Below are 46,424 nucleotides of genomic sequence, written 5' to 3'. Positions count from 1 at the left end.
CCCGGTCAGCTAGCTGACCGGGGCTTTTTCTACTGGTACTGGGCAGCTTACAAGTGAATCACCTCGCCGTAGGCGGCGGCAGCGGCTTCCATTACGGCTTCGCTCATAGTGGGGTGCGGGTGCACCGACTTAATGATTTCGTGACCGGTAGTTTCCAGCTTGCGCGCCACTACTACCTCGGCAATCATTTCCGTCACGTTGGAGCCAATCATGTGGGCGCCCAACCACTCGCCGTACTTCTTATCGAAGATGACTTTCACGAAGCCATCCTTTACGCCGCCAGCGGAGGCTTTGCCCGAAGCGGAGAAGGGGAATTTACCAACCAGGATGTCGTATCCCTGCTTCTTGGCTTCCTCTTCGGTGAGGCCAACTGAGGCAATTTCCGGCGAGGCGTAGGTGCAGCCCGGAATGTTCTGGTAGTTGAGCGGCTCGGGGTGGTGACCAGCAATTTTCTCTACGCAGATGATGCCTTCGGCCGAAGCTACGTGCGCTAGGGCGGGGCCGGGGATGATGTCACCAATGGCGAAGATGCCGGGCACGTTGGTCTGGTAGAAGTCATCAACCAGTACGCGGCCTTTCTCTACCTTAATGCCAAGTTCCTCAAGGCCAATGTTTTCGAGGTTAGTGGTTACACCCACGGCGCTCAGCACCACGTCGCACTCCACTTGCTGCTCGCCTTTGGCCGTCTTGATGGTTACTACGCAGCCAGCGCCGCTCGTGTCCACCTTGGTTACCTCTGCGCTGGTTAGCACGTTGATGCCGATTTTCTTGAAGGATTTCTCCATCTGGCGCGACACCTCTTCGTCTTCCACGGGTACAATGCGGGGCAGGTATTCCACCACCGTCACTTCCGAGCCCATGGTGCGGTAGAAGTAGGCAAACTCAACGCCGATGGCGCCGGAGCCTACTACCACAAGCCGCTTGGGCAGTTGGGGCAGCACCATGGCCTGGCGGTAGCGATAATTTTCTTGCCATCAACGGGCAGGTTTGGCAACTCGCGCGAGCGGGCACCGGTAGCAGGATGATGGACTTTGCTTCCACGATTTCCTTAGAGCCGTCCTGCTTGGTTACTTCTACCTTGCCGGGAGCCGAAAGCTTGCCCGTGCCCGATACAACGTCAATCTTGTTCTTTTTGAACAAGAAGTTGATGCCCTTGCTCATGCCATCAGCTACGCCACGGCTGCGCTGAATCACGGCATTGAAATCGTAGCCTATGCCATCGGCCTTGAGGCCATAGTCGCCGGCATGGTTGAGGTATTCGAATACCTGAGCGCTCTTGAGCAGGGCTTTGGTGGGGATACAGCCCCAGTTGAGGCAGATGCCACCGAGCGACTCGCGCTCCACCACGCCTACTTTCAGACCAAGCTGCGAAGCCCGGATGGCGGCCACGTAGCCGCCGGGGCCGCTGCCGATAACGACCAGGTCGTATTGCAATGCCATGTTGTGTTCAGTTGAAGGTTGAGTAGGGGAAACACCGCCCAGCGCAGAAAGGCTCCGCAGCGGCCCGGCAAAGATAGGCACGGCGCGCAACTCCGCACGCGCCCAATTTTCGGCCCGATTTTAGGCATCTAACAAAATTTTGTCCTACCCTTCAGCCATTGTGCAGTCCACGCCGTAGAAGGGCCGTTACCGTTTTTTAGGCTACCAAGCCGCCTGCACCCCGCACCCCCACACCATGAAGTCACTGATACTCACACTCCTGTCTGCTACTACCTTACTTGCAACCACGCAGTGCGCCCGCAGCACCACCGACGTAGAACGACCCACTACCTCGGCCGCCCGCAATCTGAACCGCGAAGCAGTTGTGGCCCGCGCCGCCGATAGCACTGCCCGTTCTTCCATGAATGTTACAGCGTCGGCGGGGGCTACTTCCCCCGCTCCTACGGTAGTAGAGCCCGCAGCCCGCAAGTCGAATGCCGATTACAAGGCAGAAATCCGTACGGCCGACGCTATTCTTAAGAGCAAACCTCGGGATTTCGACGCCCTACTGACGCGCGCCAAGGCCAAAAGCCATCTTAAGGAGTACAACGAGGCTATTCTGGATTACAATGCTGCCGTGCGCCTCAAGCCCACCAACGCCGAAGTATACTACAACCGCGGCCTCAACCGCCTGAAATTGAAGCAGTACAATCCGGCTATCAGCGACTTCAACAAGGCCACCAAATATAATCCCCAGGATAAGGAAGCTTTCTTTGGCCGCGGCGCCGCCAAGATGCAGATGTTCAATTTTAAAGGTGCCATCCCCGACTTCACCAAGGCACTGGCACTGGACCCCAATTACGCCGATGCGTACGAGTACCGCGGCATTAGCTACTCCTCTATCAACAAACCACTGGAAGCCAAAGCCGACCTAGAAAAGGCCGCTCAACTCAACCCAGAAGCGGTGAAGAGCCTCCGTCGCTACGCTGGCAAATAGTCCGGCACTTGCTCAGAGAGCACCACTTAAAAAGAGGGCAACCCGGTAGCGGGTTGCCCTCTTTTTACTTACCGGCCTAGTAGCAGTTTCAGGTAGAAACTGGGCTGCCGGAGCCGCTCGCGCAAATCCAGATCGAGAAACATATTGCTGATGGTCTCGGCGAGGGTTGGGTTGTTTGCGGCGCGGGAGGCCACAAAGTTGAACAGCCACGGATAGCTCAGCAGACGCTGCATTACCCGGCTAAGGCGCAGCTCCTGCCACAGCCGGTTGTACACGGCACCATCGTAACCGCGCAAAAACGCCGGGGAGAAATCTTGCGCCACGAGGGCGCGCCCAGCCCAATCAGCGGCGTGACGCCCCGAAATGATGGCGTGCCCGATGCCCTCCCCCGTGAAAGGGTCGATGAGGGAGCCGGCGTCGCCGAGCAGTAAGTAGCCCCTGCCCGATAGTGCTCGGCGCTTGGACCTAGCGGCAGTCCAAAGCCCCGCACTGGTCCCAGGCGCTCGGCCCCGGCAAAGCGCACTTTCAGGGCTGGGTGGGCTTGTAGCATGTCGTCGAGGCGCTGACGCAGATTTACTTTTTTCTGGGATACCGCTTCCGTAAGCATCCCTACCCCCACATTAGCCTCGCCGTTGGGTAGTGGAAATACCCAGAGGTAACCCGGCAGAAAGTCTTTGATAAAGTGCAGTTCAATGAAATTATCGGGGCTGAGACCTTGCACACCGCGGTAATACGCCCGCAGGCCCGCGCAATGGTGGGCCGGCTCTAGGGCGTGCCCACCTACCTGCCGGGCAAAGCTAGACTGAGCCCCATTGGCAACTAACAGCAGCCGGGCCGTGGCTATTTCTGTGCCGTCGGCGGCCGTTAAGCGCCAGCGGCCATCGGGCAGTTGCTCGTGGTTAGCAACGTCTACCCCTTCTTGAAAGTCGATTTCGGGTCGGCGGCGCACCTCTTCTGCTAGGAAGTTGTCAAAATCGAGGCGCTTGATGATGTGGCCGGCGGCGGCATCTGTGGCTTTATTAAAGCGCGGCTTGAACGGAACGCTGAGGCGGCGGCCGTTCGGAGCATAAAATTCGATTCCCCAACTGGGCAACTGGGCGGGGGAAGTTTCCAGCTCGGCGGGTAGCTCCGGACGAATGCGGCGCAGTTCGGCCAGCACTTTGCCGCTGAGGGCGTCGCCGCACACTTTGTCGCGGGGGAAGCGGGCCCGGTCGAGGAGCAGGCAGGGGCGGCCGGCATTGGCCAAGTGCAGGGCCGCGGTGGCTCCACCAGGTCCGGCTCCTAGTATACAGATATCTACGTCGGGCATAAGAGGCGACGAAGATACGAGCGGATGGCATTGCAGACTGGCATTCCTGGGGTGAAGCCCCAACACGTAGCCCATAAGTTGGCGGGTAGGCTGGGTGAGCGCGCCATTTTACGGAGCAGGAAGGCGTATTTCTAGCTTCTGCTAGCTTTGTGAGTTTCACGCCTACTCTCCCTATGCCGCTACGACTTCTACACAGCGAACCTTCCATCTCCATTTTTTACGACTACCACCACAACTGGCTATATGCCAACTGGACTGGTGACCAAAGCCTAGAATCGGTGCAGGGAGGCTGCCTACTCCTGCTCGACTTTCTGCGCAACGAGCGGTGCTCAAAGGTTCTTAACGACAACACGGAGGTCACAAGCATGTGGAGCGATGCCTCGGAATGGGTGGGCGCCACTTGGTTTCCGATGATGGCCGACGCGGGTCTTGAGTATTTCGCCTGGGTTTACTCCTCCAATGTGTACAGCCGCCTGTCGGCTGATCTTTCCATGCAGCATACTACCCGGCCCATTGTCCTGTCCTTTGACAGCCAGGAGCTAGCCACCAGCTGGCTACGGCTTATGTAAGCGTGGGGGGCACTAGTTACGAAGCTAGGGTAGAACATAGAACCCGTTCGTTACTTACCTTCGCCCCCATGACGAAACTGCTCGACGGAAAAGTAGCCCTGATAACGGGCGCTTCTAAAGGAATCGGCCGCGCCATTGCGGTGCATTTCGCCCAACTGGGCGCCCAGGTAGCCTTCACCTACCTCTCCAGCGTGGAGAAAGGTCAGCAACTGGAAGAAGAATTAGCCGCCCACGGCACCAAGGTAAAAGGCTTCCGCTCCGATGCGTCCATCTACGCCGAAGCTGAAAAGCTGGTAGATGATGTGGTAGCGGAGTTTGGCAAGCTGGATATTCTGGTAAACAACGCCGGCATCACCCAGGATGGTCTGCTCATGCGCATGAGTGAGCAGCAGTGGGACCAGGTTATTGCCGTAAACCTGAAATCGGTGTTTAACCTGACTAAAGCAGCCACTAAGCCTATGATGCGCGCCAAAGCTGGTAGCATTATCAACATGACTTCGGTGGTGGGTATCAAAGGCAACGCCGGCCAGGCCAACTATGCGGCTTCCAAGTCGGGTATCATCGGCTTTACGAAGTCGGTAGCGCTGGAATTGGGCTCGCGCAACATCCGTTGCAACGCCATTGCTCCCGGCTTCATTGAAACCGAAATGACGGATGCTCTCGACCAGAAGCAGGTAGATGAGTGGCGCAAAGCTATTCCGCTAAAGCGCGGCGGCTCTCCCGAAGACGTGGCCAAAGCCACCGCCTTCCTTGCCTCCGATAATTCGAGCTATATCACCGGACAGGTGTTACAGGTAGACGGTGGCATGCTGACCTAGTCGTCCTAGGCTCCTTCTTACTCTGGGCCCTTTCGCTTAACCACTCCGCTTGCTAAGCAGCGTGTTTAAGCGAAAGGGCTTTTTTATGCGCTGACTTTTCGTCCCAACCAACATTCAACCTATTATAATACAAATACTTACCGCATTATCAATCTGCATTAGGATGATGGCCGCTCTGTATTACATCCTACTCCAGATGTGTTAGGTAGGATATTGCAGGACAGGGTAGTAGTGAAAGTGTAGCCTTCCGTGGGCCTACCTGGGCATAATGTTTTTTACTGGACTATTTATAGTTCAGTTTCTCCACTAGCCTCGGGTACTTCTGCTACCCTATACCTGTTGCGCTTAGCAGGCTTGGAGTGTAAGAGCCTTGCTCTTAGCGCTAGTAGGCTCGCTGCGTACCCCTGTGAGTTAGGGGCCAATTAACAAGCCCTTTTGTACATCAACCAGCGGTTTGCAAAGGCTCTTATACCCCCACCCGATTTTGATGGTACAAGTCTGTCCAGCAGCTACTCATGTCGGCTCCTGACAAGCAAAATTGGCTTTGGTAAACAAATAAGTAATTGTACTATTTTATAAATATATGTTATTATCTATTCTTTAGTAACAATTTCATAATAAACCGATCCTATCCGAGGTGTAATTTTGTGGCTTGGCCGATACCCATATGGGTCGGCTGGAACTTGTTTGAATACTTTTTTCTTGCCGCTGTATGTCAAAAAATTTACGCAGTTATCTGCGCTGTTTATTTCTACTCTCGTGCTTGGCGTATGGTCCGGTTCGCGCAAGTAGCCCAGCCACTGAGGAGTCTGCCGCAGTTACTTTTCAAGAGTCATTCGACACGGGGACCAAGCCGGACTATCCTGCGGCTTCTGCGGCACTGGCTACTGGCAACTGGACCCTGACTAATGCCGCGCTAGGTAGCTCCGACGCTGACCACAAGACCGGTACGCAGAGTGTGCGCCTGCAGCAAAACGGCAAGCTCACCATGGAGTTCTTCCTGCCAACCGGAGCTTCTACCATCACGGTGCAGCACGCCATCTACGGCACCGACGCCAGCAGCAGCTGGGAGCTGTGGGCCCAGTCAGAGGCCTGCAACTGCAACAAGTGGACAAAGGTGGGAAACACAGTATTCACGACCTCCCCTACCCTACAGGTAGTATCCTTTACCGCTAACATTCCCGGCCACGTCAAATTCGAGATTCGGAAGACATCGGGTGGGGCGGCCAGGCTAAACATCGACGACTTCGCGGTGACGGAGTACGGCGTGGTACAGCCATCGGTTGACAACGACAACTTAGCCCTGGGTAACCCAAGCGGCGCCACTACGGACCTCAACTCGTATAACAACTACCTGCTCACAAAGCCGCAGTTCGTCATTGGCTACAACCGCGACCAGGGCAAGCCTAACTGGGTGAGCTGGCACTTGGACATCACCAACCGCGGCAGCATTGACCGCCAGGACGACTTCCGCAACGATACTTCCCTACCCGCGGGCTGGTACCAAGTACAAAACACCAGCTACTCCAACACGGGCTTCGACCGGGGCCACAACTGCCCTTCTGCCGACCGTACGTCTACTCTGGAAGATAACTCAGCTACCTTCCTGATGACCAACATGATGCCGCAGACGGGCGACAACAACCAGGGCCCTTGGGCCGCGCTGGAAAGCTATACCCGCACGTTTCTGCCCAGCAATGAAGTGTACGTCATCTGCGGCAGCTACGGCGTAGGCGGTGGGGCAGGCGGCCTGATTACCTCCATTGACCAAGGCCGCGTGACGGTGCCCAAGCGCACCTGGAAGGTGATTGTGATTCTGCCGGTAGGCGACAACGACGTCGCGCGCATCTCCGCTACTACCCGGGTCATTGCCGTGGATATGCCCAACACCACGGGCATTCGGGAAACCAACTGGGGCACGTTCCGCACCAGCGTAGACGCCATTGAGGAGGCCACCGGCTACGACTTGCTGTCGAAGCTGCCGCTGGAGGTGCAAGCGGCCCTCGAATCGAAAGTAGATGCCGGTCCGGCGCTGTAGTTTTCTCTTCCTGTTGCTTTTTGAAAAGACTGAATCGTCTGTATGACAATTTTTTATAGTAGCGTTTCGAACGTTAAGAAGTGGTCGGCTGCTCTGGCTTTCCTCTTATTGATGGGGGTGCAACTGAGTTGGGCCCAAACCACGGCCCTGACACCTTACCCATTGCGAGAGGGTACTTATCAGGAGGCTTTTACGGCCATTGCTACCTGGGGAAGCAACTTCTCGACCGGCACCGGCGCAAACCGGTTCGGCGTGGCCTACCCCGACCCTGTTTACCCTAACACCAACACGGTTTTTAGTACCGGCTCTACCGGGGGCGTGCAGAAAGGAACCGCCGCCATTGTCTTGTTATCGACGGGTAGTGACGGAGAAAAGCCAGCTGCCTTCGACTTGCACCTCGACTTTTCGGGCACTGCGGCAGGAACCATTAGCCTTGACTGGGCCGAGGTCAATAACTCAACCGGCAACCGGCAGTCTACTTTCAAGCTGCAAACTAACACGGGGCCCAACGGCTTATTCATTGACTTACCCCAAACCGCCACTGTCCTCACCAACAACCAAGCTGCTTCGGGCAAGCTGACAGTTGCGCTGCCAGCTGCCTTCAACAACAACGCCCAGGCCAAGGTACGCTTCTACATGAGCGCCAGTGCCGGCGGAATTGCCCCTAGCGGCAGCCGCCCCAAAATCAGCATCGACAACCTGCAGGTAACGGCGGCTACGTCCGAAAGCCCCGCAACTACCACCATCACCACGGGGGCAGTAGCTACCACGTCCTTCTGCGTCACGACTACGGCGGGCAGCCCCGAGTTTGCGGTGCCCTACACCGGCAGTGGCTCCTTCACCGGAACGTACAAAGTGCAGCTGTCGGACGCGGCCGGCGTATTTACGGCTACTACGACCACCAACATTATCGGCACGGGCAGCAGCTCTCCTATCACCGCGGTTATTCCGGCCGGCACGGCTAGCGGCAGTAAGTACCGCGTGCGCGTGCTCAACGACGCTCCGGCTACCTACGGCACCGACAACGGCACGGACCTGACGGTTAGCTTGGCCGCGGCCACCAACACCGTTACGGTTTCGCCTACGCTGGCCCAAACCGTGCCAACTACCGGTACGGGTGCCACGCTGCAAGCCAGCACCGCTGCTACCTCTACTTTTACCTGGAAGTACGCCACTAGCCCTACCGGCCCCTACGCAGCCATTGCCGGCGCTACTACTAATTCCTACCAACTACAGGGCAGTGATTTCCCCACGGCAGGTACGTATTATGTAGTTGCGGAAGCTACCACTACCAGCGCCTGCGCCTCTGCCACGGGCGTGAGTGAACCAATTACGGTTACGGTGTCGGCCCCGATTTCTGTTCCGGCCCTGACTGTCTCGGCCACTAGCCTTCCTAGCTTTGGCAACATAGCTCTCGGCGAAGGCGCCCCCTTGAAAAGCTTTACCGTTGGCGGAACCAACCTTTCCGATAACATTACCATCACGCCACCCACAGGCTTCGAAATTCGCACGGGCAACACCCCTTTTGCTTGCTGCGCCATTGTGCTACAGCCCGTAAACGGGGAGGTGCCCACTACCGTCATCGACGTGCGCTTTACCCCCACGGCTGTCCAGGCCAGTGAAGCTACCATTCCGGTAACGAGCACGGGCCTGCCCGCCGCAGCCGTGGCCGTATCCGGCACGGGCGTTGAGCCTATGTATCCCGCATCATTGAGCACCACCACCCTGTCGGGCCTGACGCCTACCACAGCTACCACGGGCGGCACGGTGGACACCGACGGTGGCAGCGCCGTAACAGCACGAGGCGTAGTATGGTCCCGGACTGCCAACCCGCTTCTGGGCACAACCAAGACGTCGGACGGTACTGGCACGGGAACGTTTGCCAGCACCATCACTGGTTTGCTGCCCGGCACTACCTACTACGTGCGGGCCTATGCGACCAACGCCACCAGCACGGCCTACGGCGAAGAGCTTTCGTTTACAACCGTAGAAGTACCCCTGGCAACTCAGCCTACTAGTCCGGCTAGCCTCACCGCCACCCAGGTAACGGGCACCTCCTTGCAGCTTAATCTAACTGGGGGAGATGGCGCAAAACGCCTGGTAGTGGCTCGCCTGGGCAGCGCCGTAGACGCGGAACCTGTAAATGCTACCACTTATCTCGCCGACGCAGCTTTCGGCAAAGGCAGCGTGCTGGGCAAGGGCAACTACGTGGTGTACAACGGAACCGGCGACACCCTGACGGTTACCAACCTACGCCCCAACACACCCTACTACTTCACGGTATTTGCCTTCAACGACAACAACACGCCCTACGCCGAGAATTACCTGACAACGACGCCGGGGACGCTTACCCAGACGACAACGCCCGTTCCTACGGCTCTGCTGCTGGAAGAGAACTTCGACTATGCGGCGGGTTCCTTGCTGACGGCAACTAACTGGACGGCTCACAGTGGAGCGGGTACCAAACCCGTTGCGGTAACGGCTACCGGCCTTTCATACCCAGCTACGGCCCAAACAGCGGCAACGCCGCCGCCGTGGTAGCAAGTGGCGAAGACGTTAACCGCACCTTTGAAGCAGTATATGCCCGCACGCCCGTGTATGTGTCTTACCTGGTGAATGTGGCCAACGCTTCTACAAGCTTGGCCGGCGACTACTTCTTCCATCTTGGCCCGAAAGCCATTGGCACCACGTTCCGCAGCCGCATCTACGTGCGCAAAGATGCCACCACCAACAAAGTGCAGTTTGGCATCACTAGCGGCACGGGTACTACTACTTTCACCACGGAGCAGTATGAGTTGAATGCCACGCACCTAGTTGTGTTGAAGTACTCGTTTACTGAAATGGGCAGCACCGCCCAGCTTTTCATCAACCCAACTACCGACACGGAGCCCGCCACGGCCACGGCTAGCGCAACGGAAACCGGCGCCACTCCCGCCGCGCCCAACGACAACATTGGTTCCGTAGCCTTACGCCAGGGTGCCAGCTCCCCTAACTTGGTGGTAGATGGTATTCGCGTTGGCACCACCTACAAAGCTGTTAAAACGGGTATTACGTGCGAGCCACCGGTGCTGGCAGTACCCACCGTTCCGGTGGCTACCGCGGCCGCCGACCAGTGCGGAGCCCCAGTACTTTTTGCGGCCACCGTTTCTGGCGACCCAGAGCCTAGCATTACCTACTCTATCGTGAAGGAAGGCGGTGCTACCACCATCACTTCGCCCTACATTTTCCCGGTAGGCGCTACCACCGTTACGGCCACGGCTACCAACCGCTGCGGCACCGATACGCAAACCTTCGTGGTGACGGTGCAAGACAAGCAGGCTCCTCTGGTGCTCACCCAGAACGTGACTGTAGCGCTCAGCAATGGCACAGCTACTGTTACGGCGGCACAGGTAAACAACGGCAGCACCGACGCCTGTGGCATTGCTACGTTAGCCCTCAGCCAAACCACTTTCAGCTGTGAGAACATCGGCGCCAACACTGTAACGCTGACGGCTACCGACCGGTACGGCAACACCGCCAGCCAGACCGCCATTATCAACGTGACGGGCACGGTTCCTACTCCAGCTATTGCCGTGAAGCCTTCTTCGACGGTGTATACGGGGGGAGTACCTACCAACTTATACTTGGGCTACGGTCCGCAGAGCGTTACGCTGGCGGCTTCGGGTGGGGTAAGCTACCGCTGGAGCCCGGCCACTGGCCTAAGCAATGCCACCAGCGCCAACCCGGTGTTCACCGCTACAGCTGCCGGCACGTTCACGTATACCGTAACGGTGACCAGCAACTCGGGCTGTACTGCTACCAAGAGCGTAGTGCTGCAAGTAATTGACGTACGTTGTGGCAACAAGAACAAGGGCATTATGGTGTGCCACAAAGGCTCATCCCAATGCGAGCCCCTCGGTGATATTGCGGGCCACCTGGCGCACGGCGACCAGCTAGGCACGTGCGCAGGAAGTCTGCAGGCGAAGTCTTCTTCCGACGCTCAGCTTCTCGGCGACGCTACCAGCACGGCTACCGCAGCTTTGCTGTTCGAAGCATACCCCAACCCCTTCACGGAGCGCACCGTGGTTCACTTCCGCCCCGTAAGCACGGGCACGGCTCAGCTACAAATCTATAACTCGCTTGGTCAGGTAGTGAAGACGTTCCACAACGGCGTCGTGCAAGGCGGTCAAGATTACGAGTTCACGCTGGAAGGCAGCGCGCTACCCGCAGGTCTGTACACAGGCCGTCTGCTCATTGACGGCAAGGTTCAAACCATTCGGGTTGTACTGAACAAGTAAGCATAGGCTATAAAGCAAGCAAAAAGGGGGCGCCAACTTGGCGCCCCCTTTTGCTTCTGCAAGCTGGCAGATAGGCCGGCGGGAAACCAGCCAATCTACCCCAGGTGACAAAACCTAGTGGTATGCGCCACTTGTGGCACAGTCTGGTTGGAAGGCTTATCATTGTACTACGCTACTCTAGGTACACGTATGTTTCGTTTCCTCCTACCTGTATTAGTACTGCTAGCCATTTCAGTAGCGTGCTATCCGCGCCTATGGCATAGGCTTACCCGTTACCAGCAAGCACAAGCTGCCCAAGCCACCGTCGCCCGCCTTAGCGCCAGGCTCCACAACGGCGACCTAATTTTTCAAACGTCCCAGTCGGCGCAAAGCCAGGCGATACAACTGGCTACGCACTCGCCCTATAGTCACTGCGGCATTCTGTTTCAGAAGGACGGAGAGTGGCGCGTATTTGAAGCGGTGCAACCCGTAAGCGAAACCTCTTTGGTAGCCTGGGCAGCGCGCGGCAAGGATGGCAAGGTGGTCATAAAACGCCTGCGCGATGCCGAAACGGTGCTGACACCCGCAGCCTTGCAGCGCCTCCAAGCGGCCGGCGAGCAGTACCGCGGCAAGAACTACGACTTATACTTCGGCTGGTCTGATGATCGGATTTACTGCTCGGAGCTGCTCTGGAAGATGTACCAGCAAGCTACCGGCCGCGAAATAGGCGAACTGCAAACACTACGCGAGTTCGACCTGAGCCACTCCGCCGTGCAAGCCAAGCTGCGCGAACGGTACGGAAATCGTATTCCACTGGATGAAAAAGTTATTTCCCCGGTTCAGATGCTAGAAAGCAAGGAGCTAGTAACGGTGCAGTAAGAGGTACTCATGGTCTCACCTGAACTGCAAGGCTAGCTCCATAGTATCAGCAAACCTTATTTCGACTTAATTACAAGTTTTGGGCATTGGCTCAAAGGGCCGAAGGTAACTTCCACCTATTTTCTCTCTCACAAGTCCCTACCTTCGTTTTACTAACCCCGGAGACTATCCTGCGCAACTATGCGGGTAGAACTGGGGTTCTTTCATGCAGTTGCTATACCGTTCTGCCTTTGGTACTATCTGCTTCTCCCTGGTTTATTCTGTTGTGCCTGCTGGTGGGTGCGGGCTACGCGGCGCTGCTTTATTCCGCCAAAGCGCCTTGGAGCCGGGCTGTAAACTACGCGCTGGCTTTCGTGCGCTTTGCGGTGGTAAGCTTTCTATGCTTTCTGCTCCTCTCGCCCTTTATCAAAACCACCACTAATACCACCGAGGCGCCTACCCTGGTGCTAGCCATTGATAACTCCCAATCGGTAGGCTTATTTACACCGGCTCCGGTGCTGCGGCAGGCTACGCAAGGACTGACCCAACTGGCCCAAACCTTGCGCGGGCGGGGCTTCCGGGTAGAAACGCGCGTGCTGGACCAAGTGCGCTCTACCCGCCCCGACTCAGTGCAGTTCCGGGCAGCATCTAGCGACTTGGATGGGCTGCTAACCAACGTGCGTGAGCAGTATGAAGGCCGCAACTTGGCGGGGGTTGTATTTGCCTCCGATGGCCTTGTGAACCAGGGCCGGGCCCCGCAGTTTGCCGACTATAACTTCCCGATTTATAGCCTGGGCCTAGGTGACACCATTGCCAAAAAGGACTTGAGCCTGCCCATTCTTACTTACAACCGCGTTGCGTTCAGCGGCAACCAGTTTCCGGTGGAAGCCGAGGTAGCCTACGATGGCTTTGCGGGTGGCACGGCCACGGTGGTGCTCCGCGAAAACGGCCGCACTCTCCAAACCAAGCGCGTAAGCCTGCCCGCTGGCCAGCGGCGCACCAAAACCACGTTTCTAGTAACGGCCCCAGCCCCCGGCAAGCGACGCTATGAGGTAGTAGTAGCACGGCAGGCGGGCGAGTTCACCCCTGTGAATAACAACAAGTTTGCGTACGTGGAGGTAGTAAAGGGCAAGCTGCGGGTGCTGCTGGCTGGCGCAGCTCCCCACCCCGACCTCAAGGCCCTGCGTGCCGCTATCCTGCAGAACGACAACTTCGACCTCACTACCTATTTACCTGGCATCAATCCGCTAAAAGCCCAAGACTACGATGTTGCCATTTTACACCAGCTGCCGGCGCAGGCCGGGCAAGGGCAGGAAGTACTAAGCCTGGTACGTACGCGTCGTTTGCCGGCCTTGTATATCCTGGGTAGCCAGTCGGATTTTGGGACCTACAACGCCATGAGCACGGGCCTCACCGTGCAGCCCCGCGGCCAACAGACCGACGATGTGACGCCCGTGCTTAACTCGGCCTTCTCCCGCTTTACCTTCGAAGCGGAAGCGCTGGCCCGGTTCGCTACCTATCCGCCCGCCCCCGTACCGTTTGGCGATGTGCGCCTGAGTGGCAGCGCCGAGGCCGCCTTGTACCAGCAGGTAGGGCGCCTCAAAACGCAGAAGCCCCTGCTGGTTTTCGGGGGTACGCCCCAGCAGCGCCAGGCTACCTTGCTCACGGATGGCAGTTGGCAGTGGCGCCTCCAGGAATCTGTGGAGCACGACGACCGGCCTGAAGCCTACGACCGGCTGATTATCCGGACGCTGCAACTGCTCACGCAGAATGCCAATAAGAAGCGCCTCGATGTGTATCCGACCCAGGACGCCTTTACTACGCAGGACGATATAACCTTCGGGGCTGAAACCTACAACGCCATTTTTGAGCGTATCTACGGTCAGCAAATCACCCTCACGCTCACCGATGAGCAGCAGAAAACCCGCACGTTCACGTACACCAACACCGAAGACGGCGCCCCTCTGCACTTGGGCACGTTGCCCGGCGGCCTGTACCGCTACGCTGCCCGTGCTACCCTGGGCGGCCAGCCTCAACAGGACCGCGGCGAAGTGCTGGTGCAAGACCAGCAGCTAGAGGCGCTCCAGTCGCGGGCCGACCACAATTTGCTTAGCCAGCTTAGCCAGCGTAGCGGCCAGCGCCTATACTACCCCGCCCAGCTTGATCAACTAGCCCAGGACATCCAAAAAGCAAACTACAAGCCCGTCATCTACGAGCAGGAAGACCTCAAAGACCTCATCAACCTAAAGTGGCTGTTCTTCCTGTTGCTGGGTCTGATGACGGTGGAATGGGCCACCCGCAAGTACTCCGGGGGGGTGTAGCACGGACTTGATAGGCCTGCTTTCGGTGCCCACGCCCGATCCGGCCAGGTTGCGTTTGGGTGCCTAACTGCCTGCGTTGCCAAGCATTCCGGTTGCGGGAACCGAGGTTCTGCCTTAGTCGGTTTGGTCTGCGCTATCTTTACTGCCTTATGAAACGCCTTTCTTTTTCTTTTCTTGCCGCTGCCGCTCTGCTGGTTGGCTGCAAAAAAACGGGTCAGCAGCTAGCTGAGCTAGCCGTGCAGGACTTCGTACGCAGCCGAGTTTCGGATGCAAAAAACTACTTCCCCGGTAAGTTTGAGGCCCGCCCCTACACCAAGCGCGACTCCTTATTGTACCTGGCTGATATGGCCCGAATTAATGGCATGCCCGCGCCGCCAGCCCCTACCGCCGCCGATTCCGTACGCATCGGCACCCTAATCTACCACAACTACCGCGACGAAATGCGCAACGGTCAGATGGTGCTCGACAGCGGGGAATTTGTGGTGCGCCCCAGCGGTGACGTTCGAATCCTGGTTGCGGAAAGCATCCGTCGTAAACGCCTACAGAAGTAAGCGTACCTTTGGGCAGCCTTGCCCGGGTAGCCGAAGAGCAGCAGCCATTCTGCTCTCCGTTCGGCGCCCTGAGAAAGGCCACTCTTCTTTCTTTTCTTTTTTCTGCGAATTCGTGGTTCGCGCCAGCTATGCGCTACATTCTCGTCAATAAGCCTTTCGAAGTACTCACCCAGTTCACCGACGAAAATGGCCGGGCTACGCTCAAGGATTTCGTATCAATTCCCAACATCTACCCAGTAGGCCGCCTCGACTACGACTCTGAGGGGCTGGTTTTGCTTACCGACGACAAGCAGCTGCAACACCGGCTGTTGGAGCCGCGGTTTAAGGTACCCAAAACGTATTGGGCGCAGGTAGAAGGTATTCCCAGTGAGGAAGCGTTGCAAAACCTACGGCGCGGCGTTGACCTAAAGACCGGCTTCACTACTCCCGCTGAGGTAGAGCTGCTACCCGAGGCGCCCCAGCTTTGGGAGCGAAGCAAACCCGTTCGGTTCCGGGCCAACATCCCGACTACGTGGGTGCAGATCCGTATTTCTCAGGGTATGAACCGGCAGGTGCGCAAGATGACGGCCGCCGTGGGCTATCCTACTCTTCGCCTGGTGCGCGTGAGCATCGCCGACTTGCGCGTGGATGCCTTGCAGCCCGGCCAGTGGCGCGAGCTAACCAAAACCGAAGTACAAGACCTGACAGAAGACATGGCGGCGCAAACCGCTGCCGCGGGTACGTATAAAGCACCCAGCAGACCATCGGAATACTGGCCGGGCGGCGTACGGCCCAACGCCGCCGCTGCCAAGCCAGGAGGCAAGCCAGCACAGGCCCGGCCAGCTAATTCGGCAAGGCGCGACAACCCAAGCAAAAAGGCCACGCGCCCTGCTGGCTCCGCCGCTCCCGGCTCGAAACCGGGTGCTTCTGCTGCCCGGGGTGCCGGCCGCAAGCCAGGCTCTAGCCGCAACGGAGGCAGTGGCCGCACGGGGGGCCGACGCTAGGCTCTTGGTCGGGTAATCGTCCTAGATTAGTCTAATTTGCTCTTTATGCCCAGGGTAATGAAACGCCTCCTCCTGTTCGCTACTATTGCATTTGTGGTGATGAACGTAGTAGCGGCATTTCACGCCTGGCGCTTCACCCATTTCACTACAGAAGCTGGCACGCATACCGACAACCCTGAGCAGCTTACCCCATTAGAGAAGATTGGGGTACTGCTCACGGGTATTAAAAATCCGAAGCCGACTAACCGCACGACTCCGGCTTTTCCCTACTCCACCCAGTATCTGATAAGCCCCAACGGCCGACTGGAAACGTGGTATAGCACCGTACCGCAACCGCGGGGAACCGTGGCCTTGTTTCACGGCTATACCAGCAGTAAAAGCAAGCTGCTACCTGAGGCAAGCTATTTTCGGAGCCTGGGCTACAACGTGCTGCTCACTGACTTTGCTGGTAATGGCGGCTCGGCAGGTAATGTCTGCACCGTAGGCCACCACGAGGCCGAAGATGTAGCTGCCGTAACGCGCTGGCTGCAGCGGCGGCCGGGCCCGGTTTTTCTCTACGCCAACTCCATGGGGGCCGTGGCTACCTTGCGGGCTGAGGCGGAGCTAGGCGTGCGGCCTACCGCCAACCTGCTGGAATGCCCCTATGGCAGCATGCTCCAAACGGCCCAGAGCCGTTTCCGCTCCATGCACGTTCCTTCGTTTCCAATGGCCAACTTATTGGTATTTTGGGGCGGCGTGGAAAACAACTTTTGGGCTTTTGACCTCTATGCCACTGCCTACGCTGCCCAGGTAACTACCCCTACCCTCCTGCTCTGGGGCACCGCCGACCCCCGGGTTACACCGCAGGAGACTAATGCCATTTACCAGGCCCTACGCGGCCCCAAGCAGCGGCAGGATTTTCCTGGCTCTGGGCATGAGCCCTACTGGTGGAAGCATAGAGAGCTGTGGCAGAAAACCCTTGCTCAGGCCCTTCAGCACCTGCCCGCCACTTCCTCTTCTTCGCCCTTGGCCTCCCACTAGGGCCTGCAAATCAGCCAGTTGCACACAATAAATCTGAAAAATGCTTGTACTGTGCAAGGCCTAATAGGCAACCTGAGCCAGCTTCTAGCCGGCCTTCCAGATTCCTTACCGGGCACAGGATGCCAATATTAAGCCCTATGGGCGTGTTATGGCCTTGTCCTGGGCACCAGTTTCTGCCCCTGTGTCAGCATATCCTACCCGTGGTTTTCCCGTAAAAGTCAGACCGTCGCGAAACTATACCACGGAATATCCCTAAATGACAATCTGTCACGAAAAAGGGCCTTTTCAGGGGCTGGTACGCGTCTTGTAAATACCCCGACGCGAGTGATTCGCACCCAGTATCTGACATCTCAACTCCTAATATACAACCATTCACATGGGCAAAATAATCGGTATTGACCTCGGCACCACCAACTCGTGCGTGGCCGTAATGGAAGGCAACGAGCCGGTGGTAATTCCGAATAGCGAAGGCCGCCGCACGACTCCCTCAATCGTGGCGTTCCTCGATAACGGTAAAGGCGAACGGAAAGTCGGTGACCCCGCCAAACGTCAGGCCATTACCAACCCCAAGAATACGCTGCAGTCGATTAAGCGCTTCATGGGCCGCGGCTTCGGCGAAGTAACCGAAGAGTCTAAGCACGTATCGTACGAGCTGGTGCGCGGTTCCAACAACACGGTAGCCGTTCAAATCGGCGACCGTCAGTACACGCCCCAGGAAATCTCGGCCATGGTACTGCAAAAAATGAAGCAGACGGCGGAAGACTACCTGGGCACTAGCGTAACGGAAGCCGTTATTACGGTACCCGCGTACTTCAATGACGCCCAGCGCCAGGCTACTAAAGAAGCTGGTGCCATTGCTGGCCTCGACGTAAAGCGCATCATCAACGAGCCGACTGCTGCTGCTCTGGCTTACGGCCTCGACAAGAAGCACAAAGACCAGAAGATTGCTGTGTACGACCTTGGTGGTGGTACTTTCGACATCTCGATTCTGGAGTTGGGTGATGGCGTATTCGAAGTACTGAGCACCAATGGTGACACCCACCTCGGTGGCGACGACTTCGACCAAGTAATTATCAACTTCCTGGCTGAAACTTTCGCCAGCGAGAACGAAGGCCTCGACCTGCGCAAAGACGCTATGGCGCTCCAGCGCTTGAAGGAAGCTGCTGAGAAGGCCAAGGTAGAGCTGTCTTCCTCTACGGAGACGGAAATCAACCTGCCCTACGTAACGGCTACCGCTTCGGGACCCAAGCACTTGGTAGTGAAGCTGAGCCGCGCGAAGTTCGAGCAGCTAGCCGACAACCTCGTACGTCGCTCAATGGAGCCCTGCAAAAAGGCCCTGCAAGACGCTGGCCTGAGCACTGCCGACATCGACGAAGTAATCCTGGTGGGTGGTTCTACCCGTATCCCCCGCATTCAGGAAGAAGTAGAGAAGTTCTTCGGCAAGAAGCCTTCTAAGGGCGTTAACCCAGACGAGGTAGTAGCCGTAGGTGCAGCCATCCAAGGTGGCGTACTGACTGGTGAAGTGAAGGACGTACTCTTGCTTGACGTAACCCCGCTGTCATTGGGTATCGAAACGATGGGCGGTGTTATGACTAAGCTGATCGAGTCGAACACCACTATTCCGACCAAGAAATCAGAAACCTTCTCAACGGCTTCGGACAACCAGCCTTCGGTAGAGATTCACGTACTGCAGGGCGAGCGTCCGTTGGCTTCGCAGAACCGCACCATTGGCCGCTTCCACCTTGACTCGATTCCGCCAGCACCCCGCGGTGTTCCGCAAATTGAAGTGACCTTCGACATCGACGCCAACGGCATTCTGCACGTGTCGGCCAAAGACAAAGGCACCGGCAAAGAGCAGAAAATCCGTATCGAAGCTTCGTCGGGCCTCACCGACGCCGACATTGAGCGGATGCGTAATGAAGCTAGCGCCAACGCCGAAGCTGACAAGCAGGAGAAAGAGCGCATTGAGAAGGTAAACCAAGCTGACTCGATGATCTTCCAGACTGAGAAGCAGCTGAAAGAGTACGGCGACAAGCTGAGCGCTGGTAACAAGACGGCTGTTGAAAACGCCCTCGCCGACCTCAAGAAGGCTCACGAGAGCAAAGACCTCGGTCAGATTGACACCGCTATGGAAGCTATTAATGCTGCATGGCAGGCTGCCTCGCAAGAGATGTATGCCCAAGGTGGCCCAGAAGGCCAGCCCGGCGCCGACGGTGGCAACCCCTTCGGTGGTGGCCAGCCCGGCGGCAACGGCCAGCAAGGCCAGCCGCACGACAACGTGACGGACGTAGACTACGAAGAAGTAGGCAAGTAATTGCCAGTTAAGTAAATCGAAAGGCCCGGGGCATCTGCTCCGGGCCTTTTTTGTTACTCATCGACTTCCGATTACGTCAAACGCCGTACCGGACAGTCAGCCCTTACGTTATGGTAGCCCACCACTTGTAGCTCTTCCTCACAACATGGCACACTTTGTTATTATTGGCGCCGGCATTGGTGGTCTTACCGCGGCGCACGCCGTACTACAGCAAGGCCACACCGTGCAGGTATACGAAGCAGCCCCGGAGTTGCGGGAAGTAGGCGCCGGCATTGTACTCGGGGCCAACGCCATGCGCGCCCTGCACCAACTCAGCCTGCACGATGCCGTTCGTCCCCATGGTACCCCCGTCACGCACCTCGACCTGCGCGACCAAGCGGGCCAGCTACTACAAGCCGCTGATACGTCGGTGTTCACTCGTAAAGTAGGGTTTGATAATTTGGGGATTCATCGGGCGGCGTTGCAGCAGGTGCTGTTCCGGGCGCTGCCGGCAGGTACCGTGCACCTGGGCTACCCTTTCGAGCAGTTTGAGGCCACTTCAACTGGCGTTATGGCGCACTTCGCCAATGGCCGGATGGCTACGGCTGATGCATTGCTGGGGGTGGATGGCCTTCGCTCCCGGGTGCGGCAGCAGCTACTACCAAGGGCTACACCGCGCTATGCTGGCTACACTTGCTGGCGAGCTGTGGTAGACGCAACCCGCTTAGCCTTGCCCGCCGGAGAGTCATGCGAGACGTGGGGCGAGCGAGGCCGGCGGTTTGGCTACGTGCCGGTGGGGGGCGGCCGAGTGTACTGGTTTGCGTGCATCAACAGTCCTCAGCCTCAGGATGCGCGCTTTCGAGGCTTTCGTACTGCCGACTTGCAGCGGGAGTTTGCCGCTTTTCACGCGCCCGTACCAGCGCTGCTAGCCCTCACCCGCGACGACCAGTTACTGTGGAACGACATTCTGGACCTAAAGCCGTTGGCTCACCTTGCCTACGGCCGCACGCTGCTGCTCGGCGACGCGGGCCATGCCACTACCCCCAACATGGGCCAAGGGGCCGGCATGGCCGTGGAGGACGCGGCCGTACTTGCGCAGTGCCTAGCCGAAACCACGGACCTACCGGCCGCTTTCCGCCGCTTTGAGCAGCGGCGCTTGCCACGCACTACCCGCATTGTGCGCACCTCTTGGCAGCTTGGCCGGGTAGGGCAGCTAGAGAATCCGCTGGTGGTTATGCTGCGCAACACAGTTATGCGCTATTTGCCGGCTGCTGTCAGCCGTAGTCAAATGGCGTGGCTCTACGAAACCGTATAAGTTAATTATTTGGCCACCGATGCTAGCTAGTGGGCTCCTGGTGTTTCAGGCAAATTTCTCCCGTGCTTAAGAGCAAGGCAAACTGTTCACGGTTGCTAGTAGGCAGAATGGCTATGATGGGCGCTTCGGTAGCAAATGAAGCCTCGGGCGTCCCGTCTTCGTCATCCTTAGAGTAGGCATAGAGCACTACCTGCTGCACACTCGCAACGGCAAGCTTGTTGGGGCCCACAAACTGGATAGCGGTGGGCGCATTGGCCGATACGTAGGCCTCCTGTTGCCCGCCGGTGCGGCCTGGCTGTAGTGGGCCACACAAGAAACTACCGTGTTCCGTGCCAAACGCCAGTGTCATCTCTTCTGCGTAAGCTGACACTGCCATTTGCCCAATGGTAGCGCTTGTGCCAGCAATTCGAGGCTCGCCGGTTTCCTGCAACTCCAAGCGTACCTCCCCCGCAAATGTGTAGTACGTGCCATTGCGGTACACCATCGTGAAGGCCGTTCCCCCTGGAGTTTCCCACGCATACGCCGGCATATCGCCCGCTGGGAAGTAGTCTACTTTGTTTAGCAACGCCCCCGTGCCACTGTACCGGCGGAGCATCATGGTGCCGCCACTAATAGTAAGTGTAGCAATTTCCCGCTCGGGCAGCAGAGCAATTGCAAGTGGCCCTTTTGGCAGCCATACCGGCGATTCAATGGTCAGTGCTTCGCTGAAATATTTATTCTTGGGCAGCAGCTTGGTTTCGAAGAGCATGCTAGGATAGTCGCGCAACAGAATACGCGTGCCGTGCTGCGCATCGGCAAGGAGCTGAATGTGAGAATCAGCCGCTAGCTCGTTGGGCCAGGAGTAGTACTCAAAGTTGCCGTACCAGTTGCCCCGCACCAAATGCAAGCGGTTTTCCCGCGTGCCAATTGCCACAAACTGATTGCGGTGGGCCACGGCCTGCAGCCACTGTATCTCAGGGTCAAGTTGCCAGGACGTTGCCGCGGGGCTAGTTTCAGGCCGCGTAGTGGGCCGAGCTGCCATCCGAGCCCGCTCACCTGTAACGTAACGGCTAAGATCGGCACCCAGCAACTGATCTTGGGGCAGAAACTGCTTGAGCAGGTGCACGTTGCCTAGCTGTCCGGCGCTGGCCTCACCACTGATAATTTCGTAGGCTATTTCTCGGGAGACATCCTGCAACCCTCTCTCCTGCTTCCCCTGCACGGCTACGAGCACCTGTAGTAAAGCCGGCCGCTTCTGCGGCGGGGTGTGGTCCTGATACACTTGCTGCACGGCAGGAGCCAACGCCGCTTCTGGTTGGTTGGCTACTACTTCGAAATAGCGCAATAGGCAGGCTTCCGCTTGCTTAGCTCCATTCCAGCCTTGCAAAAGCACTTCCTGAGCCCGCGCAGGATCAGCCAGCTTCTGTTCCAGCACGCGAGCAGTTTCTAGGTAGTCACCGTTGTCTCGGAAGATAGTTGCGGCCTGTTCATACCGTTGGGCGGCGCGGGCAGGCTGCCGGAGCTGTTGGTATAAGTCGCCAGCTTTTTCGGGCCTGCGTAGTTGCTCATACACTTCCACGGCTTCCAGCAGCAAGTTTCCGCGCTCCAGGCACTCGGCGGCGGCGGGCAAGTCCTTGAGGTGGTCTTTATACAGAATGGCGGCCTCCCGGTAGTAGACACCTTGCTCCAGCACGCGCGCCGCGCTGTGATAGTCGCCCAGCAGATGCGCATAAATGTAGGCCGCTTTCTTGTAGTTGCCCGCTTCGGCTTCCTGGGTAGCAGCCCGCTGGTAGTTTGCCCGCAGTTGGTACTCGTGCAGCCCCAAGTTCCAGCCATCCACCCGGCTTCCACCACCTAGCCGCGTAGGGTCGAAGTTGGTACCATGCCGCTGCAGAGCAGTAGAAGGGGACGCCACGCCACGGTTGAGGTAAGGACCATCAAGTGGAATAGCATACTTGAGAGCTTCCTCCATGTTCTCGTCGAACAGCTGTAGCAGGCGCTGAATTTCGTCGTTGCGCTTCTGATCTAGCCCACTTAGGTTGCTAGCCAGCCAGTTCTCGAACCGATCTAGCAGCCCTGGCCCGGCGGAAGCAGTGTCCCCCGGCCCTCCCCCGGCGCTTGGTAGCAGGCTGCCCAGCCCAGTCAGCGCCTGCCCTACTCCCTTGACGCCTGCTAAGCTAGCCTCCAAGGCGCGGCGCTTCACTTCATCCAGCGTTTTTTGCAGGGGGGTGCGCTCCTCCGGGGTATTCTGTGGTAAGCTGGTCAGGGGTTCAGTTCCAACATCTTCGCGGAAGGAGCCCACTACTTCCGTTGCGGTGGGCTGCTGCACTTGTAGCTGTTGCAGGGGCGGACGCGCGGGCAAGCCGGGGTGTGCCCACGTCCAGTCAGCGTCTAGGCTCGTACCACAGTCAAGCAGGTCTGCGAGGTGCAGCTCATCCGTGGCTTCGAACCCTACTACGCCTATGGTTGGATGAAAGAGCTGCCGCTCCCAAAGTAAAAGTTGAGCTAGCTCGGCGGGGGTAGTTTCGGGCCAGAGGGCAGCCTGCACGGGCACGTAGAGGCGCCCTGCTACCACGCCGTACGGCTCTAACAGATCGGCGGCGGCGAGGGCCGTGCTAGTACTATTGCGCAAGGCAACAAACAACCCCGCTGCCTTCACGCTACGGATAGATTCTGGCACGAGGAAGCAGACCAATTCCGCAAGCGGCACGTTCCAGCGGCTTATTTCGCGCAGCCATTCGGCCGGTGCGGTGCCCCGCAAAAAAGCGGCGCACGGCGCATGGCTCGCAGTAGCTTGGTAATGAAGGGTCAGCTGCATAACGATAAACGAATTTAGGCTAGCCGGTCGATAAAGCGTTGAAGATAGATATCATAGAACTCTACCGCCGGAATACTGGGCTGGTGGCCGGAGCCCGTAAAATAGGTGGAGCCCGCTACTACTCCATTGGAGGCCCAGGCAGCCGTCGGCTTGCCAATCACCAGCACAACAGTCAATTCTGGCAGGTTGCGTCGGAGCTACGCAGGTGCAGGAGGCCGCGGGGGTCAATGACTGCCACGCTTCCGTCGGCCCAGGTAAGGCGCCGGAACACCACGTTCGGGTTCTCCACAAGGGTTAGCGGCTCAGGCTCAAAAGTAGCCAGGCGCCGGGCGGTACCGTCCTGCTTTCTGGGCTGTAGCTCCAGTTGGGTGTCCTGTTCCGTCAGTTGCAGCACGTAGCCCTCCACAGTTAGCTTACCGTCTACGTTCACGCCCATCTGATTTACGCGCTGCAATACCGTGTAGCCGTTATTGATGTGGCGCTTCATAACTTGGTGCAGCAGGTACACCGGACGCTTCTTGTTGCTCAGGTGCTGGCCTGGGTCAAAGGGCACAATCTGCTGGCGCCGACAGTCAACGGCCAGTGATGAGCCTTCCAGCAGGACAATGGAAAAGACCCCGGCGTGGTAGGTGATTTCGGGCGGCGTAGGATTACTGCCCCAGGCTAGTTCTTTGCTTGCCAAGTCGCGGCTCCTAACCAGGTTTTGCTCGGGCGTAATCGTGTAGAGCTTCAGCCGTTTCGCGTACGGGTTACAGATTAGCAGGTAGACTATCGCGTCGCCCTCAAAGCCAAAGTGAGAGGTTCCCAACTCAATAACCGGTAGCAGCTCACGGGCTCCCCGTTCCTTTTGGGGCCAATAGAGCAAGCGTTGCGTCGTGCTGACGCCTATTGCCCCCAAATGGGTGTCATAGAAAACTGTTGTCTTCGCAGACCGAATACCGGTAGTGGGCAGGTATAAGGGGCATGGGTCAGCATTCAGGAAATGAGGCAGTTCCGCTACTTCTTCGTCTGCCAAGCGCCAACGGGGCTTCGGGAGAGGGGCAAACAACAGCGCATCAAGGTCGAAGCGGGTAGTACTTAGCTGGGTACGGTGGCCGCGGGCATACTCATAAAACTGTAGCTCACCGGTGCGGTCCACCGTCAGCAGAAACCGCACGCCCGGAGTATGTGCCAGTATACGCGTGAAAGCTGGCTGGTGCAGTAACTGGGCTTCCGTGATAAGCAGGCACTCGGGTAGCTGAGCAGCCCTTGCCTCTTGATCTAGAAACACTTGCAAGGCCTCACCGCAGTGCAAGGCGGGGTCCAAGATACCCAATGCCTCTACTATACCAGCCTTGGTAGTAATGTCGATGGCTTGTGCACGGCTTCCTCCCAAGGCATACGCCTCTAGCGGACCCGTATGGGTACGGGGGGCGCGGGCGTTTTGGGCCCACGCCAAGGCGGCCGACAAAGCAAACACGCGAGGCACGCCCCACAAACGCAGGGTAGTATCGAGCAGGATAGTGCGCGGACGGGGTTGGGGCTGGGGTGGCTCCTCTCGCCGCAGGTACAACGCCTCGTTGTTGACCAAGCGGGCTAGCAGCGAAAGATCGTCGTGGGCCAACTCACTCAGCAATAGCCGGTCGAAACTGCCCCGATTGGCTACGTCGGATACGCCGCCAATGGGCTGGTCGCTGGCACCTTGGGTGTGCAGGGGAATGTGCAAAGCAGCCACAACGCGCTGCGCAAGCCGGGCTAACCCTACCGTGCGGGCATCTTCAGCCAACTGGTCAAGCAGGGGCACGGCTCGTTCTGCCACTTCCGGCGCGGGCAGCGGAATTGGCAACTCAGCCAGGCCTGTGCGAATGTGCAACTCCAAGCTAGCGGCCGCGGGGAAACGCTTGGAAGCCCGGATTAATAAGGCAATATCTACTTCCAGGCGCTGCAACGTAGCTGCGGGGCCAGCAGTGGCCAGTACCGCATCTAGGCGCCCACTGGTCCATTCCTCCACCGTGTCGCGAGCCCAATCGGCAGAAACGGGTCGGTACTCGGAGCTGAAGATGGTATGGAGCAGATGTAGTTTAGCTGTTCCCTGCCGCAACTCGCGGGGCAGGGCGGCTACGCTATCCAGGAAAGTAGCAGCTTGCTCAAGCAGATAAGCCACTTCCTCTTCCTGACCTTTACCAGCCGTGCACAAGCGGTACGCTATTTCCTCAAGTATCTGCTGTCCATTTGCTTCTGCCAGCTGCCTTGGCACGCGGCTAGTAGGAGCAGCAAGGTGCTGAGGGTAGGCAAGCCTGATGGCGCTAGCTCGGTGAGAAGCTGAGCTAGCTCTTGCCGGTAGCAGATGGTGGCGCCATTTTTCCATTCTACCACGGCTTCCTGCTCGGCCCACCGCCAGAAGTATTCTTGCGAGGCATGAAAGTACGCTACGGCTCGTTTGGTAGCATCGGTGGGGGCTGATGGCTTATTCATCCTGCTTGGCTTCCTACTTGAGTGAGACGAATGGCGCTGCGCGTGGCGGGCTGTAAGCTGCTCCAAGGCACGCGCTGCCACGTACCGGCAGCATCAAACAGCACCAGGGCCTCGCGCGCGGGATTGAGTTTGGCAGCTACCAACTCAGCCAACAAGGGTGAGGCAAAGTCTAGTCCGGCGGGTAGTAAAATATCGTGGCGTACCCACAGTTCCTGACCTGGCACAGTAGGCAAGGGCGTACCCAGCACCAGTACCTGCTGACGTGCCGATACGGCAAACCGGAGCTGCTCTAAGCGCACTTGCTGTGCCCCTTCGGCATACGCCTTCCAGGCAGACAGGGTGGTTAGCACGGCGGCGCCTGGCTCGACTTGTCCAGTTGGCACTAGCTGCACTTGGTAGTGCGGAGGATGCTGGGCAGGCAATGCTGCCGTGGGCAGCTCCAGCGGCACAAACTCCCGGATGGGCTGCCAAGCCAGTTCTGGTAGGCGCCCCGTAGGGGTCAGGCCGCCCGCGGGAAACAAATTGCCTTCGGTATCCAGCTCGTAGCTAGCTACAACTGCCAAAGCCCGGATGGCAGTTGCCAGCGGCACAGGCGGCGCGGGCACTCCCCGCAGCCACATGTGCCCCGCCTGCACGGCCACGCGCAAGCCGGGCAAGCTACGCACGGCTGCCAGCGCCACGGGGGCAGTGGTAGTCAGAACCAAAATGCGCTCTGTTATCATGCCTGCAATACTTTCTGCCATAGGGCATCCAGCGGAGCCTGCACATAGGCGCGCTGCACGTCATTCGTAAGCCACTGGCAGCGCCCGTTGAGGTGGCGAAGCTGGTCTTTGATGACGGTTCGCTCGGCGGGAGAGGTAGTTGGCTCGTCCCATTGGGCCGTTAGGGCGGCTACTTCCTGGAAAATAGTATCAGCATTGGGAGCCTCAGTGCCGGTGGCTCGGGGATGCTGGGCGGGTGCTTCATCGGCCCGCACTACGGCGTCAACAATACCGGCTAGTACCTCCCGCTGCTCGTCGGTGTCCCAGATGTAGCGCAGCACCCACATGTCCGAAGGAATGGCCTCCGTGCGCTGGCACAGCAGGCACTGGCGGCCAGCAGGCGCTGTAACTTCACTGCTCGCCGATCTGATACTGGCAAACCAGCCAAGCGCAACTGGCTTATCAGGTCGGCGTAGGCTGGGCGCACGGCGCGGAGGTCAACGGTGGGGATGGCCGCTTGCAGGTGCAGAATTTCCTCGGCTGAGATTTCCGGGGCGTCAGCGGCGGCCTGGGCTTCCAGGTTCCAGCCAGCTCCAGTACTTCAGCAAGCGCCGTGGGTGCCACGTAGTCGCAGTGCACGCGTACCAGAAAACGGTCGAATAGCGCTTGCAGGGCGTCATCTTCGGGGAGGTGGTTGCTGGCGCCTACCATCAGCAAGGCCGGCAAGGGCCGGGTCTCCCGTCCCCGCCGAAACACCCGCTCGTTCAGCACCATGAGCAGACTATTGAGAATAGCGCTGTTGGCGTTCAAGAGTTCATCCAAAAACACCAGGTTGGCTTCAGGAAGCATGCCTTCCGTATTGGTTACCAAGTCGCCCTCACGCAAACGGCGGATATCGAAGGGACCAAACAGCTCGTTGGGCTCGGTGAAACGCGTGAGCAGGTACTCAAAGGTTTTGCCTTGCAGACGTTGCGCCAGTGCCCGCACCAGGGCGCTTTTAGCAGTGCCGGGAGGCCCCAGCAGAAACAGGTTTTCGCGCCCTACCAGGCAAATACACATCAAATCAATGATGTCGTCTTTGCCCACGAAGGTATTCTTGAGGTGGCGCGCCACCTGGTTTAGCTTATCAATGAGGAGAGCGTGTGCTGGCGCTATGCTAGCCATAGAAACAGAAAATACGAGGTAGTAAACAAGAAGGCAGAGTACGAAGCAGGCACCCTAGAGCAGTGAGGTGGCCCAATCAGGCCATAAGGTAGAGGCGTAATTTCCGAGGGCCGCGCGCACCAACTCAGCTACGGCGGGCTCCTGGGCCCGAGCCAGGTCGCGGGCCGCAATAATGCGGTCGGCATAGGCGGTGCGCAAACTGGGGTGCTCCAGGATGGCTGCCGGAGTAGGCTCGGGCGTAGCTGTGCCCACAAAAGAAAAGGGCCACTGCTGCGCCGTGGCTTGTAGGCGGGCCACTAGGGCATCGGCCGGAGCTAGGCCTTGTGCTAAGTGCAGAAGGATAGGCAGGTACCGGAAAGTGAGGTCCACGGAGTAGACGGCTTCGGGGGTTGGTGAGCCCGAAAAATCCTGCAACCACACCTGCACCGCCGTGTCATCCAGCTCCCGCACCAATACCAGTTGCACCACCCGGTACACGTAGCGCGCTGCCCACAAGGCCGCATCGGGGTCAAAGTTGGGCGCTTGGTAGGGCTGGTGCACGGCATCTTCGGCGTGGAACTGCCGGAGTTGGTGCAGCACGGCGTCTTGGTCTTCGGCAGCAAGGGCCATGGGTTCTCCCATCACCGTCACTTGCCCGCTTTCTAGCAACTCTTTCACAAACCCAGCCAGCGTCATCCGATAGTATCTCCTAGTGAATAGCATATGGCACCGAGAGTGATGCCTGGTAAAAAGGCTGGCGCCCTGAAATTATACTACTTGCAAGTACCGCATAACCCATCATTTTCCAGCCGACACTCGCAAGAATTCTTCAACGGATCAGCACCGCCAAGTAGTGCTTTGCTTACTAGATGAGCACAAAAAAACGGAGCCTACCCACAAGTGAATAAGCTCCGCCTCGTGCGCCACCAGGTAAGGCGACGGTTAAGTAGTTAGTTCTTTCGCGGGCGTTGGGTTCTGAGATTCCTCCTCCTCTTCTTCATCCTCTTCCTCGAACCCCTCCTGAATTTTTTCAATGGCTTCCTCGTGGTCGTCAGCGTCGGCCTGCTCGGCGTTTTCCTCCTGGATTTCTTTGTCCTCGGGCTCGTAGCTGAGCTTGATGTAGATGGGAAAATGGTCGGAGCCTACGTAGGGCAGACGCTCCATATCATCTACCTTGAAGTGAGCTGACACGAACACGTGGTCAAGGGGCCAGCGCAGCAGGCGGTAGTCGGCGTGGAAAGTAGGGAGCAAGCCCCGGCCCACGCGCGGGTCCATCAGGCCGCTGATGCGGCGAAATAACTCGGAAGTATGCGACCAGGCTACGTCGTTCATATCGCCGAACACGATGGTAGGTTCCTCGTTCCGGTCGATTTCTTTGCCTACCAGCAGTAGCTCCGCGTCGCGCTTGGTGCTGGTCTTCGACTCGGCCGGTGCGGGCGGCTTGGGGTGCAGACCGTAGAGCCGGATGCGGGTTTTGCCATCGGGCAATTCTACCTGGGTATGCACCGAGGGCACATCATCATCCAGCAAGTACTTGATCTGACACCCGTGCAGGGGTAGGCGTGAGAAGAACAGCAGGCCGTATGTGTTGTCGAGGGGCTCGTGGCAAGTATAGGGGTGGGTTTCGGTGAGAGGCTTGAGCTGTTCTAACCACCAGTTGTCCGTTTCCACAGCCATGATGATATCAGCATCCGCCTTTTGCAGCACCTCCAATGCCTTTTTGCCCTGCTTGTTGTACTGCAACACGTTCATGACCGTGAGGCTTAGGTGCTGCTGGCTATCAAACCGGGTACTATCGCCTACCTGCTTGGCCAGCAAAGTGGTATAGGGCACAATGCGGTACGACTGGTAGATAATGGCTACTACCAAGAGTGCTAGCAGGGCGGGCCCCCAATAGGTACCGTCGGTGGGCTGGTGCCAGGAAAGCAGAACGCCGGCCAGCAGGGTCAGGAGCAGGGCCCCAACAATTTGCAGGCGGGGAAAATCAAAGACTCTAATCCACCAAGCCGTTTGGCGCAGCAGGGGAAGCGCAGTGGCAACCAGGGCTACTACCGCCAGCAATAGGGTGAAGCCATGCGCAAGCAAAATCCAGATGGAAACGTCGAGGTCGGGCACTTGCGAGGGAGCTAAGGGTGGGTACAGAAGAAAGCAACAAGCGAGGTGAACGTTGTGCGGGAAGATGAAGCCGGGTCATTGGCTAGGCGAAAGTACGCCCCTCATCTCCACTGCACTTTTCATGCCGTCACCTAATCGTCGCTAAACCCACCCTTGCGCAGCTCCTCAATGGTGCGCATTACCTTGTCTTTAAGCGAAGTACGGTATTTTTCCAACACGTCGGCCAAGCGGGCGTTGGTGAGCGCCAGCATTTGGGTGGCTAGCACGGCGGCGTTGGCGGCTCCGTCGAGGGCTACGGTCGCCACGGGTACTCCGGCCGGCATTTGCAGCATGGACAGAATGGAATCGAGTCCGTGAATGGAGGTAACGGAGTTGATGGGTACGCCAATAACCGGCAGCGTAGTGAACGAGGCCACCATGCCCGGCAGGTGGGCCGCTCCTCCCCCACCGGCAATGATAACGCGCAGGCCGCGCTTGCGGGCGGTTTCGGCGTACTCCACTAGGCGGTGCGGAGTACGGTGGGCCGACACCAGGGTGATTTCGTAGGTGACGCCAAACTGCCGGAGCAGCTCGGCCGCCGCCGACATGGTTTTGAGGTCTGACTGGGAGCCCATGATGATGCCCACGAGGGGCGTATCGTTGGGAGCTGGTGTGTCGGCCGCCGAAGAGGCGGGAAGGGTAGTGCTCATGGGACGATGTAGAGAAACAGGACAGGGCAGGGCGGGATAGGCTTCTACGCGCCCCCGGAAAGGGAGTTTCCTCCTCAAACATAGCATTTTCCCTGTTTGCTGATTCTCAAAGGCTCGTACCTTTACTCATCCATACTGTGCTCCCCTATTTATGGAAATCCTGCTTGCCACTTTCACTACCTTGTTCTCGGTAGTAAACCCCTTCGGGGCTATGCCGGTGTTTCTGACCCTGACTGAGGAGGATACGCCTGCCGAACGAGCGAATATTGGCCTCAAGGCCTGCTTGTACATGGTAGCGGTCCTGACGGTATCCTTCTTTGCGGGCCAGTACGTGTTGAACTTCTTTGGTATCAACATCCATCATCTGCGCATTGCGGGCGGCATCCTGCTCATGCGTTCTGCTTTCGACCTGCTCACGCCCGGTGGCAACCGCGCCAAAGTATCGGATGCGACCCTGGAAGAAAGTATGCACAAAAATGACATCAGCTTCACGCCCCTGGCTATGCCCATGCTCTCAGGACCGGGCTCCATGGCCGTATGCATTGGCCTGTTTACAAAAAAGCTGAGCGTGCCGGATATGGGGCTAATTGTGCTAGGCTTCTGCTTGGTAGCTCTGGCTGCGTACATCATCCTGATGTCGTCGCTCCGGCTCACGCGGTTTCTGGGGCGGCCCGGCATGGCCGCGCTGGCCCGCATCATGGGCTTCCTGACGCTGGCCATCGGGGTGAATTTCTTGGCTACGGCCATTGTAGCACTGTTTCCGGGCCTGAGCCGGTAAACTGCAGAGCCAGATGAAAAAGGCAGCCTTGTTACTGGTCATACTGCTTTATCATGGGTTATATAGCTGCAATAGCCCAGCTCTACCGTACCGAGAAACTCCCGCACAGTCTTTTCCGGTTTATTTCTACGTGGAGAATGGTAGTAGGACCCAACCAGCCACGGATCTGCTAATCAAGTGGGATACAACAGTAGTAGCTCAAGACACCTTTCGCTATTCTGGTATTGCCGACCAATATGATGGTTATTCTGTATTAGCAAAGTCAGGCGAGCACCGAATCAAGGTTGTTAATAGCCTGAATCATCTAGTCAGGGACACCACTATAACAGTGGATACTCTCACCCATGTGTTTATCAGCTTTTGGTATACACAGTTAGATTCAGCGACGCTTAATCGTGTTCATGAACAGCATCCGCCCGAAGGCGAGGAAGCCGTGATTAAAGCTCTATCCGAACCCAAGCGGCTTGTTATTTACCTTATGAAGGGCCCAATATCTATTCCGTAGCCTAATTGCTTATGTTGTGGTAGCGCGGGCGACCTATCTTTGTACTTCCTATGCTGAAGAACGACCTCCTCCTCCGTGCCGCCCGTGGCGAAGAAACTGAGCGCACCCCCGTATGGCTCATGCGCCAAGCCGGCCGCATCCTGCCCGAATATCGTGCCCTGCGGGGCCGTCTCAGCGGCTTCAAAGAACTAGTAGAAACTCCCGAGCTGGCCGCCGAAGTCACCATCCAGCCCGTGGATGCGCTCGACGTAGACGCCGCCATTATCTTTTCCGACATTCTGGTGGTGCCAGAAGCCATGGGCCTCACCTACGAGATGGTGGAAGCCCGCGGCCCGTTGTTTCCTGAAACCATCAAAACGGCCCACGATGTGGAGCGCATGCGCGTGGCCGACCCGGAGGAGCATTTGGGCTACGTGCTGGAGGCCATTCGCGTCACTAAGCAGGCCCTCAATGGCCGCGTGCCACTGATTGGCTTTGCGGGCGCCCCCTGGACCATCTTGGCCTACATGGTAGAAGGCCACGGCTCCAAAACCTTCAGCAAGGCCCGCCGCCTGCTCTACGCCGAGCCGGCACTGGCCCACCAGCTGCTGCGCAAAATCACGGATACGACCATTGCCTACCTACGCGCGCAAGTGGAAGCCGGCGCCAACATTGTGCAGGTATTCGACTCCTGGGCGGGCATTCTACCACCCGCCCACTACCAGGAATTTAGCACCCGCTACATTGCCGAAATTTGCCAGGCCATTCCGGAAGTACCCGTAACGGTATTTGCGAAGGGTGCCTTCTGGGCCGTAGAGGAATTTGCCCAGCTTCCTTGCCGCACCATCGGCCTCGACTGGAACCAAGATGCCCGCACCGTGCGCCCTCTCGTTGGCAACAAAACGCTACAGGGCAACCTCGACCCTTGCGCCCTCTACGGCACGCCCGAGCAAGTGCGCACCGCAACCAAACAAATGCTTGACCAATTTGGGCCGCACCGCCACATTGCCAACTTAGGCCACGGCGTGTACCCCGACACCAATCCGGATAACGTGAAGGTGTTTATTGAAACGGTAAAGGAGTACAGCGCCCGCCAGCGGTAGTAGCAGCATACGCACCCACAAAGCAGCGGGGCCGCGCCTAGTAAATTATTTACTAGCGCGGCCCCGCTGGTGTTTTGTTGCCTTACTTACCTTACCTAGCTAGAGTACCCGCTTCTCTTGAGCTTCGGCTAGGAGCAAGGTTTTTTCGATGGGCACTACCCCTACTTGCTCGCATACTAAGCCCCCACCCAGGTTAGCCAACGCGGCCGTTGTGGGAGCTGGCAAGCCCAGCGCCACGCACAGAGCCGCAATACTGATGACCGTATCGCCGGCGCCCGATACATCGGAGATGCTGCGCAGGTGGGCCGGAATGTAGGTAGGCTTCCTTTCGCTGTTCTCCACGAAAACGCCGCGTTCCGAAAGCGTCACGAGCACAATTTCGGGGGTGAGTACCTCCCGCAGCCGCGCTACCGCCGCTTCAAACTGGGGCCGGTCGGCGTCATTATCGCCAAACTCCAGCTTCAGTCCTTCGCGTAGCTCCTTCAAATTGGGTTTGAAAAGCGTACAGTTCCGATACGCCAGGAAGTTCTTTTTCTTGGGGTCAACGACGGTTGGAATGCCCTGCTGGCGGGCTAGCTGAACGAAGTGCTGAATGCTGGTTTCATTGAGGACGCCTTTATCATAATCCTCAAAAATCACTACGTCGGCGCGAGACAGAAGCTGTTCAAACCGGGCCGTGAGGCCCGCATTTTCCTCGCCGTTGAGGTCTGTTTCCACCTCCGAATCGATGCGTAGGAGTTGCTGACCATGGGCGAGAATGCGCTGCTTCACGGTGGTAGGCCGGTAGCCGGAGCGCACAATGCCCTCGGCCGATAAGCCGGTGGCATGCAGTAGTTCCACTAGCTGGTCGCCGCCCTGGTCCTCTCCTATCACGGCGCACAGCAATGGGGTAGCTCCCAGAGCCTGTACGTTCAGAGCTACGTTGGCGGCCCCACCCAGGCGCTGCTCGGTGCGGCTTACATTTACTACCGGCACCGGCGCTTCGGGTGAGAGGCGGGTGGCCTTGCCCCACACGTAGGCATCCATCATCACATCGCCCACAATCAGGACGGTGAGGCGGTCGAAGGCAGCAAAAAGTTCGGGCAGAGAAGCGGGCGGTACGGCGGCAACGGGCATTACGGCGAAATCAGGGGGTATGAGCCGCAAAGGTAGGTAGTATGCCAATAGTGCAACGCTCCGGCCGCAGACACAAGCCTTGGCCCCAACAGCTCTGCCCGACGCGGGGCGGCTGAGCCGGGGCTTTTGCTACGTGTTCTGCGCCGGAGCGCTGTTACTACGTCTGGGTGGGCGTGCTTGCCCACGCGTTTAAACCAGTTTCAGGAGGCTGGCTTTAATGCGAATAAACGCCTCCCGCAGCTTTTCGTCGGCGGCGGCGGTGCTGAAACGAATGCAGTTGGGTGCTCCGAAGGCCCCACCGTCTACTGCCGCTACATGGGCATCATTGAGAATGAACAACGCCAGCTCGGCGGCCGATGTAATGGTGCTGCCATCGGGGGTCTGCTTGCCGAAGTACCCCGTAACATCGGGAAAAATGTAGAAGGCGCCGCTAGGCGTGGGCGTGCGGAAGCCGGGCACGTCTTGCACCAGTTCCAGCACTAGGTCGCGACGGCGACGGTAGGCGGCTACCATTTCGTCGGCGGAGGTGCGCCCGCCTTGCAGGGCGGCCAAGGCACCGCGCTGGGCTACGGAGCAGGTGCCAGAGGTAATCTGGCTTTGCATCTTTTCACAAGCTGAAGCAATTTCTTTGCGAGCCGCCAGGTAGCCCACGCGCCAGCCCGTCATGGCATAGCCCTTCGAGAAGCCATTGACCGTGATTACGCGGTCTTTGATGTCGGAGAACTGCGCAATGCTCACGTGCTCGCCCACGAAGTTGATGTACTCATAGATTTCGTCGGCTAGCACATGCACCTGCGGATGGCGGGCCACTACCTCCGCAATGTCGGCCAGCTCTTCACGCGAGAACACCGAGCCCGTAGGATTACAGGGCGAAGAATACATGATGAGCTTGGTGCGGGGCGTAATGGCAGCTTCTAGTTCGGCGGCCGTCACTTTAAAGTCGTTTTCCAGAGAGCCCATCAACGGTACGGGCGTACCTTCGGCTAGCTTCACCATCTCCTCGTAGCTCACCCAGTAGGGCGCAAACACGATAACCTCGTCGCCGGGGTTGACCATGCTCATCACCACGTTGGCCAACGACTGCTTGGCCCCGGTGCTCACCACAATATTTTCGGGCTTGTAGTCTAGCTGGTTGTCGCGCTGCAGCTTGTCGCAGATGGCTTGGCGCAGGTCGAGGTAGCCGGGTACGGGCGTGTAGAACGTGAAACCTTCGTCAAGCGCCTTCTTGGCGGCGTCTTTGATATACTGCGGGGTCTGGAAGTCGGGTTCGCCAAAGCTTAGGTTGATAACATCTAAGCCTTGGGCGGCCAGCTCGCGGGCTTTTTTGGCCATGGCAATTGTCTGCGACTCCTGCATGGCATTGATACGATCGGACAGAACAGACGGCGCGAGGGTAGAAACTGCGGACATGAACGGTAGAGGTGATGGAAAGCGTAAAAGTACAGAAGGCACCAAACTCGGCCAGCCCACTGGGGCAGACCGAAGTGGTAAGGAACGCAAAAGATTCGGCACCGCCCAATCTAACATCCTACGCTTTTACGTTCTCTAACGCCCAGCTACGCCCACGTATCATCCCGAGGGTCAGCGCCTAGCCGTCTGTGCGGCCCAGGCACCGGAAGCAGCGGAGCAGCAGCCGCAGGTCCATGCTTGGCTCGTAGTCTTTCGCATAAAGTAGCTCCAGGCGCCGCCGAGTGGCATCAGTAAGCGGGGCGGCTGAGCGCGCCGCATCGGCCGGCGACAGGATGGCCTGTGCCACCCGCCGAGGGGCGGCAGCGTAGCGCAAGCCCACCCAGGTGCGCGAGCCACCTAGTACCCGCAGGCAGTTGCGAAGAAACTCTCCTTTGTGAGTCTGCAACCACACGAGTACCGGCGAAGCCAGCAGTAGGAACAGACTGGTCAGGATGTCGAGCACGCGCTTGTTGCGGACCTGCTGGGGCCGAAACAGATTGAGCGTAATATCCAGCGTGTAGTAGTCGCCGGGCGAGTTTTTGCCGGAGCTACCAATGATGTACTCACTGTCTTGGGGTAGGATTTTGTACGCTACCGGCGGGTGCTGGGGCAACGATACCATTAGGCCAATAATTTGGCTGGCGGGAAGGTCGCGCCCGCAAAAAATCAACTCATCCAGCTGGTAGATGCGGATAATATCATCGAGCTGGCGTACCTCACCCAGCACATCATCGGCGGGCGGCGCAGCACTCCCGTTTGGTTCGATGTAGCCAATGATGCGGGCCGGTACGGCGGCGTGTTCCAGCAAATGACGCACCCGCTGGCTTTCCTGCTGGGAGCCAACGATGCCCACGTTTTTCTGGTGCCGATCTGCCAGGCGAAAAGTGCGGTGCCTGATAAGGTTAGCCAGTTCGCGCCGGAGCAGCAAAGCCGCTACCGCCCACACTGCTCCCAGCACAATGAGGGCCTTGGAAAAGCGCCACGGGTCCAGGAAGTTGCTGACGGCCGATATTAGCACCGTGCCCACAAAGATGCCCCGCACAATACGGCTGGTGCGGATGGGCTTGTCGTAGGCCCCACTGAAAAAGCACGAAATCAACCATACTGCCACGTATACCGGCACGGCCACTTCCATGTACTTATCGGGGTAGGGCGCGCGTACGTACCGATGGTTCTGCTCCCAATACGTTTTGAGAAAATACATACCTCCGTACACCAGCGCACCATCAAGTAGGGCGGGTGCCACCTGCACCAGTAGGCGCTCTATTACCGCCGCGCCGGCTCGCAGCCAAATAGCGAGGTTAATCAGAATGCGGAAAGTGCCCGCTCGCCCGGGGGCAAAGTGCTTCTGAGCGAAGATGACCATGGCCCGGTAGAACACGAAAACGTAGTTTACGCTCGTGCGCTTGGTGCTTTCTCCTTTGTAGTGGATAATGCGCGTACCCGGGTAATAGTAGTTTTTCCAGCCGGCCTGCGTAAGTCGATACGACAGGTCAATGTCCTCGCCGTACATAAAGTAGTCCTCATCCAGCAGGCCTACTTGGTCGAGGGCTTCCCGACGCATCAGCATAAAAGCGCCGCTTAGCACCTCTATCTGGTGGGTTTGCTCCTTATTGAGGTAGCCTAAGTGGTAGCGCCCAAAGCGCCGCGACGTTGGAAACAGCTGGGCTAGGCCAAATATCTTGTAAAACGCCACCCAGGGCGTAGGCAGGCCCCGCTTGCTTTCCGGCAGGAACTGGCCCTGCCCATCAAGCATCTTCACGCCCAGCCCTCCCGCGTCGGGGTGGGCTTCCATAAACTCGCAGCACAGCCGGAAGGTATCTTCCTCTACCACCGTGTCGGGGTTGAGTAGAAGCACGTACTTGCCCCGCGCCCGGCGCAGCGCTTGGTTATTGGCGCGAGAAAAGCCAGGGTTGTTTTTATTTTCGATAAGATGAACCTCCGGAAACCGGCTGTGCACCATTACCACCGAGCCGTCCACCGAGTTGTTGTCAACCACGAACACCTCCACGGGCTGCCCTAGCTTTTCTACTGCTCGCTGCACCGAAAGTAGCGCCTGCTCTAGAAAGTAGCAGACGTTGTAATTGACGATGACGACCGAGAGCGTAATGGAGGACGGCACAGGTACAGGCGGGGAAGGGCCACGAAAGGTAACAACGATTGACCGAACGAAGAATCACACAACCGGACGGGTTACTACCTCAGCAGTACAATCGCCTTGCATTCTCTTAGAAACAGTGCATACGATATAAAAAAGCCCCTCAGATTCCGTCCGAGAGGCTTTTTTAAGAAAATGTTAAGTTCCTGGCGGGCGCCGCAAACGCCTACCGAGCCTGACGTTGGCGCTCCACAATGCTGCGGCCCAGCGTAATTTCGTCGGCGTACTCTAGCTCGCCGCCCATGGGGATACCGCGGGCAATAGTGCTGACGTGCACCTGGGGAATATCCCGCAGCTTGCGCGAGAGGTAGAAGGCCGTCGTGTCGCCTTCCATAGTGGGGCTGATGGCCAAAATAACCTCCCGAATCTCGGACCCGTCCTTAGTCACACGCTCTACCAGCGAGTCGATGGTCAGGTCGCCAGGGCCGATGCCTTCAATGGGGGAAATCACACCGCCCAGCACGTGGTAGGTGCCTTGGTATTGGGCCGTATTTTCGATGGCAATAACATCGCGAATGTCCGATACTACGCAAACCGTGCTTTGGTCGCGAAGCTGGTTGGCGCAGATACTGCACTCGGCCGTATCAGAGATGTTGTGGCAGGTGTCGCAGTAGCGAATTTCAAAACGCATCTTCGCCAAGGCTTCGGCCAGGGAGGCAGTAGTATCCGTCTCGGCCTTAAGCAAATGCAGAGCCAGTCGTAGCGCGGTTTTCTTGCCCACGCCCGGCAGCTTTGCCAGCTCGCCCACGGCGTTTTCTATGAGTTTGGAAGGGAATTCCATTCAGATCGAGAAGTAGTAAAAAAAGCGTGTCATCCGGGCCGCACAACGGACAGTAATGGACCTATTGTGTAACAACAACTGGCCCGTGATAAGTCCTTTTGGTGCGCCGGATGACAGATTTTTTCGGCCTAGTATGGCTTACATTACGTCGGCGGAGATGCCCCGGTCGTGAATGGCGGTACACATGTCAGCCAGCTCATCGTAGGAGCCATGCTTTACGGTGCACTGGCCTTTGTAATGGATGAGCAACGTGCACTGCTCGGCCTGCTCAGGCTCATGCCCGCACACATCAATGAGGGTGCGAATTACGTGTTCGAAGGTGTTGATATCATCGTTGTACACGATGAGGTCGCGCACGTCAATAGTTTCTTCCAGGAGCAGAACGTCCTCGTCGTACTCGATTTGCGGGTTGCTGTTCATGGTGCAAAAATACGGAAAAAATGGGCGAAAAACCGGGTTTACTAGCCTCAATAAACTTGGTATAACTACTTGATTGGCAGAATTGTTTCGCACTTAGCGAGTAAAAAAACCAGCCATTGGGCGGCGGTAGTAGCCGGTGGTTTGCGGGCGGCGGCTGGGCGCATGGCATCCAGATTCTGCTGTAGATTCGGCTTTCGTTTCCCCTACCCTTCTCCTTTTCATGCTTCACTTTATTTCTCGCTTGCGGGTACTCCCACTGCTAGCCGTGGTGGTGCTGACGCACCTACCCGCCCGCGCCCAGCAGCAACTGCTGACCATGGAAGATGCCTTCCTCAACCGCAGCCTGCAACCCCAGAGTCTGCGGCAGCTTTCCTGGATTCCGGGTTCTGCTGATGATTTCAGCTACCTGCGTATTGAAGGCGGGCACGATGAACTGGTACGCGGCACAAATAGTGGCCAGACCAAGGCCATCATGACGCTAGCTGAGCTTAGCCAAGCCTTGCAAACGGCCGGCGCCCCCGCCGTGAAGGCCACGGCGTTTCCGGTAGTAACGTGGAGCGCCGCGAATAGCTTCCAAATCACTCGCGCTGGTACGGTGTACCGCGTGGACGCCGCCACCAAGCAAGCCGCCGCCCTGTTTGGGTATGCTACCGATGCTGAAAATGTGGACCTGGACCCCAGCGGAACCCGCGTAGCCTACACCAAAGACCAGAACCTGTACATCTCGTTGGCGGGCCGTGAAAATGAAGCGGTGACGCAGGAAGCTACCCCCAGCATTGTGAACGGGCAGGCGGCTCACCGCTCGGAGTTCGGCATCACGAAAGGTACTTTCTGGAGCTCTACCGGCACTAAGCTGGCCTACTACCGCATGGACCAGACCATGGTAACGGATTATCCGCTGGTTGATATTTCCACTGCTCCGGCGCAGGCAAAGCCATTCAAGTACCCAATGGCCGGCGACAAAAGCCACGAGGTAACGGTGGGCGTGTATGACCTGAACTCGCGCAAAACGGTGTTTTTACAGACCGGCGAACCCAAGGAGCAATACCTTACTAATATCAGTTGGAGCCCCAACGAGAAGTCGGTGTATGTAGCCGTGCTAAACCGCAACCAAGACCACCTGAAGCTAAACCAGTATGACGCAACCACCGGCGCTTTGGTAAAGACGTTGTTCGAGGAAAAGTCAGACCACGATTTTGTGGAGCCCTTGCACCCGCTCACCTTCGTACCGGGCCACCCTGACCAGTTCATTTGGCGCAGCCAGCGCGATGGGTACGAGCACCTGTACCTGTACAGCACCAGTGGCAAGCTGTTGCGCCAGCTTACGAAAGGCAGCTGGCAAATCACGGACCTGTTAGGCTTTGCCGATAAAAACCGGGAGGTAGTGTTTCAGAGCACGGCGGCTGGCCCTTTGCAGCGGCAGCTATATGCCGTGAAGCTCAGCGGCGGGAAGCCCCGCCAACTCAGCCAAGGCCAGGGCACCCATACCGCCACACTCAGCCCCAGCGGCACCTACCTACTCGACACGTACAGCAGTACTACCACGCCGCGCATCATCCGCACGGTACGCGTGGCTGATGGTAAGCCCGCGCAAACGCTGCTTACGGCGCCAAACCCGCTTACAGGCTACCAGTTGGGCGAAACCAAGCTCGTCACCATCAAGGCCGCCGACGGTAGCACTACCCTCTACGGGCGCCTCACTACGCCGCCCAACTTCGATGCCAGCAAGAAATATCCTACCGTAGTATACCTCTACGGCGGCCCGCACGTGCAGCTCGTCACGGATTCGTGGCTGGGTGGCGGCAACCTCTGGATGCAGCTGATGGCGCAGAAAGGCTACGTTGTGTTTACCGTCGATTCGCGTGGGAGCGGCAACCGGGGTTCGGCGTTCGAGCGGGCCACGTTCCGGCAGCTCGGCACCGTAGAAATGGCCGACCAGCTTGCGGGAGTTGAATACCTGAAGAGCTTGTCCTACGTAGACCAGGCCCGCATGGGCATCCACGGTTGGAGCTTTGGCGGTTTCATGACTACCACCCTGATGACGCGCAGCCCCGGCACCTTTAAAGTAGGCGTGGGTGGCGGTCCGGTTATCGACTGGCGCCTGTACGAAATCATGTATACGGAGCGCTACATGGATACGCCCCAGCAAAACCCCGAAGGTTACGAAAAAGCCAACCTGTTCAACTACGTAGACAAGCTGCAAGGCAAGCTCCTACTCATCCACGGCACCGTAGATGACGTGGTAGTGTGGCAGCACAGCCTCGACTACCTCAAAACTGCCGTCGATAAAGGCATCCAACTCGACTACTTCGTGTACCCCGGCCACCCGCACAATGTAGGCGGCAAAGACCGGGTGCACCTCTACAACAAGATTACCCAATACTTCGACGAGAAGCTGTAGCCTTTTTTCCGGAATGAAACATCCCCGGCCTCCTATCTATCCAAGGATGAGAACCAACCGTCAGCCGTAAACGCGGGCCGCAGCTGCTGAGCTGCGGCCCGCGTGCTTTTATGCCGCGCGCTTAGAGCATATATTTTCAGGTAGCGGAGTAGATATTCGAGTACTCCCAGACCAGCAGTGACTAGATCAAATAGAACAGCAATACCACCAAAAATTGCGTAGCTGCGTTTCTTGCTTACTTGTAGCCTACCTCTGCCTTTTCTTGTATGCCCGTACCGTCCGCCGAATTCAAACGTGCTCTGAAGCATCTATCCGACAAAGAGAAGGAAGCCTTGCTTCTGCGCGCTGCCCGTCGTGATGCAGAGCTCTACGACACGCTTTGTTTTGAGCTGCTACCTGACGTAACAACGGAAACCGTGTTTGAGCAGGCTTCCGATCAGATTCACGAGCTATTTGCCGTGGGCGCCACGGGGCGCCTCCTCAACCGCAGCCTTACCAAGGCCCTGGGTAAAGCCACCAAGGAAGTAGCCAAGGCCCGCCGCATCACCAAGGATAAACGCCTGGAAATAGACCTGAACCTTTACACCTTGCGCCACATCTTCGAGAACTACACCGGGCAGTTTGAGAGTGTGTACGCCGGTTTCTACACCAGCACGGCCCGTTTGGCGGCCCGCACCACTCAGCTTGTGCTTCAGAACTTGCACGAAGACCTCTGGCTGGAGTACAAGCCGGAGCTAGACGACTTTCTCGCCCAGCTCCACGCGCGCGCCAAGAGTCGTAGTCTTAAGTTTGAGCTGCCACGGGAGCTTGTGCTGCCAGATTAGTAGTTTATTGCGGGCAAAACTTGCTCCATGCTTATTTCTCGCAGTACCGCTATTCTTATCCTAGTCAGCAGCCTAGGGGCTTGCTCTGAAAGCTCCACCCAGCGCCCAGCAGCTACATCAGCGAAAGCACTGCCAGATACGGCGGCCGTTCGCAAAGCTGCCCGCGAGTACCGGGTGCACTACAATGCGCCCGTAAGCTTAGACAGCACTGATTTTTATTACCAGCCGATTTCGGTGGTGCCATTAGACCAGACCGTCCGCAGTCGTATCCTGTCCAGCAGTTCCTACGGCAGCGAATACGATGAGACCAGCAGCAACATTGAAGGCACCTGCTACAACGTACTGTTCTTTCAGAAATCGACCTTACAGGAGCACGCGTTGCTTTCGCACGGGCGCTTCGTCATTTCCGAAATTGACACCTACATCAAACCGGATGCCCGGTGGCCTTACCTGTTCTACACCATTATCAAGGCGGACACAAACGCCGATGGCAGCCAGAACGAGGAAGATGCCAGCGCCCTGTTTACGTCCGACCGGAGCGGGCAGCAACTCCACCAGCTTACACCCGACGGCACGCATCTGGAAAATCGCCTGATACTGCCCAAAACCAATGTTCTGCTCGTAGAAGTAAAACCCGATGTCAATCAAGACCGCGAGTTCACGCATGCCGACGGCACGTATTGGCTCCGATTTGACTTGCGGAATCTTGCCAATCCACCACAACGGCAGCCGGCTGCTTCGTTAACTAAGCAACTACAGCAGCAGATGCTTGACCGCCAGAGTCGGCTAGCGCAATAGGGCACTCCCTTTCCCACCCACAAAAAAGCCCCGCTGGATCACCAGCGGGGCTTTTCGATTGCAAGCGCAACCAGGCTTTAGCCTACGTGCTTACTTGGCGATTACGTTGAAGCTCAGCGTGAAGTCATCATTGATGGCTTTGTCGCCGATACCGTCGAAGAATGACTTCGAGCCATACTTGATGTCAAACTTAGTACGGTCAACGGTAGCGGTACCGCTAGCGGCGGCTACACCACCCTTCACGCCCACTTTGGCGGGGAAGGTAATGCTGTTGGTTTTGCCTTTGATGGTCAGGTCGCCGGTGATGTTGGCGTTGTTAGCACCAGCAGCGGCACCTTTAATGTAGGCTACTTTCGTGATTTTGAAGGTAGCGGTAGGATAAGCAGACACGCCGAAGAAGTCGTCGGACGTAATGTGACCCATGAACTTGGTGTTCGTTTCGGCGTCCTTGATGTCGGTAGCTTGATGGTCTTCATGTCAACCATCACGGTGCCACCTACTAGCTGGTTGCCACGCACCAGCAAATCACCGCCTGAGAACTGTACGGTACCGTTATGACCGTGCGTTACGGCTTTGCCATCCCAGCCCAGGGTGCTGAGTTGGGGCTGCACTTTGTAGGTTTTGTCGGCCACTTTCGTGGTGCCAGCGGCTTTCGTAGCTACGGGTTGGCCAGCGTATACAGGAGCAGCCAGCAGAGCAGTGGCCAGCAGAGCTGGCAGAATCATTTTTTTCATGGTTGAAAAAAGCAGTGAAAGCAAAAGAATGGGTAAGGGAGAGTAAGCGAGAGGCGAGATTAGTCGCGAATTTTATCCAGAAGATCACTCAGGTGCGTGGCTTCCTCAGCGGTGAGGTTATTCACCCCGAGCTGCTGTTGCTTCATTACTTCGTCTAGGCGCCCCAGCAGGGCTAGTCCTTCCTCAGTAATGCGAATATCCACGGCCCGGCGGTTGCTTGGGCACACAATGCGGGTCACCAGTAGCTTGGCTTCTAGCTTGTCCACAATGCGGGAAGCATTGCTGGTTTTGTCCAGCATCCGCTCAATCAGCAGGTTTACAGTAGCCGGCTTGGGGTGCTGCCCACGCAGAATGCGCAGCACGTTAAACTGGGGCAGCGTGAGACCGAATTCTTTGAACGTAGCGCTTTGGCGCTGCTGCAGCCATCCAGCCGTGTATACCAGATTGATATAGGCTTTCTGATATTGGTCTAGGAAAGTACGTTGCTTGATTTCGTCTTCGATTTTCATGTAAGCCAGCACAAAGTCATGCGGAATGATGCTGCAAATATATGTACATACATTTAATGTTGCGACACACGTTCCACTTATTTCTATCTTTTTCGTTTCCGCTTGAGCTAGACCATTTGGCCCCTACCTCCGTATGTCTACTTCAACTCCCATTTTCTTACACCCATGAAACGCATTTTGCTTCCTGCTGCGGCCCTTTTTGCCAGTCTGGCACTGGCATCAACCGCTACCGCCCAAACCGCTACGCCAGCCGCAGCTACTTCGGTTAGTTCAGAGCGCTACCTCATGCAGAATGGTCAGGTAGTATTGATGCAAGGAGGCCGCCCTTCCGCTATTAGCAAAAATGTAGTGCTGCGTAACGGCACTAAAATTAATTATAAAAGCGGAATTGTGGAGCTTCCTGGTGGCAAGATGACGACGCTGAAAGAGGGTGACTATGTGCGCCCCGACGGAGGAATTGTATTTGCTACCCCCAGCAGCGCAGCCCAGGCGCGGGGCGACAACTCTGTACCCACTTCCGCCCAGTTTGATAAGTACGTAGACACCCGACCAACTCCTAACTCCTCCGCCGACGTAGAAGCCCGGCTTACCGTGCTGAACAACAAGATTACCCTCATGGGCGAGAAGATTCAGTTGCTGAACCAGAAAATCAGCCTGCTGAGCACCAATGCTCAACGCCCTACCGATACCAGCCAGCTCGACCAGCAGATTAAGGACCTTGACGCGAAGCTGAAGTAGTTTTTTGATTGCCCTATCAGGCAGCATCCCCTTCGTACACGCCTCCTGCTGAGGGCACACGCAGCTACCTACTAATGCAGTGGGCACCACGCGCGGCCCCCACCAGGAGGCGTTGCTGTACTACTCTTCTAAGATGTCGGCTTGTGCTTGGTCGCGGTAGGCCCTAGCCCGGTATGCCAACGGCGACAGCCCTGTATGCTTGCGGAAGAACCGGGTGAAGTAGCTGGAATCGGCGAATTGTAAGGTATAGGCAATTTCAGAGATGGAGGAAGATGTATACACCAAGTGGTTGTGCGCCCGCCGAACCGTGTTGGCATTTACAATTTCCAGCGCCGATTTTCCTTTTACCGCTTGGCAAATCCGGTTTAAGTGTACCGAAGTGATATTAAGCTCCCGGGCATACTCCACAATTTTTTTCTCGAAGGGAGCTGCCCGCGCCACGCTTTTCTGAAACTCGTGGAAGTAGTGCAGGTTGCGGTTAGAGCTGCTGTCGGCCTGGCGTTGCTTGTGCTTCAGCAGCCGAAACAGCTTCACGAATAGCAACTTGAAATAGCCATTCAGGGCAAGTTGTCTTTCCGGCAAATGAGAGTGCATTTCCGCGTGAATATGCCGCTCTAGGCTAAGTAGCTCCGCAAAGCTTTCTTCCTCCGTGAAGGCCGACAGCACGTGTAGGCTGTTGAGCTCAATCAAAATAGAAGGGCTAACCTGCAAAATAGTGTCTAGGAGGGCTTCGGCCACCGTAAGGGAGCGGCCTTTTACCTGAGGGCTAAACGTGAAGCCGTGCACCACCCGCGCCGGAATGAGCACCACGCAAGGCGTAGACAATTCTACGGGTTCCACGTCGGCGTCAAGGGTAGCCTTACCAGCTTCCAAGAAGAACAGTTGGTACAAGTTGTCGTGCACGTGTGGCTTAAGGCCCCAGTTAGTTGCCCGGCTGCGTGGAGCAATGAGCTGGCTGTAGATGTAGCTGTGCGAAACCTGAGCCTTATCGTCGCCATATAACCCGTTATAATGAGCAATATCCTTGTGCATAGCGGAGCGGTACTACGGGTGTGAAAGAAAGCCACTGACGTAGGCGAATGTAATAGAGAAGGTGATTAGTCCGTCAGAGGGAATTGACCAAATGTTTCATTTGTCCTAGCAATAGGCCAAAACATCTTACTCTGCTCAGCAGTGCACCAGTAGCTTTGTAGTACCACTTAGCACTGTTCATACAAGAGCGTAACAGTAGCTTCCCTAAGCAGTATTTTTTGACATGTTTTATTTGTCTGCCTATTTCCACAGGCAGAGCTGGAAAAGCTATGTCTCGCTCATTCGCTCTATTTCTTGGATGGTGCTAATTCCGAAGTCGGTTTCCCATTCCTTTTTTCCTTCCCAACCCCTATCCTATGGTTACCCCCGATAACCGCCTCGCGTCGTTAGGCTTTGCGCCTGGCGTCTCTGCCCACCTAAACCTGCCGCCCGCCGCCCTCGTTGAGCACGCCC

At 57.4% G+C, this 46,424-nt stretch carries 39 protein-coding genes and 2 pseudogenes; 20 read left to right on the top strand and 21 right to left on the bottom strand.

Going from position 1 to position 46,424, the window contains the following annotated elements; genetic code table 11:
• Positions 1 to 47: 47 nt before the first annotated feature.
• Positions 48 to 1,440 (bottom strand): annotated as a pseudogene (gene lpdA / locus VI25_RS13065) (dihydrolipoyl dehydrogenase).
• 235 nt (positions 1,441 to 1,675) lie between these two features.
• Here lpdA and VI25_RS13060 point away from each other — a divergent pair.
• The gene (locus VI25_RS13060; protein ID WP_052695539.1) at positions 1,676 to 2,416 is read left to right on the top strand and encodes a tetratricopeptide repeat protein; all 741 of its coding nucleotides are present in this window, start codon (positions 1,676 to 1,678) and stop codon (positions 2,414 to 2,416) included.
• 68 nt (positions 2,417 to 2,484) lie between these two features.
• On the opposite strand, the gene VI25_RS26920 is transcribed toward VI25_RS13060, so the two are convergent.
• Together VI25_RS26920 and VI25_RS13055 are read right to left on the bottom strand one after the other, a co-directional pair.
• Entirely contained in the window at positions 2,485 to 2,649 is a 165-nt protein-coding gene (locus tag VI25_RS26920) for a hypothetical protein (RefSeq protein ID WP_236705047.1), read from the bottom strand.
• Entirely contained in the window at positions 2,649 to 3,725 is a 1,077-nt protein-coding gene (locus tag VI25_RS13055) for an FAD-dependent monooxygenase (RefSeq protein ID WP_236705046.1), read from the bottom strand. The genes VI25_RS26920 and VI25_RS13055 overlap by 1 nt, the downstream gene beginning before the upstream one ends.
• Before the next feature lie 173 nt (positions 3,726 to 3,898).
• Between VI25_RS13055 and VI25_RS13050 the strand changes: the two genes are divergently transcribed.
• The 12 genes from VI25_RS13050 to VI25_RS12995 all read left to right on the top strand — a co-directional run bounded on the left by VI25_RS13050 (position 3,899) and on the right by VI25_RS12995 (position 20,747).
• Positions 3,899 to 4,294, top strand: a complete 396-nt coding sequence (locus VI25_RS13050) for a hypothetical protein (protein ID WP_045690132.1) — start codon at positions 3,899 to 3,901, stop codon at positions 4,292 to 4,294.
• Between the two features lie 68 nt (positions 4,295 to 4,362).
• On the top strand, positions 4,363 to 5,112 hold the full coding sequence (fabG, locus tag VI25_RS13045; protein WP_045690133.1) for a 3-oxoacyl-[acyl-carrier-protein] reductase: 750 nt from the start codon (positions 4,363 to 4,365) through the stop codon (positions 5,110 to 5,112).
• Positions 5,113 to 5,824: 712 nt separating this feature from the next.
• The gene (locus tag VI25_RS13040) at positions 5,825 to 7,150 is read left to right on the top strand and encodes a DNA/RNA non-specific endonuclease (RefSeq protein ID WP_236705045.1); all 1,326 of its coding nucleotides are present in this window, start codon (positions 5,825 to 5,827) and stop codon (positions 7,148 to 7,150) included.
• A gap of 42 nt (positions 7,151 to 7,192) precedes the next feature.
• Positions 7,193 to 9,691, top strand: coding sequence for a hypothetical protein (locus VI25_RS13035; RefSeq protein WP_055562560.1), 2,499 nt, complete (start codon positions 7,193 to 7,195; stop codon positions 9,689 to 9,691).
• Positions 9,685 to 11,427: a T9SS type A sorting domain-containing protein gene (locus VI25_RS13030; protein WP_055562559.1), complete on the top strand. Its 1,743-nt coding sequence runs from the start codon at positions 9,685 to 9,687 to the stop codon at positions 11,425 to 11,427. The genes VI25_RS13035 and VI25_RS13030 overlap by 7 nt, the downstream gene beginning before the upstream one ends.
• A 189-nt stretch (positions 11,428 to 11,616) precedes the next feature.
• On the top strand, positions 11,617 to 12,285 hold the full coding sequence (locus tag VI25_RS13025; protein WP_045690137.1) for a YiiX family permuted papain-like enzyme: 669 nt from the start codon (positions 11,617 to 11,619) through the stop codon (positions 12,283 to 12,285).
• A 230-nt stretch (positions 12,286 to 12,515) separates the two neighbouring features.
• A complete protein-coding gene (locus VI25_RS13020) occupies positions 12,516 to 14,585 on the top strand; it encodes a VWA domain-containing protein (RefSeq protein ID WP_236705044.1) in 2,070 nt (689 codons plus the stop codon).
• 149 nt (positions 14,586 to 14,734) lie between these two features.
• Positions 14,735 to 15,136 carry a hypothetical protein gene (locus VI25_RS13015; protein ID WP_045690138.1) on the top strand — a complete coding sequence of 134 codons (402 nt, stop codon included), beginning with the start codon at positions 14,735 to 14,737 and terminating at the stop codon, positions 15,134 to 15,136.
• Between the two features lie 128 nt (positions 15,137 to 15,264).
• Positions 15,265 to 16,119 (top strand): pseudouridine synthase, encoded by an 855-nt coding sequence (locus VI25_RS24110; RefSeq protein WP_082455533.1) that lies wholly within the window; start codon positions 15,265 to 15,267, stop codon positions 16,117 to 16,119.
• A 57-nt stretch (positions 16,120 to 16,176) separates the two neighbouring features.
• Positions 16,177 to 17,139 (top strand): alpha/beta hydrolase, encoded by a 963-nt coding sequence (locus VI25_RS13005; protein ID WP_052695546.1) that lies wholly within the window; start codon positions 16,177 to 16,179, stop codon positions 17,137 to 17,139.
• 376 nt (positions 17,140 to 17,515) lie between these two features.
• Entirely contained in the window at positions 17,516 to 19,453 is a 1,938-nt protein-coding gene (gene dnaK, locus VI25_RS13000; RefSeq protein ID WP_045690140.1) for a molecular chaperone DnaK, read from the top strand.
• Between the two features lie 145 nt (positions 19,454 to 19,598).
• Positions 19,599 to 20,747, top strand: coding sequence for an FAD-dependent monooxygenase (locus tag VI25_RS12995; RefSeq protein ID WP_045690141.1), 1,149 nt, complete (start codon positions 19,599 to 19,601; stop codon positions 20,745 to 20,747).
• Positions 20,748 to 20,769: 22 nt separating this feature from the next.
• Here the strand turns inward: VI25_RS12995 and VI25_RS12990 are convergent, their stop codons facing one another.
• From VI25_RS12990 to purE, 9 genes and pseudogenes are all read right to left on the bottom strand, one after another.
• On the bottom strand, positions 20,770 to 23,544 hold the full coding sequence (locus tag VI25_RS12990) for a hypothetical protein (RefSeq protein WP_045690142.1): 2,775 nt from the start codon (positions 23,542 to 23,544) through the stop codon (positions 20,770 to 20,772).
• A gap of 14 nt (positions 23,545 to 23,558) precedes the next feature.
• Positions 23,559 to 25,687 (bottom strand): annotated as a pseudogene (locus tag VI25_RS12985) (hypothetical protein).
• Between the two features lie 41 nt (positions 25,688 to 25,728).
• Positions 25,729 to 25,998: a hypothetical protein gene (locus VI25_RS27810; protein WP_055562557.1), complete on the bottom strand. Its 270-nt coding sequence runs from the start codon at positions 25,996 to 25,998 to the stop codon at positions 25,729 to 25,731.
• Positions 25,995 to 26,741: a hypothetical protein gene (locus VI25_RS12975; RefSeq protein WP_152981609.1), complete on the bottom strand. Its 747-nt coding sequence runs from the start codon at positions 26,739 to 26,741 to the stop codon at positions 25,995 to 25,997. The genes VI25_RS27810 and VI25_RS12975 overlap by 4 nt, the downstream gene beginning before the upstream one ends.
• Entirely contained in the window at positions 26,717 to 27,046 is a 330-nt protein-coding gene (locus VI25_RS26915) for a hypothetical protein (RefSeq protein WP_236705043.1), read from the bottom strand. The genes VI25_RS12975 and VI25_RS26915 overlap by 25 nt, the downstream gene beginning before the upstream one ends.
• Before the next feature lie 115 nt (positions 27,047 to 27,161).
• Complete coding sequence (locus tag VI25_RS26910; RefSeq protein ID WP_236705042.1) at positions 27,162 to 27,863, bottom strand: AAA family ATPase; 702 nt, start codon at positions 27,861 to 27,863, stop codon at positions 27,162 to 27,164.
• Positions 27,864 to 27,917: 54 nt separating this feature from the next.
• Complete coding sequence (locus tag VI25_RS12965) at positions 27,918 to 28,538, bottom strand: hypothetical protein (protein WP_045690146.1); 621 nt, start codon at positions 28,536 to 28,538, stop codon at positions 27,918 to 27,920.
• Between the two features lie 246 nt (positions 28,539 to 28,784).
• Positions 28,785 to 29,957: an endonuclease/exonuclease/phosphatase family protein gene (locus VI25_RS12960; RefSeq protein ID WP_052695549.1), complete on the bottom strand. Its 1,173-nt coding sequence runs from the start codon at positions 29,955 to 29,957 to the stop codon at positions 28,785 to 28,787.
• Between the two features lie 131 nt (positions 29,958 to 30,088).
• On the bottom strand, positions 30,089 to 30,571 hold the full coding sequence (gene purE / locus VI25_RS12955) for a 5-(carboxyamino)imidazole ribonucleotide mutase (RefSeq protein ID WP_055562562.1): 483 nt from the start codon (positions 30,569 to 30,571) through the stop codon (positions 30,089 to 30,091).
• Positions 30,572 to 30,797: 226 nt separating this feature from the next.
• On the opposite strand from purE, the gene VI25_RS12950 reads away from it, so the two are divergent.
• From VI25_RS12950 to hemE, 3 genes are read left to right on the top strand one after another with little or no spacing between them, the layout of a single operon-like run.
• On the top strand, positions 30,798 to 31,424 hold the full coding sequence (locus VI25_RS12950; RefSeq protein ID WP_055562555.1) for a MarC family protein: 627 nt from the start codon (positions 30,798 to 30,800) through the stop codon (positions 31,422 to 31,424).
• A 13-nt stretch (positions 31,425 to 31,437) separates the two neighbouring features.
• The gene (locus VI25_RS25185; RefSeq protein WP_045690148.1) at positions 31,438 to 31,929 is read left to right on the top strand and encodes a hypothetical protein; all 492 of its coding nucleotides are present in this window, start codon (positions 31,438 to 31,440) and stop codon (positions 31,927 to 31,929) included.
• Positions 31,930 to 31,979: 50 nt separating this feature from the next.
• On the top strand, positions 31,980 to 33,011 hold the full coding sequence (gene hemE, locus VI25_RS12940; protein ID WP_045690149.1) for a uroporphyrinogen decarboxylase: 1,032 nt from the start codon (positions 31,980 to 31,982) through the stop codon (positions 33,009 to 33,011).
• A 99-nt stretch (positions 33,012 to 33,110) separates the two neighbouring features.
• Here hemE and VI25_RS12935 read toward each other — a convergent pair whose 3' ends face one another.
• The 5 genes from VI25_RS12935 to VI25_RS12915 all read right to left on the bottom strand — a co-directional run bounded on the left by VI25_RS12935 (position 33,111) and on the right by VI25_RS12915 (position 38,935).
• The gene (locus VI25_RS12935; RefSeq protein WP_045688325.1) at positions 33,111 to 34,127 is read right to left on the bottom strand and encodes a bifunctional heptose 7-phosphate kinase/heptose 1-phosphate adenyltransferase; all 1,017 of its coding nucleotides are present in this window, start codon (positions 34,125 to 34,127) and stop codon (positions 33,111 to 33,113) included.
• A 189-nt stretch (positions 34,128 to 34,316) separates the two neighbouring features.
• Entirely contained in the window at positions 34,317 to 35,537 is a 1,221-nt protein-coding gene (locus VI25_RS12930) for a pyridoxal phosphate-dependent aminotransferase (protein WP_045688324.1), read from the bottom strand.
• A gap of 178 nt (positions 35,538 to 35,715) precedes the next feature.
• Positions 35,716 to 37,698 carry a glycosyltransferase family 2 protein gene (locus VI25_RS12925; RefSeq protein WP_201783296.1) on the bottom strand — a complete coding sequence of 661 codons (1,983 nt, stop codon included), beginning with the start codon at positions 37,696 to 37,698 and terminating at the stop codon, positions 35,716 to 35,718.
• A gap of 202 nt (positions 37,699 to 37,900) precedes the next feature.
• Positions 37,901 to 38,515, bottom strand: a complete 615-nt coding sequence (recR, locus tag VI25_RS12920; RefSeq protein ID WP_045688323.1) for a recombination mediator RecR — start codon at positions 38,513 to 38,515, stop codon at positions 37,901 to 37,903.
• A 138-nt stretch (positions 38,516 to 38,653) separates the two neighbouring features.
• Positions 38,654 to 38,935: an ATP-dependent Clp protease adaptor ClpS gene (locus tag VI25_RS12915; RefSeq protein WP_045688322.1), complete on the bottom strand. Its 282-nt coding sequence runs from the start codon at positions 38,933 to 38,935 to the stop codon at positions 38,654 to 38,656.
• A 220-nt stretch (positions 38,936 to 39,155) separates the two neighbouring features.
• Between VI25_RS12915 and VI25_RS12910 the strand changes: the two genes are divergently transcribed.
• The 3 genes from VI25_RS12910 to VI25_RS12900 all read left to right on the top strand — a co-directional run bounded on the left by VI25_RS12910 (position 39,156) and on the right by VI25_RS12900 (position 42,958).
• On the top strand, positions 39,156 to 41,336 hold the full coding sequence (locus tag VI25_RS12910; RefSeq protein WP_072144821.1) for a S9 family peptidase: 2,181 nt from the start codon (positions 39,156 to 39,158) through the stop codon (positions 41,334 to 41,336).
• A gap of 266 nt (positions 41,337 to 41,602) precedes the next feature.
• Positions 41,603 to 42,160 carry a hypothetical protein gene (locus VI25_RS12905; RefSeq protein ID WP_045688321.1) on the top strand — a complete coding sequence of 186 codons (558 nt, stop codon included), beginning with the start codon at positions 41,603 to 41,605 and terminating at the stop codon, positions 42,158 to 42,160.
• Between the two features lie 27 nt (positions 42,161 to 42,187).
• Positions 42,188 to 42,958 carry a hypothetical protein gene (locus VI25_RS12900; protein ID WP_045688320.1) on the top strand — a complete coding sequence of 257 codons (771 nt, stop codon included), beginning with the start codon at positions 42,188 to 42,190 and terminating at the stop codon, positions 42,956 to 42,958.
• A 90-nt stretch (positions 42,959 to 43,048) separates the two neighbouring features.
• Here the strand turns inward: VI25_RS12900 and VI25_RS26905 are convergent, their stop codons facing one another.
• From VI25_RS26905 to VI25_RS12885, 3 genes are read right to left on the bottom strand one after another with little or no spacing between them, the layout of a single operon-like run.
• Positions 43,049 to 43,381: a YceI family protein gene (locus VI25_RS26905; protein WP_055562554.1), complete on the bottom strand. Its 333-nt coding sequence runs from the start codon at positions 43,379 to 43,381 to the stop codon at positions 43,049 to 43,051.
• Positions 43,306 to 43,692: a hypothetical protein gene (locus tag VI25_RS26900; RefSeq protein ID WP_236705041.1), complete on the bottom strand. Its 387-nt coding sequence runs from the start codon at positions 43,690 to 43,692 to the stop codon at positions 43,306 to 43,308. The genes VI25_RS26905 and VI25_RS26900 overlap by 76 nt, the downstream gene beginning before the upstream one ends.
• 59 nt (positions 43,693 to 43,751) lie before the next feature.
• Complete coding sequence (locus VI25_RS12885; protein ID WP_045688318.1) at positions 43,752 to 44,201, bottom strand: MarR family winged helix-turn-helix transcriptional regulator; 450 nt, start codon at positions 44,199 to 44,201, stop codon at positions 43,752 to 43,754.
• 165 nt (positions 44,202 to 44,366) lie between these two features.
• On the opposite strand from VI25_RS12885, the gene VI25_RS12880 reads away from it, so the two are divergent.
• Positions 44,367 to 44,939: a DUF6799 domain-containing protein gene (locus VI25_RS12880; RefSeq protein WP_045688317.1), complete on the top strand. Its 573-nt coding sequence runs from the start codon at positions 44,367 to 44,369 to the stop codon at positions 44,937 to 44,939.
• A gap of 120 nt (positions 44,940 to 45,059) precedes the next feature.
• On the opposite strand, the gene VI25_RS12875 is transcribed toward VI25_RS12880, so the two are convergent.
• Positions 45,060 to 45,971, bottom strand: coding sequence for an AraC family transcriptional regulator (locus VI25_RS12875; RefSeq protein ID WP_045688316.1), 912 nt, complete (start codon positions 45,969 to 45,971; stop codon positions 45,060 to 45,062).
• Positions 45,972 to 46,424 lie beyond the last annotated feature (453 nt).

It is taken from the genome of Hymenobacter sp. AT01-02 (assembly GCF_000961955.2).
In the GTDB taxonomy this organism is placed as follows: Bacteria; Bacteroidota; Bacteroidia; order Cytophagales; family Hymenobacteraceae; genus Hymenobacter; species Hymenobacter mucosus.
Note: the sequence above shows the minus strand (reverse complement) of the source record. Positions and strands in the feature narration are given on the sequence as shown.

What these genes read in the sequence shown, in the direction of transcription:
- VI25_RS26900 (WP_236705041.1), bottom strand. Translation starts at nt 43,692, where the DNA reads ATGAAAAAAATGATTCTGCCAGCTCTGCTGGCCACTGCTCTGCTGGCT.
- VI25_RS12905 (WP_045688321.1), top strand. Translation starts at nt 41,603, where the DNA reads ATGCCCGTACCGTCCGCCGAATTCAAACGTGCTCTGAAGCATCTATCC.
- VI25_RS12965 (WP_045690146.1), bottom strand. Translation starts at nt 28,538, where the DNA reads ATGACGCTGGCTGGGTTTGTGAAAGAGTTGCTAGAAAGCGGGCAAGTG.
- VI25_RS26905 (WP_055562554.1), bottom strand. Translation starts at nt 43,381, where the DNA reads ATGGGTCACATTACGTCCGACGACTTCTTCGGCGTGTCTGCTTATCCT.
- VI25_RS12885 (WP_045688318.1), bottom strand. Translation starts at nt 44,201, where the DNA reads ATGAAAATCGAAGACGAAATCAAGCAACGTACTTTCCTAGACCAATAT.
- VI25_RS12990 (WP_045690142.1), bottom strand. Translation starts at nt 23,544, where the DNA reads ATGCAGCTGACCCTTCATTACCAAGCTACTGCGAGCCATGCGCCGTGC.
- hemE (WP_045690149.1), top strand. Translation starts at nt 31,980, where the DNA reads ATGCTGAAGAACGACCTCCTCCTCCGTGCCGCCCGTGGCGAAGAAACT.
- VI25_RS12975 (WP_152981609.1), bottom strand. Translation starts at nt 26,741, where the DNA reads ATGGCAGAAAGTATTGCAGGCATGATAACAGAGCGCATTTTGGTTCTG.
- fabG (WP_045690133.1), top strand. Translation starts at nt 4,363, where the DNA reads ATGACGAAACTGCTCGACGGAAAAGTAGCCCTGATAACGGGCGCTTCT.
- VI25_RS12930 (WP_045688324.1), bottom strand. Translation starts at nt 35,537, where the DNA reads ATGTCCGCAGTTTCTACCCTCGCGCCGTCTGTTCTGTCCGATCGTATC.
- VI25_RS26910 (WP_236705042.1), bottom strand. Translation starts at nt 27,863, where the DNA reads ATGGCTAGCATAGCGCCAGCACACGCTCTCCTCATTGATAAGCTAAAC.
- VI25_RS13025 (WP_045690137.1), top strand. Translation starts at nt 11,617, where the DNA reads ATGTTTCGTTTCCTCCTACCTGTATTAGTACTGCTAGCCATTTCAGTA.
- VI25_RS12915 (WP_045688322.1), bottom strand. Translation starts at nt 38,935, where the DNA reads ATGAACAGCAACCCGCAAATCGAGTACGACGAGGACGTTCTGCTCCTG.
- VI25_RS12875 (WP_045688316.1), bottom strand. Translation starts at nt 45,971, where the DNA reads ATGCACAAGGATATTGCTCATTATAACGGGTTATATGGCGACGATAAG.
- VI25_RS13040 (WP_236705045.1), top strand. Translation starts at nt 5,825, where the DNA reads ATGTCAAAAAATTTACGCAGTTATCTGCGCTGTTTATTTCTACTCTCG.
- VI25_RS12900 (WP_045688320.1), top strand. Translation starts at nt 42,188, where the DNA reads ATGCTTATTTCTCGCAGTACCGCTATTCTTATCCTAGTCAGCAGCCTA.
- VI25_RS12910 (WP_072144821.1), top strand. Translation starts at nt 39,156, where the DNA reads ATGCTTCACTTTATTTCTCGCTTGCGGGTACTCCCACTGCTAGCCGTG.
- purE (WP_055562562.1), bottom strand. Translation starts at nt 30,571, where the DNA reads ATGGGCTCCCAGTCAGACCTCAAAACCATGTCGGCGGCGGCCGAGCTG.
- VI25_RS13055 (WP_236705046.1), bottom strand. Translation starts at nt 3,725, where the DNA reads ATGCCCGACGTAGATATCTGTATACTAGGAGCCGGACCTGGTGGAGCC.
- recR (WP_045688323.1), bottom strand. Translation starts at nt 38,515, where the DNA reads ATGGAATTCCCTTCCAAACTCATAGAAAACGCCGTGGGCGAGCTGGCA.
- VI25_RS12935 (WP_045688325.1), bottom strand. Translation starts at nt 34,127, where the DNA reads ATGCCCGTTGCCGCCGTACCGCCCGCTTCTCTGCCCGAACTTTTTGCT.
- VI25_RS13015 (WP_045690138.1), top strand. Translation starts at nt 14,735, where the DNA reads ATGAAACGCCTTTCTTTTTCTTTTCTTGCCGCTGCCGCTCTGCTGGTT.
- VI25_RS26915 (WP_236705043.1), bottom strand. Translation starts at nt 27,046, where the DNA reads ATGTGGGTGCTGCGCTACATCTGGGACACCGACGAGCAGCGGGAGGTA.
- VI25_RS12995 (WP_045690141.1), top strand. Translation starts at nt 19,599, where the DNA reads ATGGCACACTTTGTTATTATTGGCGCCGGCATTGGTGGTCTTACCGCG.
- VI25_RS13050 (WP_045690132.1), top strand. Translation starts at nt 3,899, where the DNA reads ATGCCGCTACGACTTCTACACAGCGAACCTTCCATCTCCATTTTTTAC.
- VI25_RS12950 (WP_055562555.1), top strand. Translation starts at nt 30,798, where the DNA reads ATGGAAATCCTGCTTGCCACTTTCACTACCTTGTTCTCGGTAGTAAAC.
- VI25_RS25185 (WP_045690148.1), top strand. Translation starts at nt 31,438, where the DNA reads ATGAAAAAGGCAGCCTTGTTACTGGTCATACTGCTTTATCATGGGTTA.
- dnaK (WP_045690140.1), top strand. Translation starts at nt 17,516, where the DNA reads ATGGGCAAAATAATCGGTATTGACCTCGGCACCACCAACTCGTGCGTG.
- VI25_RS27810 (WP_055562557.1), bottom strand. Translation starts at nt 25,998, where the DNA reads ATGAATAAGCCATCAGCCCCCACCGATGCTACCAAACGAGCCGTAGCG.
- VI25_RS12880 (WP_045688317.1), top strand. Translation starts at nt 44,367, where the DNA reads ATGAAACGCATTTTGCTTCCTGCTGCGGCCCTTTTTGCCAGTCTGGCA.
- VI25_RS13035 (WP_055562560.1), top strand. Translation starts at nt 7,193, where the DNA reads ATGACAATTTTTTATAGTAGCGTTTCGAACGTTAAGAAGTGGTCGGCT.
- VI25_RS13060 (WP_052695539.1), top strand. Translation starts at nt 1,676, where the DNA reads ATGAAGTCACTGATACTCACACTCCTGTCTGCTACTACCTTACTTGCA.
- VI25_RS13005 (WP_052695546.1), top strand. Translation starts at nt 16,177, where the DNA reads ATGAAACGCCTCCTCCTGTTCGCTACTATTGCATTTGTGGTGATGAAC.
- VI25_RS26920 (WP_236705047.1), bottom strand. Translation starts at nt 2,649, where the DNA reads ATGCAGCGTCTGCTGAGCTATCCGTGGCTGTTCAACTTTGTGGCCTCC.
- VI25_RS24110 (WP_082455533.1), top strand. Translation starts at nt 15,265, where the DNA reads ATGCGCTACATTCTCGTCAATAAGCCTTTCGAAGTACTCACCCAGTTC.